At 33.6% G+C, this 53121-nt stretch carries 46 protein-coding genes, 1 pseudogene, 1 riboswitch and 1 other annotated feature; of the genes and pseudogenes, 4 read left to right on the top strand and 43 right to left on the bottom strand.

Annotated elements, in window-relative coordinates; genetic code table 11:
- Positions 1 to 41 precede the first annotated feature (41 nt).
- The 9 genes and pseudogenes from HALSAC_RS0101685 to HALSAC_RS14730 form a co-directional block, all read right to left on the bottom strand.
- Positions 42 to 374 (bottom strand): DUF1622 domain-containing protein, encoded by a 333-nt coding sequence (locus tag HALSAC_RS0101685; protein WP_035571054.1) that lies wholly within the window; start codon positions 372 to 374, stop codon positions 42 to 44.
- A 151-nt stretch (positions 375 to 525) separates the two neighbouring features.
- Positions 526 to 1703: pseudogene (locus HALSAC_RS14745) on the bottom strand (IS3 family transposase).
- Between the two features lie 106 nt (positions 1704 to 1809).
- Positions 1810 to 2145: an FMN-binding protein gene (locus HALSAC_RS0101670; protein WP_027338808.1), complete on the bottom strand. Its 336-nt coding sequence runs from the start codon at positions 2143 to 2145 to the stop codon at positions 1810 to 1812.
- A gap of 27 nt (positions 2146 to 2172) precedes the next feature.
- Complete coding sequence (gene tatC, locus HALSAC_RS0101665) at positions 2173 to 2865, bottom strand: twin-arginine translocase subunit TatC (protein WP_051412033.1); 693 nt, start codon at positions 2863 to 2865, stop codon at positions 2173 to 2175.
- Positions 2866 to 2898: 33 nt separating this feature from the next.
- Positions 2899 to 3063: a twin-arginine translocase TatA/TatE family subunit gene (tatA, locus tag HALSAC_RS16760; RefSeq protein WP_084804262.1), complete on the bottom strand. Its 165-nt coding sequence runs from the start codon at positions 3061 to 3063 to the stop codon at positions 2899 to 2901.
- Positions 3064 to 3096: 33 nt separating this feature from the next.
- Positions 3097 to 3768: a C-GCAxxG-C-C family protein gene (locus HALSAC_RS14740; RefSeq protein WP_051412032.1), complete on the bottom strand. Its 672-nt coding sequence runs from the start codon at positions 3766 to 3768 to the stop codon at positions 3097 to 3099.
- 189 nt (positions 3769 to 3957) lie between these two features.
- On the bottom strand, positions 3958 to 4395 hold the full coding sequence (locus HALSAC_RS14735; RefSeq protein WP_051412031.1) for a YeeE/YedE thiosulfate transporter family protein: 438 nt from the start codon (positions 4393 to 4395) through the stop codon (positions 3958 to 3960).
- Positions 4396 to 4414: 19 nt separating this feature from the next.
- A complete protein-coding gene (locus tag HALSAC_RS0101645; protein WP_027338806.1) occupies positions 4415 to 4639 on the bottom strand; it encodes a sulfurtransferase TusA family protein in 225 nt (74 codons plus the stop codon).
- 15 nt (positions 4640 to 4654) lie between these two features.
- Complete coding sequence (locus HALSAC_RS14730; RefSeq protein ID WP_051412030.1) at positions 4655 to 5260, bottom strand: YeeE/YedE thiosulfate transporter family protein; 606 nt, start codon at positions 5258 to 5260, stop codon at positions 4655 to 4657.
- Between the two features lie 153 nt (positions 5261 to 5413).
- Here HALSAC_RS14730 and HALSAC_RS14725 point away from each other — a divergent pair, with 153 nt between their 5' ends.
- On the top strand, positions 5414 to 6337 hold the full coding sequence (locus HALSAC_RS14725; protein WP_035571052.1) for a LysR family transcriptional regulator: 924 nt from the start codon (positions 5414 to 5416) through the stop codon (positions 6335 to 6337).
- Positions 6338 to 6526: 189 nt separating this feature from the next.
- Here the strand turns inward: HALSAC_RS14725 and HALSAC_RS17620 are convergent, their stop codons facing one another.
- Positions 6527 to 6649 (bottom strand): hypothetical protein, encoded by a 123-nt coding sequence (locus HALSAC_RS17620; RefSeq protein WP_281172318.1) that lies wholly within the window; start codon positions 6647 to 6649, stop codon positions 6527 to 6529.
- 30 nt (positions 6650 to 6679) lie between these two features.
- Complete coding sequence (locus tag HALSAC_RS16240; protein ID WP_027338805.1) at positions 6680 to 6967, bottom strand: hypothetical protein; 288 nt, start codon at positions 6965 to 6967, stop codon at positions 6680 to 6682.
- Between the two features lie 310 nt (positions 6968 to 7277).
- Positions 7278 to 7364: riboswitch (cyclic di-GMP riboswitch) on the top strand.
- Between the two features lie 73 nt (positions 7365 to 7437).
- On the opposite strand from HALSAC_RS16240, the gene HALSAC_RS0101620 reads away from it, so the two are divergent.
- Positions 7438 to 8601, top strand: a complete 1164-nt coding sequence (locus tag HALSAC_RS0101620; RefSeq protein WP_027338804.1) for a methyl-accepting chemotaxis protein — start codon at positions 7438 to 7440, stop codon at positions 8599 to 8601.
- A gap of 50 nt (positions 8602 to 8651) precedes the next feature.
- The gene (locus HALSAC_RS0101615; RefSeq protein WP_027338803.1) at positions 8652 to 9014 is read left to right on the top strand and encodes a hypothetical protein; all 363 of its coding nucleotides are present in this window, start codon (positions 8652 to 8654) and stop codon (positions 9012 to 9014) included.
- 68 nt (positions 9015 to 9082) lie between these two features.
- Here HALSAC_RS0101615 and HALSAC_RS0101610 read toward each other — a convergent pair whose 3' ends face one another.
- Complete coding sequence (locus tag HALSAC_RS0101610; RefSeq protein ID WP_027338802.1) at positions 9083 to 15283, bottom strand: non-ribosomal peptide synthetase; 6201 nt, start codon at positions 15281 to 15283, stop codon at positions 9083 to 9085.
- A gap of 269 nt (positions 15284 to 15552) precedes the next feature.
- Here HALSAC_RS0101610 and HALSAC_RS0101605 point away from each other — a divergent pair, with 269 nt between their 5' ends.
- A complete protein-coding gene (locus HALSAC_RS0101605) occupies positions 15553 to 15954 on the top strand; it encodes a nuclear transport factor 2 family protein (RefSeq protein WP_027338801.1) in 402 nt (133 codons plus the stop codon).
- Between the two features lie 202 nt (positions 15955 to 16156).
- Here HALSAC_RS0101605 and cimA read toward each other — a convergent pair whose 3' ends face one another.
- The 31 genes from cimA to atpA form a co-directional block, all read right to left on the bottom strand.
- Positions 16157 to 17719, bottom strand: a complete 1563-nt coding sequence (gene cimA / locus HALSAC_RS0101600) for a citramalate synthase (RefSeq protein ID WP_027338800.1) — start codon at positions 17717 to 17719, stop codon at positions 16157 to 16159.
- Positions 17720 to 17731: 12 nt separating this feature from the next.
- The gene (locus HALSAC_RS0101595) at positions 17732 to 18784 is read right to left on the bottom strand and encodes a 3-isopropylmalate dehydrogenase (protein ID WP_035571050.1); all 1053 of its coding nucleotides are present in this window, start codon (positions 18782 to 18784) and stop codon (positions 17732 to 17734) included.
- Between the two features lie 43 nt (positions 18785 to 18827).
- Positions 18828 to 19325 carry a 3-isopropylmalate dehydratase small subunit gene (leuD, locus tag HALSAC_RS0101590; protein WP_027338798.1) on the bottom strand — a complete coding sequence of 166 codons (498 nt, stop codon included), beginning with the start codon at positions 19323 to 19325 and terminating at the stop codon, positions 18828 to 18830.
- 269 nt (positions 19326 to 19594) lie between these two features.
- Positions 19595 to 20854 (bottom strand): 3-isopropylmalate dehydratase large subunit, encoded by a 1260-nt coding sequence (gene leuC / locus HALSAC_RS0101585; RefSeq protein ID WP_027338797.1) that lies wholly within the window; start codon positions 20852 to 20854, stop codon positions 19595 to 19597.
- A 93-nt stretch (positions 20855 to 20947) separates the two neighbouring features.
- The gene (locus HALSAC_RS0101580) at positions 20948 to 22459 is read right to left on the bottom strand and encodes a 2-isopropylmalate synthase (RefSeq protein ID WP_027338796.1); all 1512 of its coding nucleotides are present in this window, start codon (positions 22457 to 22459) and stop codon (positions 20948 to 20950) included.
- A 152-nt stretch (positions 22460 to 22611) separates the two neighbouring features.
- Positions 22612 to 23601 (bottom strand): ketol-acid reductoisomerase, encoded by a 990-nt coding sequence (gene ilvC, locus HALSAC_RS0101575; RefSeq protein WP_027338795.1) that lies wholly within the window; start codon positions 23599 to 23601, stop codon positions 22612 to 22614.
- A 136-nt stretch (positions 23602 to 23737) separates the two neighbouring features.
- Entirely contained in the window at positions 23738 to 24217 is a 480-nt protein-coding gene (ilvN, locus tag HALSAC_RS0101570) for an acetolactate synthase small subunit (protein WP_027338794.1), read from the bottom strand.
- Complete coding sequence (ilvB, locus tag HALSAC_RS0101565) at positions 24214 to 25947, bottom strand: biosynthetic-type acetolactate synthase large subunit (protein ID WP_035571048.1); 1734 nt, start codon at positions 25945 to 25947, stop codon at positions 24214 to 24216. The genes ilvN and ilvB overlap by 4 nt, the downstream gene beginning before the upstream one ends.
- A 476-nt stretch (positions 25948 to 26423) precedes the next feature.
- Positions 26424 to 26700: a binding site (T-box leader), on the bottom strand.
- A 299-nt stretch (positions 26701 to 26999) separates the two neighbouring features.
- Positions 27000 to 27620 carry a hypothetical protein gene (locus tag HALSAC_RS0101555; RefSeq protein WP_027338792.1) on the bottom strand — a complete coding sequence of 207 codons (621 nt, stop codon included), beginning with the start codon at positions 27618 to 27620 and terminating at the stop codon, positions 27000 to 27002.
- A gap of 2 nt (positions 27621 to 27622) precedes the next feature.
- A complete protein-coding gene (gene lpxD / locus HALSAC_RS0101550) occupies positions 27623 to 28666 on the bottom strand; it encodes a UDP-3-O-(3-hydroxymyristoyl)glucosamine N-acyltransferase (RefSeq protein WP_027338791.1) in 1044 nt (347 codons plus the stop codon).
- A 163-nt stretch (positions 28667 to 28829) separates the two neighbouring features.
- Positions 28830 to 29273: an OmpH/Skp family outer membrane protein gene (locus tag HALSAC_RS0101545; RefSeq protein ID WP_027338790.1), complete on the bottom strand. Its 444-nt coding sequence runs from the start codon at positions 29271 to 29273 to the stop codon at positions 28830 to 28832.
- 5 nt (positions 29274 to 29278) lie between these two features.
- Positions 29279 to 30418: an OmpH/Skp family outer membrane protein gene (locus tag HALSAC_RS0101540; RefSeq protein WP_027338789.1), complete on the bottom strand. Its 1140-nt coding sequence runs from the start codon at positions 30416 to 30418 to the stop codon at positions 29279 to 29281.
- Positions 30419 to 30567: 149 nt separating this feature from the next.
- Positions 30568 to 31020: an OmpH/Skp family outer membrane protein gene (locus HALSAC_RS0101535; protein ID WP_027338788.1), complete on the bottom strand. Its 453-nt coding sequence runs from the start codon at positions 31018 to 31020 to the stop codon at positions 30568 to 30570.
- A gap of 15 nt (positions 31021 to 31035) precedes the next feature.
- Positions 31036 to 32712: a BamA/OMP85 family outer membrane protein gene (locus HALSAC_RS0101530; RefSeq protein WP_027338787.1), complete on the bottom strand. Its 1677-nt coding sequence runs from the start codon at positions 32710 to 32712 to the stop codon at positions 31036 to 31038.
- 49 nt (positions 32713 to 32761) lie between these two features.
- Complete coding sequence (locus HALSAC_RS0101525) at positions 32762 to 36964, bottom strand: translocation/assembly module TamB domain-containing protein (RefSeq protein WP_027338786.1); 4203 nt, start codon at positions 36962 to 36964, stop codon at positions 32762 to 32764.
- A gap of 284 nt (positions 36965 to 37248) precedes the next feature.
- Positions 37249 to 39114 carry a SpoIVB peptidase S55 domain-containing protein gene (locus HALSAC_RS0101520; RefSeq protein WP_027338785.1) on the bottom strand — a complete coding sequence of 622 codons (1866 nt, stop codon included), beginning with the start codon at positions 39112 to 39114 and terminating at the stop codon, positions 37249 to 37251.
- A 79-nt stretch (positions 39115 to 39193) separates the two neighbouring features.
- The gene (locus HALSAC_RS16235; RefSeq protein ID WP_051412029.1) at positions 39194 to 39547 is read right to left on the bottom strand and encodes a rod-binding protein; all 354 of its coding nucleotides are present in this window, start codon (positions 39545 to 39547) and stop codon (positions 39194 to 39196) included.
- Positions 39548 to 39559: 12 nt separating this feature from the next.
- A complete protein-coding gene (locus HALSAC_RS0101510) occupies positions 39560 to 40708 on the bottom strand; it encodes a flagellar basal body P-ring protein FlgI (RefSeq protein WP_027338784.1) in 1149 nt (382 codons plus the stop codon).
- 13 nt (positions 40709 to 40721) lie between these two features.
- Complete coding sequence (locus HALSAC_RS0101505; protein ID WP_035571046.1) at positions 40722 to 41318, bottom strand: flagellar basal body L-ring protein FlgH; 597 nt, start codon at positions 41316 to 41318, stop codon at positions 40722 to 40724.
- Between the two features lie 12 nt (positions 41319 to 41330).
- Positions 41331 to 42299, bottom strand: a complete 969-nt coding sequence (flgA, locus tag HALSAC_RS16230) for a flagellar basal body P-ring formation chaperone FlgA (RefSeq protein ID WP_051412028.1) — start codon at positions 42297 to 42299, stop codon at positions 41331 to 41333.
- A gap of 11 nt (positions 42300 to 42310) precedes the next feature.
- Positions 42311 to 43099 (bottom strand): flagellar basal-body rod protein FlgG, encoded by a 789-nt coding sequence (gene flgG / locus HALSAC_RS0101495; protein ID WP_027338782.1) that lies wholly within the window; start codon positions 43097 to 43099, stop codon positions 42311 to 42313.
- A 21-nt stretch (positions 43100 to 43120) separates the two neighbouring features.
- A complete protein-coding gene (locus tag HALSAC_RS0101490; RefSeq protein WP_027338781.1) occupies positions 43121 to 43861 on the bottom strand; it encodes a flagellar hook-basal body protein in 741 nt (246 codons plus the stop codon).
- A gap of 138 nt (positions 43862 to 43999) precedes the next feature.
- On the bottom strand, positions 44000 to 44263 hold the full coding sequence (spoIIID, locus tag HALSAC_RS0101485) for a sporulation transcriptional regulator SpoIIID (protein ID WP_027338780.1): 264 nt from the start codon (positions 44261 to 44263) through the stop codon (positions 44000 to 44002).
- Between the two features lie 106 nt (positions 44264 to 44369).
- Complete coding sequence (locus tag HALSAC_RS16225) at positions 44370 to 45188, bottom strand: M23 family metallopeptidase (protein ID WP_051412027.1); 819 nt, start codon at positions 45186 to 45188, stop codon at positions 44370 to 44372.
- A gap of 59 nt (positions 45189 to 45247) precedes the next feature.
- Positions 45248 to 46153 carry a stage II sporulation protein D gene (gene spoIID / locus HALSAC_RS0101475; RefSeq protein WP_027338779.1) on the bottom strand — a complete coding sequence of 302 codons (906 nt, stop codon included), beginning with the start codon at positions 46151 to 46153 and terminating at the stop codon, positions 45248 to 45250.
- Positions 46154 to 46502: 349 nt separating this feature from the next.
- Positions 46503 to 47753, bottom strand: coding sequence for a UDP-N-acetylglucosamine 1-carboxyvinyltransferase (locus HALSAC_RS0101470; RefSeq protein WP_027338778.1), 1251 nt, complete (start codon positions 47751 to 47753; stop codon positions 46503 to 46505).
- A gap of 96 nt (positions 47754 to 47849) precedes the next feature.
- Positions 47850 to 48437 carry a YueI family protein gene (locus HALSAC_RS0101465; RefSeq protein WP_051412026.1) on the bottom strand — a complete coding sequence of 196 codons (588 nt, stop codon included), beginning with the start codon at positions 48435 to 48437 and terminating at the stop codon, positions 47850 to 47852.
- A 303-nt stretch (positions 48438 to 48740) separates the two neighbouring features.
- Complete coding sequence (locus tag HALSAC_RS0101455; RefSeq protein WP_027338776.1) at positions 48741 to 49148, bottom strand: F0F1 ATP synthase subunit epsilon; 408 nt, start codon at positions 49146 to 49148, stop codon at positions 48741 to 48743.
- A 2-nt stretch (positions 49149 to 49150) separates the two neighbouring features.
- Complete coding sequence (atpD, locus tag HALSAC_RS0101450) at positions 49151 to 50578, bottom strand: F0F1 ATP synthase subunit beta (RefSeq protein ID WP_027338775.1); 1428 nt, start codon at positions 50576 to 50578, stop codon at positions 49151 to 49153.
- A gap of 21 nt (positions 50579 to 50599) precedes the next feature.
- Positions 50600 to 51445, bottom strand: a complete 846-nt coding sequence (gene atpG / locus HALSAC_RS0101445) for an ATP synthase F1 subunit gamma (protein ID WP_342666836.1) — start codon at positions 51443 to 51445, stop codon at positions 50600 to 50602.
- Between the two features lie 50 nt (positions 51446 to 51495).
- On the bottom strand, positions 51496 to 53025 hold the full coding sequence (gene atpA, locus HALSAC_RS14700; RefSeq protein ID WP_035571044.1) for a F0F1 ATP synthase subunit alpha: 1530 nt from the start codon (positions 53023 to 53025) through the stop codon (positions 51496 to 51498).
- Between the last annotated feature and the right edge of the window lie 96 nt (positions 53026 to 53121).

Genomic DNA, 53121 nt, shown 5'->3' with positions numbered 1-53121 from the left:
ATCTTCTTATATTTTTTCAACTTAGGAAAAATTAAATATCATCAATCTAATGCTACCCCCATATCTTTTGTTAAAAAGTAATTCAATGCTGTTCTAATGGCTATAATGGCAGCTAGTTGACCTATGTCAGTCCAGGTAGGAGCAACTACACTTCTTAAGATACTTGAACCAATTAAGATTCCTAACCCAACAGAAAAAGAATAGCCTAACTTGGCCCTACTTCTTTTCATAACATCAATAAAGTCTTCATTACTAAAGATAGCCTTCACATACATTCCAAAAACGCTTGTGATCCCATTTGCAATTGTAAAGATTGCAAATAACTGTGCAAAATACGATATATATTCACTTAATGATATCACTAAGCCTTCCATAGATGCCTCCTCTTTTTAATCTAAGATAAGGTGTATTCGAAAAAAATAATAGTATATTCCTCTTTATATAATATTAAAGACCAATGACTAACATGAAACTAAAACTTAAATTTGATAAGAGAAGGGCCAACATTGAGGTTCCCCCATTAAATTAGACACTAAGTTTAGTGGCTTTTCTCTCGTTTTCGTATTTTTCTGGACTTTTATAATTTAAAGTCGAGTGCATTCTAAATCTATTGTAAAAGACTTCAATATATTCAAATATATCTCTTCTTGCTTGAGCTCTTGTTATATAGTTATTATGATGAATTAATTCTGTTTTCAATGTTCCAAAAAAGCTTTCTGACACTGCATTATCCCAGCAATTACCCTTACGACTCATTGATGATTTAAATCCATTTTCAATTAATAGTTCTTGAAATTCTATACTAGCGTACTGACTTCCTCGATCTGAATGAAATATAAGTCCTCTTGAGACTTGGCGATTGTTTAGAGCCATATTAAGAGCATTTATTACAAGATTCTTTTTCATTGTGCTATCCATTGACCAACCAACAACTTTACGAGAATATAGATCTATTATGACAGCAAGGTAAAGCCAACCTTCCTGAGTAGGAATATATGTGATGTCTGAGACCCAGACTTTATTTTTTTGAGATACATCAAAATTCTCGGTTAAGAATATTATCTTTTTATTGGCAGGTTATGATTAGAATTTGTTGTAACTTTTGAATTTACGCTTTTGTATAGCTTTTAATCCTAATACTTTCATTAATCTTTCTACTCGTTTTTTATTGCATATAATGCCTTCTTTCTTAAGCTGTTTGTAGATTCTAGGGCTACCATAAGTCCCACGGCTCTGCCAATATATTTGAGCTACCTTAAATTTTAAAGTTTCATTTTCTTCTTCTCTTTTACTTGGTTTTCTTTTTAACCATTTGTAATATCCTGACCGAGATACTTCTAAAACTTTACACATCCTCTCCACAGCAAATTCATTGCTGTGATCTCGGATAAAACCATATTTTACTGTGGTTTCTTCGAGAAGATGCTTACCGCCTTTTTTAAAATGTCGCGTTCTTCTTTTGCAATTTTTAGTTCTTTTTTTAGTTTTATAATCTCTTGTTCTTCAGGAGAAAGATTTTGTTTACCATTGCCTGGGAAAGCTAAATTACCCTTGTCTCTATACTCTTTACGCCATCTAATTAGTGCATTATAACTAACACCTAAATCTTCAGCAATATCTTTACAATTTTTATCAGATTTAAGACTTAATTCAACAGCATCACGTTTAAATTGTTCATCACGTTTTATTTTAGGTTTGCTCATGTGTATTCCCCCTTTGAATAACTTTATTATACACCTTAACTCACTGTCTAACAAATAGGGGGAAGATTACATCACTATAAAAAATAGCAACGTTGGCCCTGAATATTTACTTAGCTAATGCATCTTTAACTGCATCTATTATTCCATTACTTGTATTTGTAGCACCACTAACTGCATCAACCTCAACTGATTGCCCTTCAATGATAGCATCAGATATTCCCTCGATAGCACCATCAGCTATACCTGCAGTATCATTATGAGATAAAACATTAACCTCACTGATACTTCCATCACCAACAACCACTTCAACCTCAATATCACCTTGATGACCTCTTCCACTACCTAGATAAATTCCATCCTCAAAAGAAGCCTCTTCTGCTCTACAACCAATCAAAGCTAAAGCCAATAAAAATATTGCACCTATTACAATAAATTTTTTCATTTTAATTATTCCTCCCTAATTTTTAATCTAATCTATAATTCTAGCAATTATAATACTAACCTCGTATAAGAAAATCAAAGGCAAAGCAATCATCGTCTGCGATACTATATCCGGGGGAGTCAATAAAACTCCAAAAATAAAGATCAAGACAATAACATATCTTCTATTTTTAGTTAAGAACCTATGAGTGATTAATTTAAGTTTCACTAATAATATTACCAACAAAGGAAGTTCAAAGACCAATCCAAAGGGGATTAGCAAACTAATTATAAAGGATATATAATTACTCAAAGAAAACATCGCCTTTAAACTATCATTACTAAATCCTAAAAAAAATCTGACTCCAAAAGGTAACACTATAAAATAAGCAAAGGCTACACCAAGTATGAAGAAGATATAAGATAATGGTACTAAGACTTTGATATACTTCTTCTCTTCCCCTTTAAGTGCTGGAATAACGAAAGCCCAGAATTGATAAAGTATTATAGGTAACGCCAATAATAGACCAACGATAAAAGCAATCTTGATCTCAGTAAAGAAGGCCTCTGTTGGAGTTAAGTAGATCAATTCACCTTCTGTTAAACTAGCTAAAACTTCAATTATCTCTGTAGCTCTCATATACCCTACTATTGCTAATAAAGCTGTAGAAATAAGGGATATTAAAACCCTTCTTCTAAGCTCTGTTAAATGACCTACTAAATTCATCTCCAAATTAGACATTAATATCCCACCTTCTATATCAAATATCTATATCTAATCCTTTTTATCTTCATTCTTAGAGTTTATATCAGTTGCTTTTTTAAATTCTCTAATCCCATCTCCAATAGACTTGCCAATCTCAGGTAATTTACTTGGACCAAAGATTACTAAGGCAATTACTAAAATTAAGATTAACTCTGTAGGTCCTAAACCAAACATAGATGCACCTCCCTTTAATCTGCTAATTATCTTCTATAAATTCTTATTTAGCAATTCAACTGTCTTAGCCGCTACATCTCCAGTAAGCTTAGCACAACGGTTTCTCTGCTCTGGACTTCCAAAATAATAGCCACTCTCTTCTACCCATTTCATAACTGAATCTGAACACAAATTAGAGTGAGCTACAGTTTGAACCTGACCAGTAAAATCAGCATAAGCATCATGCTTTTGATTTGGGAATTGATACTCCTTATACCAATCCAATAATTCATTTATTATTCTATTATGATCTTCAGAAACCAAATTAATAAAAGCAGCAGCACCATTTAAAGAACCACATAAACTTCCGCTTCCTGCAACTCCACCACCACCATATCTAAACATACCTAAAGGTAAAGCAGTAGATTGACCTGTCTTCTCCTCTGTAGCCTTAACTAAAGCTGCAACAGCCCCATACATACACCCACCATTAGAGTACTCTTCATACCCTCTTCTTCTTAACTCTTCAGAATCTAATCTCTTATATTCAACTGGTACTTCAGGTCTTTGAGAAACTGATACCTCTTGTTTCTTATCAAACTTTAATAAATTTAACCCCATCCCAGTTGTAACTGCTCCAAGGGCAAAACCTCCTGCTCCAACTAAAAATCCTCTTCTAGAAATGTTGTTCTTTTCATTATTTAAGTTATCTCTTTTCTCTACCATATTAGGCACCTCCACTTGTTATTAGTTATTAATTAGTATAGGGTGTGAATGTCCAAACTTTCACAACCTAAAATAAAAAGTATTACTCTCTTAATAACTAACTTCTAGGGCCAACACCTCTTTCCTATCACTTTGCTATTCCTAAAAATTATAGCCCCATAACCAAAAGGTATATGGGACTATAATTTATCAATATATGAACTTTTTTATAAGAATTGTTCCAATTTTAACACCCAAAAAGGTCGAAATCAGAAAAAACCATCCATGCATCGAAAGAGATGAGGTGCCATTGACCATAGCTCCTATATTACAACCACCTGCTATTCTAGCACCATAGCCCATTAAGATACCACCACAGAAAATATAAATAGATCTTTTCCCTTTAGATATACCTCGTAGCCTAAATCCACCAACTAAATAAATAGATATAAAGGAACCTAGGATAACTCCTAGATTTAATACCAATCCCTTAGAAAAGCTAAAGTTTAGTAGTATAAAGGATTCTGTTATTCCCCAAAAATCTTCTGTGAAGAAGAGTATACTAATATTTAAAAGAGCCAACAATAGAGCCCCTACCCAATATGACCACCGACTTGTTAATACAGACTTCTTAGTAGATAATTTCATCTACCCACCCTTTCTAACCCTATCCTTTAACTGCATCAATCTGCCAAATACCTAACTTAGGCTCTTCAACCTCAAAATCATAACCCTTTTCTTCTAATAAATCCATAATATTTCTAATAGCCACCGTCTGATCAGTTAAGATAATTAACCTTTGGCCCTTTTTTAGCTTAGAAAGCCTCTCTCTAACCTTCAATAAAGGAATCGGGCAAATCTCTCCAACTAAGTCTAACCTTATCTCCTTCACCCTATCTCCCCCTCTCTACTGTTGCTTATCTAAGTCATTTAAAATATAATAAGCTATAAATAATATAGAAAATTGTATTACCATAGCTCCAATCCAACCAAAACTAATAGGAAAGAAAGCAGCCTCTCTACCAAATCTTTCTTGCCACCAACTCAAATGCTGAAAACCTAAATTACTACCTATAATTAAACCTATTAAAGCTATAATAAATACACTAGAACCTTCACCTATTCTTACTAATATCCCACTAGCACATCCACCAGCCAAAGCCATTCCAATTCCAAATATTAAACCACCGATAACCGTATATAACCCAAAAGGAGATATATTTAAAGAACTTTCACTTAAACCCGATGCTAGACTATATTGATAAATACTAAAGCCTAACGTAGATATCCCGATTAGAATTATTATTGCTTTTATCAATTTAGTATCCTTAAATAAAAAGAAGTTCATTATCCCATTAGAGAAACAGAAGTTACTCCTTTGTATAACAAACCCAACTGCTAACCCTAATAATAACACTATACTAATCTCTGTATTAAAAATAAATATAAATAAAGCCATAATACATAAAAGAAGTAGCCCTTTATCCCAAGAATCAATACCGAAACTTTTCATCTAGACCCCTTCTTTCTAATATTTTAAGATTAAATCCTTGCAAAAATAAAATTCCTCTGATTTAATAGAGACAACAGGTAAATAATAAGTCTATAAAAGCAAAGAAGTTGATTATATTTTATCATACTTAAAACACCTCTACAAGCAAAGGAGATGATTCACATTAAGATATATCAATTTGAAGTCTTTATTACTGTAACTAGAGTTAAGAGCTTCTCTAAGGCTGCTAAACTATTATACTTAAGCCAGCCAGCTATCAGTAAACATATTCAATCTATGGAAGATTACTATGGTACCAAACTATTTCAAAGAAGTAACCAAGGGGTTAAACTAACTTCAAGAGGAGAAATCGTCTACCAATACGCAAAAAAGATACTAAACCTCCATAGTGAACTAGAATTAGAGATCGATAACTCTCTTAACCTCAAAGATCTCAGTCTGAAAATAGGAGCAAGTATAACCCCTGGTGATTACTTAATCCCTTGTGCTATTTGGACCTTTAAGGATAAACACCCCAAGGTAAACATTGATTTGAAAGTTGATAATAGTCAAAATATAACAGATAAGGTCTCTAAAGGAGAAGTGGATATTGGATTTATCGAAGATAGTATACCAAAAGGACTTGATTTGACAAGTAAGAAGATTATGACTGATAGCTTATGCTTTATAACCTCTAGTTACAAAAATTATCAGAAAGAAATATCTATATCCAAATTAAAAAGACTACCTCTAATACTCCTTAATGATGATTTTAATATAAGACGTAAATTCAATGAATTTCTAGAAGATAATAATTTGAAGATTGGAGATTTGAATATTAAAGCAGAGATGGGGAGCATAACTGCAATAAAATCTGCTGTAGAAGCTAATCTGGGTATATCACTCTTAAGTTATTCAGCAGTAAAGAAAGAACTTCACCAAGGCGAGATTGAACTACTTAATTTAAAGGAAGAATACCTAGAAAACTTAGAAATAGACCTTAATTTAATATATAAAAAGAAGATTGAAAACCCAAATATAATCAATAAATTCATAACCTACTTAACAATCCAGAATGAAAGTATATTCTGTAAATAATTAATTTTCTATCTATATGCAATTTCAACTTCAAAGACTCTCCTTCAAAACCTTTGATATTTATACTGCTATCACTGCTTGCCTTAACTAAAATAACCTTATTCTTTCCTATCCCATTCTCTACAGCCTTCTTTAAAGAGAAATGAGCCCTAGCAGAACAGATAGCATATGTATCACCACTTACACCTTTTATATTAGTCTTAGGTGCACCTTTTCCACCCCTATTCTTAAAGCATTAAATATACCACCTTGTCCACCATAGGTAAAATATCCACCAGCCTTTTTAGGATTATAGCCAAAGATTCTAGCCATCATAGCAACTGACTTTATTTCAGCCTCTGCCTATGCAGGTGAAGCCACATCCCAAATAGCATTACAGCTAAGTAATCCAGCAGTCATAAACCCTAAAAGGCTTGGAATACTAGCTGGGGCCAAAGCATTTAACATAAAGTTTTCATTGTAATAAAGATGGCCAGCCACTAAAAAATCCATCTCTTCTAATAAACTCTCAATCCCCATCCCCTTTTGAGGGATAACAGCCTCTTTTATAGCTTGACTATAATCTCTGCTGCTATCTCCTTTTAAGGAGGCTTTATTCTCTTCTTTACGATTATCAATAATACAATTCAAATCTTCTAAATAGCCTAAAAACTTATCCCTAATCTTTTGATTACCATCAGTACTTAAAAATAGTTCTTTTAGTTTTCCATTTAATCCTTTTTTTACATTGTAAATTTTACCACCTCCTTAAATTATATAACTACATTTCTAGATTATCAAACTAAAACTACAATACCTATATATTTTTAATATTATTATTTGATTTTTTTAAAAATTATAGCTATAATAGAGATAATAGGCGACATTTTCCTATTACATCTTACTTTTTTTCAACAACTAAATGTCGATTCGAGTCGATATCATTAAAAATAATCAATTAAAAATTTAAAGGCAAACATATCGAAAGGTATGGACGCAAAGCCATTGGGTCTACAGATATAATATCTATGATTGCCAGGTTGCCATTACTAAAAACCATAGTGGCAACACTATGGTTTTTAGTAATGGTATAAATAATTAAATAAAGGAGGTGAATATACTTGAAAATTTTTTTAAAAAATCACTTTAAATTTATTTTAAAAAATAAAGCTTTTATTAAAATAAACTTATTAATACTACTTCTGATATCTATTGCTTTTTTATTAGTAACAACTAATTTTATAGAAGAAATAACAACTAAAACAATAATTCAAATAATAGCCGTAGTAATTTTAACACACCTAATATTAGTAGCCATAATCTGTTGGTTTATTCAGGATTTAGTAAAACCAATAACTAATTTAAAAGCAACTATAAAAACATTTATTGATGAAGATAAAAAATTAACAGAATTAAAAATTGAAGATTCTGATATTAATAACTTAAATATCACATTTAATAAACTAATCTTAAATCTACAAGATAATCTAAATGAAGTAATTCAAGAAACAGAAGATATTGAAGAGACAGCTCAATTATTAAAAGAAGCATCTACTGAAGGAAATTCAATAATCGCCCAAACTATTGATACTATCCACAATATATCTAGTGGTATAGAAGAGATTTCTGCTAGTAATCAAGAGGTTAGTGCTTTCTCTGAGCATACAAATCAAGTTGCTCAAGATGGTAAAAAGGATATTGAAACAGCTATTAAACAGATAGAAAACATTAAATTAGTAGCAGAGAATTCAGCAACACATATGGAACAACTCAATCAAAAAACTGTTCAAATAAATCAAATTGCAGACCTTATTACTAATATAGCAAATCAAACAAACCTATTAGCATTAAATGCAGCAATTGAAGCTGCTAGAGCAGGAGAACATGGAAGAGGATTTGCTGTTGTAGCTGATGAAATCAGACAATTAGCTGAAGAAACTACTGGTGCAACAGGCAAGATAACTAACCTAATTAATGATATAAAATTAGAAACTAGCCAAGCTCTAAAGGCAACTAATAATGGAAGAGATGAAGCACTAAAAGGAGAGTCCATTATTAAACAGCTTGATAGCAATTTCAGTAATATACTAAAAGCAATTCAAGATAATACTTCTCAAATTCAGCAATCAGCAGCTGCCACAGAAGAACTAGCTGCAGGAAGCGATGAAATTGCTAATATGACTGATGGAATTAAATTAATTATGGATGAGGTCTTAGATTCTACAACTTATATGTCTGATACTTTAGAAAACTTATATACATCAATAGAAAAGTTTAAATCTTAAATAGATTTAAACTTTTTAAACAAATTAAAAATAACAAGGGGGAATTTAAAATGAAAAATTATGATATTAAGTACAATGGAGTTAAAAATCGAATTTATATTACTTTTAAAGACAGTTTAAAAACTCCAGAAGCAAAGGAATATCTCGAAGAATTAAAACCAATAATTAATAAGGCTAAACCGAATTTTACTGTCTGTCTGGATGTATCATCTGACCCTGTTCATTCTAAAGAAGTAGACGCTATCTTCAATGAAGGAAGACAAGCTATGTTAAAGAAAGGTATTAAAGGCGTAGGGACAATTATGTCTAAATCATCACTTGCCAAGATGCAACTAAAAAGAACACTTAAAGATTTAAAGAATAATATCTTTGCAAACAAAGCTGAAGCAGAAGATTATCTTGATTCTTTATAATTAACATAGTACTATAAAAGAGCCAATGTTGAGTTTAAACTCAACATTGGCTCTTTTATTATCTTTATCTAATTAATATATCCTATCTCATTACAATATTTCAAAATCCTTTTTATAAATTCTAAATCAATTTCTGGCCAAACAAAACCTACCCTCTCCAATGCTTTTACCGTAAACTCTGTATCCATCTTTTCTTGAGTATTCTCTTCGATAAAATTATGAACTCCAGCTGCTAAATCATTAAATAATGTACTTAACTCTCTTTCAAAATCAAAATTCTTTATCCTATTAGAGATTAAATCATAAAATTCTTGATTACTTACCTCTTCAATCAGATAGCCTGCTTTATTAATCCCAGCAATAAACTTTCGCATTGGAATTAAATTAGCATTCATCATATGAAAGTTATATCCTATAGACTCTTTCCATAAGATCAAGCTAACCATAGCTTCACTACATTTATCTACTGCTGTAAAATCACTTTTATAATCCATATAAGCACTTGGTGCTTTACTAAGACAAATTAAACCTTTAGTATTATTATAAAATCTATTTTCAACAATATTCTCTTGAAAATGTCCATCTTGATGTCTTCCAACCAATAAACCAATTCTATAAATTGAAGCTTTTAATCCTCTAATTCTAGCCTTATAAACAACCCTTTCTGCTTCAAATTTACTTTTACTATATACATCGGTCATAAAATTCTGCCCAATATTATAATCACTTTCTTTAAACTTCCCTTTTCTTCCCCCTTCACCAACAATACTTATAGTTGAGGTATGGTGAAAGGTCTTCTCTTTAGATGTTAAACAAAAATCCACTAACCTTTGAGTACCAAAAACATTAATATTTTCAAACTGTTCATACTTTCCATAATGTCTTACATCTGCGGCAGAATTAATAACTGTATCAACCTTATTTGCTAATTCTTGATATAGATTATCTTCAATTCCTAAATTATCTTCCGTTAAATCTCCTTTAACACCAATAATTCTATTACCTAAATATTTATCTAGCTTCTCACCAAAATAAAAATTTAGTCGCTTCTTTAATCTAAGTTCACAATTATTATTATTATTTTCCCTTAATAAACAATATATAGTTGCATCAGTTTCAATTATAAGATCCCTTAATATATGAGAACCTAAAAAACCTGTAGAGCCTGCTAATAATATATTTTCTGGCTTAAGCCTAGTGACAGATAATCGACTAAAGTCAGCTAAATTATACTCTTCTATCAAAATATCATCTGAAGATTCCTCTGAATAAGCTGCAACTTCACCTAAAGCGGACATTACTTCTTCTAAACCTTTTGCTTTTATCTGTTCAATCTTATCTGCCAACTCTTCAATTGTTGGTGTAGAATAAATCTCCCCTATAGGAATTAATACCTGACACTCTAATTGAATCATCTGCATCATTTGTATCACCGACAATGAACTCCCGCCTAAATCTAAAAAGTTATCTTTTATTCCTATTTTATCTGATTTCAATATTTTTTTCCAGATATCCACTAACTTACTTTCTAATTCAGTACGAGGGCCAACATACTCTACCCCTATATCTACTTCTAAATTAGGTTCTGGTAATGATTTTCTATCAACTTTACCATTATGATTGAGAGGCATTTCATCTAATTGAATAAAATATGATGGAATCATATAAGCTGGTATCTTCTTATATAAATAAGAACGAATTTCTTTAACATTCAACTTACTTTCTTTATTAGTTACAATATAAGAAACTAAACGCTTATCACCAGAAGCAAATTCCTTAGCTAATACTACAACTTCTTTAACCTTTTGATGCTTTAATAAAGCTGACTCTATCTCTCCTAATTCAATTCTAAAACCCCTAATCTTAACTTGATGATCTATTCTTCCAAGGTACTCCATATCACCATTAGACAATAATCTAGCTAAATCTCCTGATCTATAAAGCCTCTCTTCTGGCTTGTATGGATTAACTACAAATTTATCCTCTGTTAATTCTTCTCTATTTAAATAACCCCTTGTTACTCCCTCACCACCAACACATAATTCTCCTGGTACTCCTACAGGTTGTAACTTCATATTGCTATTCATAATATAAGTAGTTAAAGTTGGAATTGCTTTTCCTATATTACTTACACCTGATTCTATCTCCCTTATTGTTATCTCTTTGAAGGTAACATGAACTGTTGTTTCTGTAATTCCATACATATTGATAAGTTTAGTCTCTGGGTACTTCTCTTTCCATTCCTTTAACTTAAATGGATTTAATGCTTCACCTCCAAATATTATATATTTTAAATTCAACCTCTCATCTCCACAAATTAACTCTTCACTAATTAAATTATAAAAAGCCGATGGAGTCTGATTTAAAACTGTCACCTGATATTCTTGCAATAATCTCCTAAACTTATTAGTATTTCTTGCTAATGTTTTAGGGATTAAAATCAACTTAGCACCATATAATAAGGCACCATACATCTCCCATACTGAAAAGTCAAAACAGTATGAATGAAACATAGTCCAAGTATCACTACTATTAAAATCAAATTGGAATTTTTCATTAAATAATAACCTAACTACATTTTTATGTTCTACCATTACACCTTTAGGTTTACCTGTAGTTCCCGATGTATAGATTATATAAGCTAAATCACTTGGTTTATTGATATTTTCAAGATTATTATTATCTCCTTGATATATGTCTTTATCATCTACACAAATCTTATTTTTAGTAAATTCAACTTCATTTATTAAATTGCTACTTGTCAATAAAATATCCATCTTACTATCCTTTAAGATATAGTCAATTCGATCTCTAGGATAATTAGGATCAATTGGTACATAGGCTCCACCTGCTTTGATAACTGCAATAATACTAATTATCATCTCTAAGGATTCTTCTAACATTATTCCTACCAAATCATCAGCCTTTACTCCACTCTTTCTTAACAATCTCGCTAATTGGTTAGCTTTTTGATTTAATTCTTCATATGTTAATTCTTGACCCTCAAATATGATAGCTATATCATTTGTCCTCTTCTCTACTTGCTCCTCAAATATTTGATGAATCGTTTTTTCCTTTGGATATTCTACTGATGTATCATTAAATTCAATTAATAGTTCTTCCTCTTCATCTTTAGATATCATTTCAATCTCTGATAACTTAATTTCTGGCTTCTCTACAACCTCTTTGATGATATTAATAAAATGCTTAGAAAATCTCTCTATAGTCTCTTTCTTAAATAAATCAGTACAATACTGTAAATCAAATTTAATTCCCTTATCTGTTTCTATCGCTTCTAAAAGAATATCAGCTTTAGCATTATTATACCTAAAGTCAATAGGTGTAACCTCTAAATCACCAAATCTAACCTTATCTAAATTTATATTCTGTAATACAAATGCTACATCAAAGAGTGGGTGCCTACTTGTATCTCTTTTAATATCTAAATTATCAACTAAATCTGCTAACTGATAATCTAAGTTTTCATAGGCTTGTAATACCTTCTCCTTTGCTTCCTTTAAAAAATCTTCAAAACTCTTATCTCCCTCTGGATAACTTCTTAAAGCAATAGTATTTACAAACATACCAAATATATTCTCTAAATCAATATGAGGTCTACCAAACATTGGAGAACCTATTATAATATCCTCTTGACCTGTATATTTATGCAACAAAGTATTATATGCTGCAAATAATCCCATATACAAAGTTGTGTTATTATCACTTACCAATCGATTTAACTTATCACTTGTCTCCTTATCAAGATAAAAGGTAATATTTTCACCATTATAACTTTTAAACTTTGGTCTTGAATAATCAGTTGGTAAATTAAGAACAGGCAACTGACCACTAAACTCATCTAGCCAATATTTTTTTTGCTTTTCTATTACTTCAGCATTAGAAAGCTGTTCTCTTTGCCATACAGCATAATCTTTATAAGTTTTATTTAAAGCAAGAAGCTCATCACCTTCATATAATTTTTTCATCTCTTCTACCATAATATCTAAAGAAGCACCATCCATTATAATATGATGTAAAACAATTAAAAGGTAATACTTGTCCTCTCCTACCTTAACCAAATTTACTCTCAATAATGGGGGGTTACTTAAATCAAAGACCTTTCCTAATTCTTCTAAAATATTATCAATCTCACTTTCTGCTTTTTCCATATATTTAATCTCGAAAGGAACTTCTTGATAAATCTTTTGAACAAATTCTCCATTAATAACCTCAAAACCTGTTCTTAAAGATTCATGCCTCTTAATCAATTTTTTAAAAATTAATTCTAATTTATTAATATCAACTTTACCTTCTATTAATATACCAAAAGGCTCATTATAACTTGTACTAGACTGATCAAACTCAGTTTCTAACATTATCCTCTCTTGGGCTGAAGATAGTGGATAATAGTCTCTTTTCTCCACATCATCAATTGCAAAAGTACTATTTATTTCAGTATTTTCTAGATATTCAACAAGTTCTTTTAACTTTGTTCTTGCTATTATTTCTTTTAAAGAGACCTTTATACTCATTTCTTTATAAATTTTATTAGCAAGACTGATTAATTTTAATGAATCTCCACCTAAAGCAAGAAGGTCATCATTCATACCTATTTTTTTTACCCGTAATATACTTTCACAGATTCTAATTAATTTTTTCTCTATTTCACTCTCTGGAGCTAAATATTTTACACCTGTATTTAAAGTACCATCAGGCTCTGGCAGCTTATTACGATCTATTTTACCATTTTGGGTTAGTGGCATCTTATCTAACTGAATAAAATAAGAAGGAACCATATAATCAGGTAAATCTTTAGATAAAAATTTCCTTAACTCCGCTACTGTAAGATCTCTATTCCCAGTTATATATGCACATAAATAATCTACACTTCCTTTTTCTCCTTTAGCTATAATTATGGCTTCTTTAATAGCAAAGTATTCTAATAATTTACTCTGTATCTCACCTAACTCTATTCTAAAGCCCCGAATTTTAACCTGATGATCTATTCTTCCTATAAACTCTATATTTCCATCATCTAACATCTTTACTAAATCCCCTGTACGATACATCTTCCCCTCAGAAAAAGTATTATCAACAAAAACCTCAGCTGTCTTTTCTGGTCTATTTAAATATCCTTTAGCTAAACCATCACCTGCTATACATAACTCTCCTGGTACTCCAATTGGTTGTGATTTATTGTTTTCATCTAAAATATAAACCTCTGTATTTGCTATAGGACTTCCAATTGGTATGTTATCTGCTTCTTTATCAATTTCATTAATATAATAATAAGTAGCATAAACTGTAGTTTCGGTTGGCCCATAAACATGGATTAATTTGTCTTTACCCAAATAATCTAAGGCTTTTCTAGCATGAGGTACAGATATTCTCTCGCCACCAAATAATATTTTCCTAACACCTTTTAATTGCTTTAAATGATTATCTGCTAAAATATTAAATAATGCTGTTGTTACAAAGAAAATTGTAATTTTTTCTCTCTTTATTAGTTTAGCTAACTTATCTACCTCTAATAACTTATCCTGAGTTATCATTACTAGCTTAGCACCATTTAAAAATGCCCCATAAATATCAAAAGTAGAACCATCAAAAGCATAATTAGATAATTGCAGTATCCTATCGTTAGAATTAATATTAATATAATTAGTATTTTTAACTACTCTACTGATATTATAATGCGTAGTCAAAATACCCTTAGGTCTTCCTGTAGTCCCAGATGTATAAATTATATAAACAATATCATTAGGGCTATTTAAGTTCTCTAAATTAGCTTTATCTCCCTTATAAAGGTTTTTTTCAGTTATATCTATGATTTTCCCACCATATTCTAGCTTATTTATTAAATTAATATGCCCTAATATCACCTTAGCTTTACTATCCTCTAACATATACTCTATTCTCTCTCTTGGATAATTTGGTTCTATTGGCAAATAAGTTGCTCCTGACTTTATAATTGCCCAAATTCCAACCATCATATCTAAAGATCGCTCTACCATCAACCCTACAACTTGACCTACTTTTACCCCTTTTTCCCTTAAACTTCTAGCTAATTGGTTGGCCCTTTCATTTAATTGAGAATACGTTAGTTCTTGATCTTCTAATTTTACAGCTATTTCATCTCGATGCTTAAAAACCTGCTTTTCAAAGATTTCTTGTAAAGTTTTATTCTTTGGAAAGCAAGTTGCAGTATTATTAAATTCATAAATCAACCTATCCCTTTCATTATCTAAGATTCTCTCGCTTTGATCCATTTTACTACCCCTCCTAATAGTTGCTATTTTGATTTAAATTATAAAATATAGCGGTTATAACTAAAGTATGTTATATTTTTACTGTCGTCAGTAATATATTTCTCATTTTTACTATAAAATACCTCCTTTTTATTATAAAAAATATATCTTATTTTTTATGCAGGAATATAATTCTTTATTGTAGAATGCTATACCTAAGTATATTAAATTATACTTTTTATCTATTTAAATCCGCCTTATACTATTAATTAATAATTGGAGGTAATATTATGAATGACCAAAAAAATAATGTTGTTGAAATCAAGATTGCTGAATTTTTAAATGCATTAAAATCAGCTGATTTTACTAGTATGAAAACTATATTATGGGAAGATGGTTTTCGATGTATAGAAAAAGATGAAGAAATTGTAAACAATAGAGATGATTTTATTAAAATCTTTGAACATGAATTTGATAATGGGCTGGAATTGTATAATATAGACTATATAGATCAAGATATTTCAATTTTAATCCCTAATCAACATATCAAAATTACAGGAAAACAAATTCATGATGTAAAAGATCCAGGCAAAACACGTGAAATACAAGAATTTATATTTACTTATGAACTAAAAAATCTTAATGATAAATGGTACATCATTAAGATAATTATAGATGATATTGAAGATTAATAATTAGAGATATCTAACAAATAGTATAAGAGCTACTGATTAATCAGTAGCTCTTATACTATTTGTTCATATAAACAATAAAAAATATATAATTTCTTGTTTTAATTTAATACCATACTCTATGCTATCCCTACAAGTTTTTACAAGCCAAAAAACTCTCCGTGTGAGTTACCTTTCTGTTATAGAAGTTAAATTTTTATTTTTAATTCGTATCTTTTAACTTTATACCATACTCTATGCTATCCACTAGAGCCTGCCAACTGGCTTCGATTATATTGGTAGAAGCGCCAACAGTTCCCCAGGTACTATGACCATCGGTGGACTCGATAAGCACCCTTACCTTAGCGGCAGTTCCATCTTTACCTTCTAAGACCCTTACCTTATAATCTATAAGCTTGATCTTCTCTAATTGAGGGTAAAAGTCGACCAAAGCTTTTCTCAAGGCTGAGTCAAGGGCATTGACAGGTCCATCGCCTTCGGCAGCTATATGAACTCGTTCACCCTTAACTCTGACCTTGATAGTAGCCTCAGATATAGGATTGATCTCGTCAGTCTTTTCAGTTATTATTCTAACTCCATCTAGGTCAAATAACTTCTGATAGCTTCCTAGAGCCTTCTCCACCATCAATTCAAAAGAGGCTTCTGCACCTTCAAATTGATAACCCTGATGCTCTAGCTCCTTAATTTTATCTAAAACTTTTCTCAAATCAGCCGTCTCTTCATCTATATCTATACCTAACTCTTGCGCTTTATAGACAAGGTTACTCTTACCAGATAATTCAGATACTAAGACTCTCTGTTTATTACCTACTAGCTCAGGGGCAACGTGTTCATAAGTCTTAGCATTTCTCAAGATAGCACTAACATGAATACCACCCTTATGGGCAAAGGCACTATCACCTACATAAGGATTATGGCTTGGTGGTAATAGATTGGCCACCTCACTTACATAACGAGAGACCTCTGTCAACTTAGCCAACTCTTCATCACTAATTAAATCCTCACCATATTTAAGCTTAAGGTTTGGGATTATTGATGATAGATTGGCATTTCCACACCTCTCACCATAACCATTGATAGTTCCTTGTATATGCTGGACTCCACCTTCATAAGCAGCCAAAGAATTAGCTACTGCTACATCTCCATCATTATGAGCATGAATACCTAAAGGAGTATCTACCTCTTCTTTGGCACGCTCTACTATCTCTTTTACCTTAAAGGGCATAGTTCCACCATTGGTATCACAAAGTACTATAGCATCTGCTCTACCTCTTTGAGCAGCTTTTAGAGCCTTTAAGGCATAGTCAGGATTAGAGTTGTAACCATCAAAGAAGTGCTCAGCATCGAAGTTAACCTCTAAACCCTTCTCCTTTAAAAAAGAGATTGAGGACTCTATCATAGCTAAGTTCTCCTCAAGAGTAGTTTTGATAGCATCAGTTACATGAAGATCCCAGGCCTTCCCAAAGATTGTAGCAACCTCCACCCCTGATTCTAGAATGGCTTGGAGGTTCTTATCATCTTGGGGTAAAACATTGGCCCTTCTTGTACTACCAAAGGCTGCAACCTTAGCCTTCTTCAACTCTAACTCCTTTACCCTTTGAAAGTACTCTATATCCTTGGGATTGGATCCAGGCCAGCCCCCTTCAATATAATGAATTCCCAATTCATCTAATCTCTTAGTAATATTTAATTTATCCTCAGTTGAATAAGAGATACCCTCCCGCTGGCTTCCATCACGCAAGGTAGTATCATAAACCTTTAGCATTTAATTCACCACCTATCCTAAAACACTACAGATATAATCTCCTACTTCATCAGTACTTAACTTACCGCCCATATCGACAGTAGTTTGGCCCTTCTCTAAAGAAAGATTAATGGCCTTATCTATCTTAGCAGCTTCCTTAGGGCTTCCTAAGACCTCAACCATCATAGAAGCAGCCAATAAAGCAGCCAATGGGTTTGCCTTATTTTGGCCCGCAATATCTGGAGCAGAACCATGTACAGGCTCAAACATAGATACGCCATTAGGATTTACATTTCCTGATACTGCCATACCCATTCCTCCTTGGATCTCAGCTCCCAAGTCAGTAATAATATCACCAAACATATTACCAGTAACTACTACATCAAATATTTCAGGGTTTCTTACCATCTTCATAGTAATAGCATCGACTAACATATGATGTTGTTGTACACTATTAAAGTCTTTTCCTACTTCTTTAAATACTCTCTGCCATAGATCATGAGCATAAGTAAGTACATTACTCTTATCACATAAAGTTAGCTTATTCTCTTTATTTCTCTTTTGTGCATACTCATAAGCATAACGGATAACCCTCTCAACACCCTTATAAGTGTTAATCATCTCCTGAGTTGCTACTTCATCTTTAGTACCCTTCTTTAAGAATCCACCTACTCCAGAATATAGACCTTCAGTATTTTCACGAACGATTACCATATCAATATCCTTTGGCCCTTTACCCTTTAGTGGAGTATACTTCTCATCCAATAACTTAATTGGGCGTAGATTAATATACTGGTCAAAGGAGAAACGTAGATCTAAAAGAATACCATGTTCTAAAATACCAGGTTTTACTCTAGGGTCTCCTACAGCTCCCAAATATATAGCATCAAAATCAGCCAAGTCAGCCTTAACTTCATCAGTAACAAGCTCTCCTGTTTCTAGATAATGATCTGCCCCTAAAGAAAACTCTTCAAATTCAAAGCTCAAACCACTGATATGATCTAATTTCTCTAAAACCTTAACTCCCTGCTTAGTAACCTCAGGGCCAATACCATCTCCACCAATAATTGCAATCTTCTTCTTCATAATCAACCACCTCTTCTGTATTAAGATATAGTGTACACTGCTCTTACGCCGTTCCTACCTTCTTCTTCACGTAATTAACCAATCCGCCTGCATCTATTAACTCTTGCATAAACTCTGGGAAAGCTGCTGCTTGGTATTCTTGGCCCTTAGTTAAATTCTTAATGACTCCAGAATCAACGTCAACCTCTACCTCATCACCAGTCTCAATTCCTGCTACAGCTTCTGGACACTCCAAAATTGGTAGCCCAATATTAATAGAGTTACGATAAAAGATCCTTGCAAAAGAATTAGCGATAACACAAGATACACCTGCGGCTTTAATAGCTAATGGCGCATGCTCTCTTGAACTACCACAACCAAAGTTATCCTCTGCTACAATTAAATCTCCATCATTTACATTATCCACAAAGTTCTCATCTATATCCTCCATACAATGCTTTGCTAACTCCTTAGGAACAGATGTGTTCAAATAACGAGCTGGAATAATTACATCTGTATCAACATCACTACCATACTTCCATACTTTACCCTTTATATCCATATTTGATCTTTCCCCCTCTACTATTTCACTAATTTATAACAATAATTTTAACTCTAGTTTTTGATTTAAACCTTAGTCCCTACGGGTTCTGCCAACCCTTCGTGGTCAGAATTCTTCATCAAAAGACATGAAAAATTCTAAAATCTCCTTTGATATCCTGATAATTCACATTAATAATTTCAACTCTAATCTTTGATTTGAGCCTTAGCCCCTACGGGTTCTGCGAACCCTTCGTGGTCAGAATTCTTCATCAAAAGACATGAAGAATTCTAGACCTCCTCAGGACTGACTATTTTACCTGCTACTGCTGAAGCTGCTGCTATTGCTGGGTTAGAAAGATAAACTTCACTCTCTGGATGACCCATTCTACCAACAAAGTTACGGTTGGTGGTAGCAATTGCTCTCTCTCCTTTAGCAAGAATACCCATATGTCCACCTAAACAAGGACCACAAGTTGGTGTACTAACTGCTGCACCTGCATCTAAGAAGATATCGACTAAACCTTCATGCATAGCTTGACGATAAATCTCTTGAGTACCTGGGAAGATGATTAACCTAACATGAGGTGCCCTCTTCTTACCCTTTAATACCTCTGCTGCTACTCTAAGATCTTCTATTCTTCCATTGGTACAAGAACCAATTACAGATTGGTCAATTTTAATATCTCCAACCTCACTTATTCCCTTTGTATTTTCAGGCAAGTGTGGGAATGCAACCTGAGGCTCTATCTTACTTACATCATACTCAATAACCTGAGAGTAGTCAGCATCCTCATCACTCTTATAGACTGTATATTCTCTTTGAGCTCTATCTTTAACATACTCTAAAGTAGTCTGATCTGGCTCAATTAATCCACACTTTCCACCAGCTTCGATAGCCATATTAGACATAGTAAATCTATTATCCATAGAGAAATTCTCAATAACCTCTCCTGTAAACTCCATAGACTTGTATAAAGCTCCATCTACACCGATATCTCCAATAGTATAAAGGATTAGATCCTTACCACTAACCCACTTTTGTAGCTCACCATTATAAACAAACTTAATAGTCTCTGGAACCTTAAACCAAGCTTCTCCAGTTGCCATTCCTGCTGCCATGTCTGTACTTCCAACACCAGTTGCCAAAGCACCTAAAGCACCATAAGTACAAGTATGAGAGTCAGCACCGATTATAATATCTCCCGGTAATGCTAAACCTTTTTCAGGTAATAGACAATGTTCTATACCCATATCTCCTATTTCAAAATAATTCTTTATCTCCTTTTCATGAGCAAATTCCCTGATCATCTTACATTGCTCTGCAGAATTTATATCCTTATTTGGTGCAAAGTGATCTGGAACTATAGCAACTCTTTCTTTATCAAAAACCTTATCTAAACCAATCTTAGCAAACTCCTTAACTGCTACAGGAGTTGTAACATCATTTCCTAAAACCATATCCAACTTAGCATTAACCAACTCACCTGGCTTTACCTTATCCTTACCAGAATGAGCAGCTAAAATCTTTTCTACCATAGTCATTCCCATAATATTTTCCTCCTCATTTATAGTTGCGAATTGATAATTGATAGTTAAAACCTAAATCATTAAAAGATAAAATTATTCATTTATCAACTAATTCTAATTCCCACTAGCAAGTATTTTATTTATTGCGTTATTGTAAGCCTTCGCACTGGCTTCAATTACATCAGTACTGATTCCTCGACCAATAAAGAGTTCTCCATTATGCTCTAGTTTAACTATTACCTCTCCTAAAGCATCCTTACCCTCAGTCACTGAATCAATCTTATAATTAACCAACTTACAATCTAAACCGGTAATTCTATTCATAGTATCATAGATAGCATCTACAGGACCACCCTCTGAACAAGCAGACTCATTAACTACCTTTCCATCTACTACCATCTGCATAGTAGCTGTTGCTATATCAGCACTACTTGTTACTTGAAGTAACTTAATCTGATAAAGCTCAGGAACTTGACTGATCTCATCTTCCATAATAGCCTCTAGATCAAAGCTACTAATCTCCTTCTTCTTATCAGCTACTTCTTTAAAGCGTTTAAAAGCTGAATCTAACTCTTCTTGGGCCAACTGGTAACCTAACTCCTTTAACTTCTCCTTAAAAGCATGACGACCTGAATGCTTTCCTAGAACGATCTTATTCTCCTTTAATCCAATAGTAGTTGCATCCATTATCTCATAAGTAGTTCTCTCTTTGATTACTCCATCTTGATGAATTCCAGACTCATGAGCAAAGGCATTCTTTCCAACGACCGCCTTATTAGGCTGAATATCCATCCCAGTCAAATGACTAACCAAACGACTAGTCTTAGCAATTTCCTTTAAATTAAGATCCGTATCTATATCAAAGTAATCATAACGGGTGTTAAGAGTCAAAGCAACCTCTTCTAAAGCTGTATTCCCAGCCCTCTCACCTATTCCATTAACGGCACATTCAATCTGTTGGGCACCATTTTCAATAGCAGCAAGAGAGTTAGCTACAGCCAAACCTAGGTCATTATGACAATGAACACTGATTACTGCTTTATCAATATTAGGTACATTTTTCTTTATATATCCTATAAGTCCACCAAACTCTACTGGAGTAGCATAACCAACAGTATCTGGAATATTAATCGTAGTTGCTCCAGCATCAATCACCGCTTCAAAGATCTCGCATAAGAAATCCTTATCACTTCTAAATGCATCTTCAGCAGAAAACTCTACATCATTTGTATAACTCTTAGCCCATTTAACGGCTTTAACTGCTCTATCTAAGACCTCTTTTGGAGAAGCTTTTAACTTATACTTCATATGAACCTCAGAAGTAGCTATAAAGGTGTGAATCCTTGGCTTAGTTGCAACCTTTAATGCCTCCCAAGCCCTATCAATATCCTTTTTGGTAGCTCTAGCCAACCCAGCAATTACTGGACCTTCTATCTCTTGAGCTATACTTCTTACCGCTTCAAAGTCACCTGGAGAAGCGATTGGAAAACCAGCCTCAATCACATCCACCTTAAGCTTAGCCAATTGCTTGGCTATCTCCAACTTCTCTTTGACACTCAAACTCACACCAGGAGATTGCTCCCCATCACGCAAAGTAGTATCAAAGATCTTAATTCCCATCTTCATTCACCTCCGAATTAAATAGTTAGCTATGAGCTGTGAGCTATGTGCCGTGAGCTAACTTCAAAATCTAATAATAAGAACTTTAGATCTACCTTTTAGCTCATTACTCATAGCTCATTACTCATTACTCATCACTCATCACTCATTACTCATTCCTAGTCTAAATAATTCATCTTACTTCTTAATACTTCTCCAACCTTTTCAATTTGGTGGTTAGCATCAATTTCTTTTCTCTTTAAGTAAGCTGGACGACCAACTTGGTTCTCAAGTAGCCATTGCTTAGCAAACTCTCCAGTTTGAATATTTGTTAATAACTCTTTCATAGCCTCACGAGACTTATCATTAATTACTTGCTTACCTGCAATTAAGTCTCCATATTCAGCAGTACCAGAGATAGAATCTCTCATAGTAGCAATACCACCTTCATACATAAGATCAACAATAAGCTTAAGCTCATGTAAACACTCAAAGTAAGCAATCTCAGGTTGATAACCTGCCTCTACTAGAGTTTCAAATCCTGCTCTAACAAGCTCAGAAGTTCCACCACATAATACAGCTTGCTCACCAAATAAATCAGTTTCTGTTTCTTCTTTGAAAGTAGTTTCGATTACACCAGCTCTAGTTCCACCTACACCTTTAGCATGGGCCAAAGCTAAGTCCTTAGCATTTCCAGTCGCATCTTGATAGATTGCAATTAATGCTGGAACACCAAACCCTTCTGTATAAACTCTTCTTACCAAATGTCCTGGTCCCTTAGGAGCAACCATATAAACATCAACATTAGCTGGAGGAACAATCTGACCAAAGTGAATATTGAAACCATGCGAGAATACAAGAGCATTCCCTGCTTCTAAATTAGGCTCAACAGCATTATAATAAACAGCCTTTTGCACCTCATCAGGAAGTAATATCTGGATTACATCTGCTTCCTTAGCTGCCTCTGCAGCATCTTTAGGCTCAAAACCATCATTTTTGGCTTGTTCATAGTTTTTAGTACCTTCTAATTCAGCAACAACAACATTTATACCAGAATCTCTCATATTCTGCGCTTGAGCATGCCCTTGACTTCCATAACCAATAACCGCTACAGTCTTTCCTTCTAAATTTTCCAAATTAGCATCTTCATTATAATACATCTTTACCATTTCTACTCATCTCCTCATTTTGTTTTAATTTATAATTTATAATTTATAGTATATAGTTAATAGTTAGAATTATTTTTATTATATAAAATTCCAAAACTATCAACTAACTAAAAATCACTTTGTTTTTAATTCTTAATTACTTACGCCCTCTCGCCATAGCAATCTTACCAGTCCTAACCAACTCTTTAATACCAAAAGGCCTTAACAGATCCTCAATAGCATTAACCTTCTCTTCAGTTCCAGTAATCTCTACCATTATCGAATTACTACTTACATCTACAATCTTACCTCTAAAGATATCTACTATCTGCATAATCTCAGATCTAGTGGCAGCAGTGGCTGTAACTTTGATTAAGGCCAACCCTCTACTTACGACCTCTTCATTGGTTAGATCACTAATCTTATGAACAACAATCAATTTATTTAACTGTTTGGTAAGCTGCTCCAATACCTTATTATCACCCTCTACCACTATAGTGATTCTAGATATATGATCATCTTGAGTCTTACCAACAGATAAACTCTCAATATTAAAGCCACGCCTACTGAACAAACTTGCAATCCTAGCCAAAACACCAGACTCATTAGCTACTAAGACAGAAACTGTATGTTTCATTCTACATCCCCCTTCAAGACCATCTTGTCTAAACTACCTCCTGGAGGTACCATCGGGAACACATTCTCTTCTTCTTCAATAATAAAGTCCAACAGTATAGGCTCTGGACTGTTAATTGCCCACTCCAATGCTGACCTTACATCTTCCTTCTTGCTAACTCTTTTAGCCTTGATCCCATAAGCACCAGCTAACTTTACAAAGTCAGGAATCATAATTGGACAGTGATCTCCTGGCGAAGAACATCCTGGAGGACAATCATCTTGTTTTTTCAAACAGACCGATGAATACCTGCGTTCATAGAACATCTCCTGCCATTGTCTAACCATTCCTAAATAACCATTATTAAAGATTATAATATTTATCGGCAATTTGTTCTTAGCTACAGTAGCTAACTCTTGAGAGTTCATTTGAAAACTCCCATCTCCTGCTAGAGCAAAAACATTCTTATCTTTATTACCAACTTGAACTCCTATAGCAGCAGGAAAACCATAGCCCATAGTCCCTAAACCTCCAGAGGTCATAAAGCTTCGTGGTTTGGTATATTGGTAGAACTGAGCTGACCACATCTGGTGTTGGCCCACTTCAGTAGTAATCAAAGCATCTCCTTGAGTTAAATCAGAGATATTTTCAATAATCTGCTTTGGAGATAACTTCTTCTTCTCAATCACCTCTGTATCATCAAGCTTACGCCAATTGTCTATCTGCTTAGACCAATCTTCTCTACTTCTATCCTCTACTAAAGGGTTTAACTTTTCAAGAATTCTTCTTACATCTCCCACAATTGGAATATCTATCTCTACTCTCTTTCCAACCTCAGCAGGATCAATATCTATATGAATAACTTTAGCCTCAGCAGCAAATTTCTCCAACTTACCTGTAACTCTGTCATCAAAACGAGACCCAATTGCTATTAAGAGATCTGCATTAGATACAGCTAAATTAGCTTCTGTTGTCCCATGCATTCCTAACATTCCTAAACTTAAATCATCTCTCTCATCAAAAGCGCCAAGACCTGTTAAAGTAGTCGTTACAGGTATAGATCCCTTTTTAGCCAATTGACGTAAATAATCACTTGCTCCAGAGATTATCACTCCACCTCCAGAGTATATTACCGGCTTTTGAGCTTCATTAATAGCCTTGGCTGCTTCCTTAATCTGCATGCTATGTCCATTATAATTAGGACTATATCCTGGAAGATTAAGCTCTTTGGGATACAAAAATTCACACTTTTCTAACAACACATCCTTTGGTATATCTATAAGTACTGGACCAGGTCTTCCAGTGCTGGCAATATGAAAAGCCTCCTTAATTATTCTACCTAGATCTTTAACATCCTGTACCAGATAATTATGCTTAGTAATAGGTGTTGTAATCCCTGTAATATCAGCCTCTTGAAAGGCATCTGTTCCTAACATAGATCTAGGAACCTGCCCAGTAAAAGCAACAATAGGTACAGAGTCCATATAAGCTGTTGCCAATCCTGTTACCAAATTAGTCCCTCCAGGTCCAGAAGTAGCTATACAAACACCCACCTTACCTGTTGAACGCGCATATCCATCTGCTGCATGAATCCCCCCTTGTTCATGGTGGGGCATAATATGTTCAAATTTAGCATCATATAATACATTATAAATCGGCAATACTGCTCCACCTGGATAACCAAATATGGTTTCTACCTTCTCATGATACAAAGATTCTATAAAAATCTCAGCTCCAGTTAGTTTTCCCACTCTACTCACTCCTCCCTTATTACTTAACTCCTCTTAACTTGCTATTAGCTATTAAGCTTTAAACTCTAGTTATAAACTAAAATCCTTACACTAATCTTTTTAAAAAAATAAAAACTCTGGCTTAAAATAGCTCAGAGTTTAAATATAGATAGACCTAGCCTAATTTAGATATACTTACCCCTAGGTTATCTATCCTATTTTTCTCCTAACTACTCTACTACTCAATTTTGCTTAGTTATTAGCTTTCAGACTTCAGCTTAAAAATTATATTAATTAACAATACTACTGAACCTCTATATACTAACAACATAAAAGTTATATATTGTTACTAAACTACTCTAGCAAACTACTTATACATTATACTCTACTATATTTTCTAACTACTCTTCTTCTAAAAAATCTACTACTGTTACTCTACTAATTTTATTATTGATAATAGAAAAACCCCTCATCTCAATCAACAGACTAACTCCATTAATTGGGACGAGAGGTCTTACTCACGTGGTACCACCCTATCTTTACCTTTATCTTACAATAAAGGTCTCAGCAAGTACTTCTATACCCTAATAAAAGTATAGTCCATACTCCAGCATATGATAACGGATGCTGTTCTATCCGGCAAAGCTTACTCCTTATCAACTTTCAGCTTGCAGCTCCGGGGAGATTTTCAATAAATTATACTATCCTGGCTCACACCAAACCCAGTTCGCTTTATAGTATAATATTATTTACTTGCCCTTTCATCACCTTTATTCTTCTTTAATTCTTTATAATAAGTATAATCTATTCAGATTACCTTGTCAAGAATTTTTTGAAGGAAGTTGATTAATTTTCACCTTTACAGTTCAAGGGTGAGAGAAATAATGCTTTAGATGTCGGTTCTCAGCTAATCCGACTCTCTGTAATCAAAGAGATCATTTCATTCCCTATCACGACATTTAATTAATATTTATTTAATAATTAGTATACGAAACTTCTTATCTATTGTCAAGAGATTTTTAAAAATTAATCGTCTAGAGAGATAATATTATCTCTCTAGACGATTAATTTTACTAAAAATAATTCTTAAACCCTACACCAAAAGTAAAGTCTTCTAAATCTTTAACTCCTATATTTGCTGAAATATGCGGGTTAAAATTAAATTTAGCTCCAAGATTTAAACCCTTATTATATTCTGCTATTATTGTAGTTCTAGGAATACTATAACTATTACTAGTTGTAGATATAGTAACTGGATTTAGAACTTTCGTAGCTCCTACAAAAAACTGCTCACTTAAAGATTTATTCCTATCTATTATCCCAAGATGTCCTCTTATACCATAATAAGGAGTTGCCTTACTACCAACCAAATATAAACTATCATCAACAAGACCAAAAGCCAATTCAGGCTTATAACCCCCATCCTCATCTAGTAAAGTTACCTTTAAAGTAGGCTCTAATTTAGTATTGTTATTCAAAGCAATTCTAGCCCCTATCTGCACCCCTTCTCTAAGACCATACTCCATCAATATTAGATCTCCATTACCTACTCTTTGATAATGTAAGTTAAACTCACCAGAATATAAAATATCAGCAGTTGGCCCTTCAATCAATCCATTATCACCAAATTCTCCTGCTAGAGCTGTAGGAACTATCACTAAGACAATAATCAATGCAAATATTAACCTCTTCACATCTATTCCCCCTTAACCTTATTCTCTAAATTTTCTAACCTGTTTTCAAGCCTTCTTATCTTTTTGATAGTTTGGGGCAGTTTCTTTCTAGCAGCCTTTATTCTCCGCTCATCTCTATGATTATGAGCTGGATAGCCAGAAACAAAGGTGCCTCCTTCTATGTCATTTGTAACAGCACTATAAGCACCAACTGTTGTATCATCTCCTATACTTAAATGACCTACTACTCCAGCCTTTCCAGCTAAAGTAACTCTATTACCAACCTTAGCACTTCCAGCGATACCAACTTGAGCAATTATTAACGACTCTTCTCCTACCTCTACATTATGTGCAATATGAACAAGATTATCAATCTTAGTGCCCCTTTTTATTAAAGTAGATCCAGTAGCCCCACGATCAATAGTCACGTTGGCCCCTATCTCTACATCATCTTCAATCACTACATTACCAAATTGAGGTACTTTAATATATCCATTAGGCCCTTTTTCAAAGCCATACCCTTGAGCTCCAATAACTGCTCCAGCATTAACTTCAACCCTTTTACCTAACTTAGTATCATACTCTAATACTACATTAGGATGAATAATGCTTCCTTCCCCTACCTCTACATTACGCCCAACATAAACACCCGGGGCCAATATAACATTCTCCCCAACTACTGCGCCTTTTTCTATAACAACACCACTATGAATAGATACTCCTTCTCCTATTTTAGCTTCTTGTGATACCTTAGCTAAATTATCAATCCCTGGTGAAAGGTAAGGCTGAGGAATAAAAATCTTTGCAATTTTAGCAAAAGCAAACCTAGGATTATCTACAATAATTAATGGCTTCTCTTTTTCCTTCTTGTCCTCTATTAATTCAGAAGACACTATAACGGCAGCAGCTTTCTTTAACGCTTGATTATAAAATGATTCATCTAAAGCAAAGGTAATCTGATGCTCTGTTGCATTATCAGCACCTCCAACCCCTTTTATCTCTATATCATCAGGGCCAATCAATTCACCCTCAACAAATTCACTTAATTCCCTTAAAGTCTTAACCACAATTTCTCCTCCCTTGATATTGCAAATAATAAATAACACATAGTATTTAATAGCTAAAATCTCAATTCACTGTTATTTTAGTATTCACTAAATAATTAAATTTAATAGAGAAAGCTATGTAAAAATAATATCAGCCTTAAAAAGACTGATATTATTCATTAATTTAGTTTAAACTTTCAATAACCATATCTGTAATATCTATACCACCATATCTAACATCTTCCTTATCTAAAACAATGTCAAAGCCTTCACCTTGAGAGATTGATGATACTGCATCTGCAACCTCCTGGCTAAACTGGACTCTCAATTCTTCTCTCAATTCATTTATCTCTCCGTAAGCTTCCTGATGTTTTAATATCGTGTCACCTTCATTTAATCCTTCTACTTCTTCTTCATATCTACTTTGAACTTCTCTTATCTTCTTATTTAATTCTTCTTGATATTCTTTAGCTCTATCACTTTCTGTCCAGATTCTATCTTGATCTACTACAGCAACTTTAATATCCTCAACTTCTGTTCTAACTTCAACCTCTGCTTCCTGAGTACATCCTACTACAAAAACAGCCATTATTAAAATTAAACTAGATATTAAAACCAACTTTTTCACTAGACTCACCTCTCTATATTTATCTCTTTTATAATATCTTTAGTTATATTATTTCCATCAATATTATCTACATAATTATTTATAACTAGGTCAATACCTTTCTCTTTAGCAATTTCTTCAATAATTTTATCAATATCATTTATTTTATTATTCCGTAGGTTTAAAATTTGTTTCTCTAACCTTTCAATTTCAACCTCTAAACCTCTAACCTTAGATTTAGCTCTTTTCACTAACCTATCTTGAGAATCGATTAAATTACCCTCAATTTCAGCTCTTAACTCTCTTTCCTTCTCTTTCATTTCTTCTTCTAACCTTTTCTCCTCAGCATTAATATAAGCTGATAATTCTTCTTCTAAAGTTCTTTCTTTCTCTAAGAGAGTTTCTTTGAACTCTCTTTCTAAACTTTCTCTATACTTAAGCAATTCACCTTCAAAAACCTCTTCTTTTTCAGTAATAATCTTTTCTAATTTATTATCATAATAATCCTCTATCTCAATTATCTCTCTTTCTCTCTCTCCCATTAGCTCTTCTAATTTAACTTCAGCCTTTTCTCTCTCTTCATCTGATAAGTGAGATTGATTAGTTCTCATTCTTAAATTAATAATATCAGAATTATACTTACGATTAACCTCAGCCTTATACTTTTTAAGCTCAGAATTAAAGTTGGCCCTTACTTCACCAACTTCTTTTTCCATCTCTTCTATTAATCCATTTTTAAACTCCATTAAATCCTCAACCATATCCTCTTCTAAAGAACTATGATATTCAATCAATTCTTTCTCCATCTCTTCTCTTCTAAACTTAATACCTTCCACAGCTCTTTCTTGTAATAACTCCAATCTTCTCTCTAATTGTTCATTAAAGCTTCCTAAATGCTTATCAATATTTTCTTGTGTCTTAACCAAGTTCTCAATCTCATTATTATGAGTTAATCTATGATTAGCAATTCTTTCTTCTAGATGCCTAATCTGACTATTCAAATTATGATTGGCTTTTATCTCTTCAAAGTCAATAACTCCAATGCTGTTCTCCTCTATTCTTTTAGGCCTCTCGTCTCTTACTTCTCCTTTGACCAAAGCAAAGGACAATACCCCTATAATCAATACAATAGAGAAAGAAACTAGAAAAAATTTTTTTCGAGACACCTAACAAACACCCACTTTCTAAGTTAAAAGTATGACTATAAGTTATTAGAAGTCAGTCCTCAGTTAAACCCCTATATAATAAAAGGATTACTGAAGACTGACACTAAAACTCATAGCTTTAACATTATACACCTATTCTTAAAACTAAATTATTCAAGACCGTCTATCTCTTCATTAACTACTGATAATACCTCATCAGTTAAATCAACACCACCATAAATTACAGTAGCCTTGTCTACTACAACGCTAATTCCTCTTTCTTGAGCAACCTCTCTAATCAGGCCATTAATATTTTCCATTACTTCCGACACCAACTCTTGCTCAATTCTATTCAACTTCTCTTGATAGCTTTGTAATAATACTTGTCTCTCTTCTTTTGTCATATCAACTGCTTTTTCTTCTAACTGACTTTGTAGCCATTGTGCTTCTGCATTTAATTGCTCTTCAGCAGAAGACTTGTCTGGATGATTAATAAATAATGCTTCCATATCTACATAAGCGATCTGACTTCTCCCCTCTTCTTGAGCTCTAACTGAACTATTAACAGCTAAAACCCCTACAAAGACACTAAAAATGATAAAAACTAAAAATAACCTCTTCATCTTATTATCCCCTTCCTAGAAAGTATTACCTATTCTAAAGCTAAATCTACCATCTCTTAAACCAAACTCTTTAAATCCATAATCTAGACCTAACTGACCGATTGGAGTATTAAATCTAGCTCCTATACCCGCCGAATAATTTAAGTCACTTAATTTATCTCTTGTTGGTCTATTATACTCAAAGGTTCTTCCTGCATCAACAAAGGCAACACCCATTAGATTATCTACAATATCAAAACGATACTCTAGATTTGCTACTAAGATAGAATCTCCTCTAAACCCTTCACTTACAGCATCCTCTATATCACCACTTTTATATCCTCTAATCTCATCTAACCCACCTAAAGTATATCTTTTATGATTATGCTTATTTAATTCTCCACTACTTCCCCCAACCTTGAACCTAAAGGCCCAACTATTATTGTCTCTAGAAGGCAAATAATGTCTAAAATCTGCATAATACTTATTAAAGTTTGTATCTCCACCAAAACCTGCTTTTTCTATAGAGAACTGTTGACGCCCACCTTCACGCGGGTTAAAGATATTATCTCTTGTGTCCCTAATTGTGGTAAAAGATAAGCTTCTAGTATTCTCTGCTTCTTCACCATCTTCACTAGTCTTATCATAATTCAACCTTAAATACCCCTTAATATCATCTGTAATTGGTCGTCCTATAGTAATATCTCCACCCTTTGTATCAGTCTTAGTATCATCAACTTCAGTTGTCTGCTTATTATAAATATTAAATCCTAAGCTAGTCTCATGTCCAAATAACCAAGGCTCATAGAAACCAACTTCGTAGGTAGTATTTTTACTACCAAACTGCCAATTCAACTTAATGTTTTGACCACGACCACGGAAGTTATCCTTCTCAAGATTGATTAAACCTGTTAAACCAGATTGTGAACTATATCCACCACCAACACTAAAGGTTCCAGTCTTTCCTTCTACAACTTCAATAACAAGATCAATTGCTTGCTGATCTCCTTTTACAGGTTCAAAACTTGGTCTAACATCTTCAAAGAAACCTAAGTTATGAATTCTTCGTAAATCCCTCCACATCTTGTCGATATTAAAAGGTTCTCCTTCTTCCATTGAAAGTTCTCTTTTAATCACATAATCCCTAGTCTCTTCATTACCACTTAATAAGATGTTATTTATTCTACCTTCATCAATAGTAATCTTTAACTTATCATCTTCAACTAAAGTGATATCAACTACTTTTGCTAAAGCATACCCTTTTTCTTGATAATACTCATTTATAGCATTTGTATCTTTATCTAACTCATTAATATTTAAAAGTTCACCAGGACTTAAAGAGATTAAATCTCTAATCACATCATCAGAAATATGATCATTTCCTACAACCTCAATATCTGATAAGATTGGGTTTTCAATAACTTCAAAGATCAACATTACTCCACCTTTATGATTTTGGAAGAGGACTTGTAAATCAAAGAAATAACCTATATCAAAAATAGAGTGCATATCCTCTTGTAACTGTTCATTAGATATAGAATCTCCAATTTCAGTGCTTACCCTTTCTAAGATTTCTTCATCACTGACCTCACTATTTCCAGTTACGCTAATTCCAGTTATTAAATTTTCGCTAGATACATTGGCAAAAACCAATGTAGCACTAGATACTATTAAAGCAAAGGTTAATATAAATACTACTAATTTCTTTTCCATTAATAAATCCTCCCTAGATAATTATATTTTATTGCTTTGTTAGCGGTCTTTAAAAAGGAAGAGTGGCTTCTAAATTAAGGTGATAATCCCCTAGATTGTCATACTGACCATCAAACCTCAATGAATCAAAGCCCTTAATCCCACGATTTAAATGATACTCAAAACCAAGGGATAATTCTTCCTCAATACCAAAAGTATGGGCATACTTCAACATCAAATTCTCCCAAACAAACTTACCTACTTCTATACTTATCTCATTACTCAAAACAGATTTGATTCTAACTTCATCGAGATCTAAAGATCTTTCAAAGGACCTCTCTACCCTTGATATCAACTCATTTTGTATACTTGTATCTATCATTCTCCACATCTCACTTCTAAATGCCTCTTCATAGTTTCTATCTAGAAGCTCCCCTATACCACCTTGTCGAGTTAATAATATAATTATCTCCTCTTCTGTCAAAGGTGGATTAGATGTTAAAGTAAGATCAAAGGGTTCTTCACTTCCTGTTAAATCCAAATAAATATCTGTCCCTTGAATGGTAGTGCTCGCACTAAGTTGTAATCCCGGAATCAGGCTATCCCTTCTAAAGTTAGCTACCCCTTTATCTAGATTAAACTTAGTATTATAATAATTAAACTCTCCACTATCAGATTCAACCCTACCATTTAATTCCAACTGTTCATCAAAGCGAAGGTTTAACCTTCCATTTTGTATATGAATATCTATATTATTATTTCCTAAGCTCACATTCCTTCCTGGCACTGCATTTAAATCTAACCTTGGTACAAAAAATGGATCTTCTATTGGATCTTCAAGTGGCCAATCAAAGGAAATATCTAAATGAGTGTCATAGACTAAAACATCACCTTTAATGAGAGGCGTTCTAAAGGAATCTATTATTCTACCTTCTATATCATTTTTACCTTGCCAAAATCCATGTTCAAAGGCCAAGCTATTACCTGAAAAACTCAAATCATACTGATCAGGAGTGAATCCATCTAAGGTGATCTCACCTTTTACTTCAAATTGACCATCTTCACCATATCTTCCTTTAGCCTCTTTAAACTTAATTCTATCACCCATAAGCTCTAGTTCTAACTTTAAATTATTTATCTCTCTATGAAGTAAATTATAAGATAATCTTCCAGATTCAACTTTAAGCCCCCCTTCTATTTGAGGTTTTTCTAAAGTTCCACCTACTTCTATATTAACACTTCCTCTTCCTCTTGCAAAATCCATTTCAGGGAAGAATGTCGGTAGCAAGCTTAAGTTGCCATCTTTTAAATTAATTGATAGATCAAATTCTTCTCTATCATCTACTGGGATATTTCCTTGAACAGTTAGATTATTTCCCGCTTTAATATTCATAATCTGGTCAATTTCTAAATTATTTCCATTAGTCAAATCTAATTTACCCTCTAATCCTTCAAATTGTAATGGGCCAACACCTCCATCTGTAACCTTTAATTTAGCAGATATATCTAATTTGTCAATTGGTCCTGAGATAGGAGCAGTTATATCAACTCTACCTTTAAGGTCATAAGGAAGAAGATTTAAATCATTGAAGTTTGCTAGATCAATATTTCTTGCAAAAAGATCTAAATCTAATCCCTCAGCAAAGTCATAACTCCCTTCTAAATTTATCACTTCACCCTTAGAACTAAAGATTCCTAAGTCTAAATTGATATCCGGCTCAAACATAGATCCAGAAGCTATAATCATTCCACTGAAGTTATAAGGCAAGCTTAAATTTTGATCTGTAAATCTATCAATATAAGATAAAGAACCTCTGTCTACCCTCAAAACCAAACTATCTATCTTCTCTCTTTCTAAATCTAAACTACTCCTTAAATTATAACTATTATCTTCATCAGAGACAAGTAATTCTCTAATATATAATTTGGAATTGACATAGTTTAGCCTACCTTTTACCACGCCTAACTTATTACCGTTATAACTTATATCAGAACTATTCACCTTAGAATCAACCTTTAGAGCATTTATTGGCCCGTAAATCCTTCCTTTACCTTCAATTAAACCTTCTAACTTTATTCCTTCAAATTGATAATCAATATTTACCAAATCAAAACCTTCTGTATCCAAATATAAATCTAAACTCTGGTCGATAAAATCACCTCTGCCTTTAATACTACTATCTTTATACTCAACCATAGAATCTTCGATCACAAATTCATCATTACTATAACTAAATTTAAGATTAGCACTATCAAAATTCTGTTCATAGATACTTCCCTCAGTTATATAAACTTCACCACTAAGACCTAGATTTGGATAAAGCTCGGTTAACATTGCTCTACCTTGGATATTTCCCATCAAAGGCAGATCTATATCTATCATTTCTATCAGCTTATCTCCCTCTAACTCATCAGTTTCTAAAATTATATCAGCCTTTCCTTGGCTTAAATAAATTGGCCCGTTTATAGAAGCTGTAAATCTAGGCAAGTTGAAGTTGATCAACTCTAACTTATTATCTAAATAAGATGCTTCACCCTTTACTTCACCTAGAGAATAAGAAGAATATATCAAATCATCTATATTCAGACTGCTGTATAGCTTAGGTGAGTTTAATTCACCTCTTATCTCACCTCTAAATTCCATAATTCCTTTTATATCATCAATATCCTGCTTAGAAGAAACTTTATTTAAATCTATACCCCTGCCATCTATCGTTAAATTCAACTCTCCTTCTAAATCAACCAATCCATCTAAATTAATTTTCCCATAAGGAGAATCTAATCTAGTATAATTTAAAAAGACCTTAGCATTATTTAACCATAGATTTGTCTCTAGTTTATTAAAGTTATAGCCTTTAATAGATCCATCCCGAAAAGATGCTGAGCCTAACATATTAATATCCTTTAAATCAATACCATTTCCAGAAATTATAAAATCACCATCTATAATCCCTTCTTCTTCTAAAGAAATTGGTAAATCTAACTTCGATATATCTACCCCTTCTATATTAACAGGTAGAATATAGTTTAGACCTTCTTCAAAAGATACTGTCCCACTACTATCTACTCTTCCATCACCAATCTCAAAGGACAGATTATCCAAATTTAAAATTTTATCTTGATAATAAAAGGTAGTTTTCAAGTCTTTAAATGCGACTCCTTCCACCTCACCTTCAGATAAGCTAACTTTTGTCTCAATGTTAGGATTAGTCAATCCCCCCCTTATCCGACCTTGGATTTTAGGATCTCCTTTTACTTTATAAGCTAACTCTTTTGATAACTCTTCTAATGAAGCATTAGAACTTTGGTATTCTAAGCTCAATTGAGGATTATCCCAATCAAATATATCCCCCTTTAAGTTTAACCCAGCCTCTAAATATCTTAAAGAGAAGTTGTTTACTCTAATACCATATCGATTAATTCCTAAAGAAGCTTGAACATCCTCTATCTCTATATCACCGATATCAAATCTAGCATCCTTTATACTTACAGTTCCAGAATAATTAGTTAAATCATCTCCAAAACCTTTAAAATTAACTTCTCCTCCAACCTTACCTCCTATATCAATATCATCTAAAAAATTCAACCCCCAATTTTTCTTAGCTCTATCTATTGAAAATTCATCAAAATCTAAAGTTCCTCTATAATCGCCCTCATTGATTATTCCCTCTATAGCAATGTCTTCTACTATTGACTCTATTCTCCCTCTAAGATTTACTCCAACGTTATTCCCTATTCGAAGAAATCCTTCAACTTCCTCTAAACTCTCTTCAATGTTAAAGGCTTTAAGGTTTACAACTCCACCTTCAATATATATAGGAAGAGAGAATTTCATAGTAGATTGACTGTCAATTTGACCACCTTTCTCTTTAATTAAGAAGTCAAAGTTCCACCCTTCATCTGCCTGAACTATGTTTGTTTTTGGCTCTACTAGGGTGACCCTTCTGATACTATTTAAAGGGTTTAAAGTATTAGACAAAATATCAAGGAAACTATAATCTATATTAACTTTATCTATTTGGATTAATGAATTTCCAGTATCATCTTGAAGCCCAACACTTTTAAAACTTAAACCTCTTAACCCTCTTATATCAATACTCTCTACTTTTATTTCTGCTCCAATCTCTTTTTCCAAAGAGACTATTACTTTTTCTTTAACTCTTTCTAATAATTGATTGCTATTATTATACAAAAACCCTATGCTTGTTATGAATATCCCCAATAAAATAATTAGTATTATGAATTTTTTAGACTGTAAAACCTCTAATTTCATTATCCATATCCTCCAGTCTAATCTAAAAACTACTTTAATAATATTACATTTTTTCGATACTTGCAATACCTATAGTAAGTTATTTACTGAAAAAGATAAAACATATTACCATATACTACTTTCTCTCTATAAAGTCAGAGAATAATAGATAATAATACTACAGTTTTATTCCTTATTACTCTTTATATGTACAAAAAATCAAAAGAAGGCTTCTTCTTGTAAGAAAGCCTCTTTTGATTTTTTTATTTATCTATTGTAAATAATAATTTAATATAGTCTAATAATTACTCCACTATCTTAATCTCTAACATTAATGCTCCATCTACAATATAATCACTATCCACTACCTTCTCAAGTAAATTACTTTCATAGCTATGATTATAATTTTGCTCATAATCATTCTTATAATCTTCCTCTTCATAACCCTCAGTATAATTATGGCCTTTTTCATCATCATAATCATAATCATCATAATTACCTTCATCTTCTACTATAACATCAGCTGTTGCAGAATAAGCTGAAACTAAATCCAATACTATCTGATTATTCTTCTTTTGACTTTGATAGATATCAATCAATTCTTCTAAACTCTTAATATTATTGGCTTTAGAGCTAACCTCTTTATTATTATTATTAGAATAATTATTCAAATTAGCTTCTTGACCACTGTACACATAAAGATTAGCAACACCTTCTCTAGCATCTTCTGGTATTTCAATGCTAATTATTTCCGTCTTCGGCTCTTTACGATATGGCCTTAAAGTTACTTCTACATCTAACTTTTCCCCAGGTCTAACCTCTTTTTTATCAACATTTATTTCTTCAATTAAAGCAACACTTACTTTGTCTTCAATTTCAATATTAAATTTAATTCCAGCCATATTTACTTTCTCAAAAGGATTATTTACTAAAATACCTATCCCTTGTAATAAATCAAATAAAGATACAGCTGCAATATCATTAGAGCTATAATATAGGTTTTCTATTTTCAATATATTTGATGATACTTTATTAGCCATAATCTCAATTTCAACCTTGGCAGTTCCTGAACCAGCTCTATCTAAAGTAGTATCAATGGCCTGTAAAACTGCTGAAGCCATTAATGGCTCTATAAGCTCTTCATTTTGAATAACTTGTATATTATACCTATCTTCTCTCCCTAAATCCTTATCCTTTACATTAATCTCTACAGGAATAACATTAGGATAATGACCTATTCTCCCTGAGATTCCTGCCCCTCTATCTTGAGTTATAACACCCTGTAACTGCCCAGGTGAACCTAACTTGAAAGGAATATTAATACTGCTTATTATCTGGTGAATATAAGCATCAGATAAAAGATAATTAGCATTACCTTTAGACAAGAAAGGATGGCCAAAGGCTAAAATGTTATCCTCATCACGATAAGTTAATGTTCCAATAGATGATATATTCATATCACCTCTTAAAAGCTGGACTGCAACTGCACTACCAGCTTCTAGCTCTCCACCTTCTTCTTCTTTATAAATCCCTCCACCACTTACTGCTTCTATATCATAACCTTCTAAACCTTCAGCCAACCTATCTTTGGCCCTTCCTCTTAATCCGCTTACTAACAAGGGGGTATTGACCGGCTTAGCAACCATTACACCTTCACCATCAACTTTTTCAGAAGATTTAGCAAAATAAACTCTATCATAACTCTCTTCACCTACTCTTATAGGCATCTTTAAATCGAGCTTTTTACCCTTTCTTTCATCATTATCCATTTCAAAAAGGTTCATCATATCCTCAATAGGAGTTACCATTCCTATTCTGTGATCAGTCATCTGCCAACCATATCCTATTGCTCCAATTAACTTATCATCTACATAGATAGGACTTCCACTCATACCTGAAGCAATACCACCACTTTGATCTATAAGATCACCACTAGCCTTTATCAAGATCAAGCTTTGGCCCATATCCCCCTCTTCTAACACACTTATTATCTCTACATCAAATTCTTCAATATCTCTTCCCCTTAAAACAGTCTTTCCTACTCCCGACATCCCTGTTCTTATATCAGACAAGGGCATAAAATCTGCACTTATATCCTCTTTAGCAATAACTCCAGTAGATAAAGCTAAGGATATTAACAATATAGCAACCAACTTTGCTCTTATTCGCAATCAAATCCCTTCCCTTCTTTAATGAGGCACTACTAATATTTAGTTTAACCTATCTTACTATAAAATATAGTTCTAAGAACTATGTTTTATTACTAAGTTGCTGATAAACTAATTCGGCAATCCCCAATCCACCTTGTTTAGAAGCTTCTTCTGCCACCTTATCATAATACATATCTTCAAACACTTCACGACTTAACCCGCTATCAAGTAGATCTGATTTAAAGCCTGCATCCCTCATCTGTTTAAACATCATACTAAGAAAGATAGACTCAAATTCTTGACTAACCTTCTTTAAATCTTCATCCTTTGAAGATGACTTTTGACCTTTTTCTACCTCTTGATTTAAAATGTTTTTAAAATCATTTTTAACCTTCTTCTTATTACTCCCACTAAGATTTAGTTTATCTAAAGAAAAATCTGGTCTTATCTCCATCTTCATCCCACCTTACATAATATTTAGATCGGCATGTAATGCCCCGGCTTCTTTAATAGCTTGTAAAATAGCAATTACATCCCTTGGAGTAGCCCCAACTGCATTTAAACCTGTTACAACATCAGCAATGCTTGCACCTTTAGGAAGAACCATTAAACTTGCTTCTTCTTCATCTACATCAAGATCAACATTTTCAGCAATATCCATCTCATCTTCTCCAACTTGAACAGGCTCTTCTGTAGTAGCTACAGTTACCGTTAAGTTACCATGAGAAACTGACACTCTAGAAATCCTAACATTATGCCCCATTACAATTGTCCCTGTTCTTTCATTTATCACTACTCTCGCCTCAGTATCTGGTCTTACATATAACTGTTCAACACTAGAGATAAAATGAACTACATTCTCTTTATAATAATCTGGAATCTTAACTTCTACTTGCCCAGCATCAACAGCTTTTGCGTATCGCTCTCCTCTAGGTGTATAGCCATACCGGTTATTGATCACATCGGCAATTCTTTGTGCAGTTGCAAAGTTAGCATTTGATAAAACAAAAGTTATACTATCACTATTATTTGTAAAGGTTGTTGGAACCTCTTTCTCAACTAAAGCACCATTTGGAATCCTTCCTACAGTGCTATGATTTTGAGCAACCTGATTTCCCCCTTGGCCCGCTGCAAAGCCTCCAATAGAAACAGGACCTTGTGCAACTGCATAGACATCATTTCCTCCAGGTCCTTGTAAAGGAGTCATTAGAAGAGTTCCTCCTTGTAAGCTATCAGCACTCCCTAAAGATGATATAGTAACATCAATCTCATCACCAGTATGGGCAAAGGCAGGTAAATCGGCAGTCACCATAACCGCTGCTACATTATTTAAATTCAATTGATTTGGATTTATATCTGTCCCAAAATTTTGTAGCATATTAGCAACTGATTGTACCGTTAGTTGACTATTATTACCGTCACCAGTTCCATCAAGGCCAATTACTATACCATATCCAATAAGTTGGTTATTTCTAACCCCCCTTATTCTAGTTATATCCTTTATTCTAACTAAAGGATCATCAGCGCCTTCTTGATTTGGGGCCAACGCCATAACAATCCCACTAAAAACAATTATAAATAAAATAGTTGATAAAAATATTCTCCTTCGTCTCATACTACACCTCTTTCTAGAAGAACCAATTAAGTATTCTTGTGATAATACCAGGACTCTGTCTGTCTCCAACAACCCCTTGCCCATGATACTCAATATCTACATCTGCAATATAAGTAGAATCTATAGTATTTTGGGGAGTAATATCTTGGGGTCTAACAACACCAGTTAATTTTATAGTTTGAGTCTCATCATTAACATTAATACTTCTTTCTCCACTAACCATTAAATTACCATTATCTAGCACCTCAGTTATTTGAACTGTTACACTAGCAGAAAGACTAGAACTTCTACTAGTAGATCCAGCAGCATTAACACTATCATCTTGATTAACTCCAAATGCTGTAATAAAGTCTAGTATTCCATTTCCAGCACCTACATTCACATTAGTCCCTTGAGATGAATCAGTGGTAGCTTCTTGTGAAGCAGTAGAGTCTTCAGTAATTATAATGGTCAATAAATCTCCTACATCATTAGCTTTGTTATCTGAAAATAAAGAACCTGAATCATTCCATAATGAAGTAGCTTCACCTACTCCTGTTCCAATACATACAACTGTTAATATTAAGATTACAGGACATAACAATTTGAAAAATCTTTCTCTTTTAAACATACATTCACCCCTTTAATTAAGAAGAACTTCTACTGTATCCTCTCCAACCACCCTACCTTCAACAGTATTTCCACTATCAGTATTTTGAACTTGAATTACCTCTCCAAGATGACCTGACTGACGTGCCCTACCTGTGGTAGATATCTCTATGCCACCAACCCTAGCAATAATTCTTATATCACTCCATCTATTAACTAAAGGTGGTATTTCAACCATTCTCTCTAATAAAGGTCTTCCTGATTCTAAAGAAACTCGCATCCTCCGCCCTGATAAATCCTGATCTGGACTAAGATATTGGTTGTTATTAGAGTCAATTAAGACCTCACTTCTTTCAAAAAGACCTTCACTTAATTTGGTTCCTCTTTCTATTCTATCTCTAGCAACTAAAACCTCTTTTGCTACACTAACTCTGTATTGCAAATATATTCTCCTGTATACATTATCATCAATCATAACCTTAATAGGTATAGTATTTCTACCAATTAAACTTCTACCAACAGAACCTTCTACCTCTAAAGAAATATCACCATAAGGTATAACCAAATTCGATGGAGGGTTCAAAACCTCAATATTTATTGACTCTTTATCATATGATAAAGAGTCATAAATATGCTCCCTCCCTACTTCAATCAAAGAGTCCACAGATATCTCTCTTGACTCAGTTATTACATTAAATTGATGAGGAACATTAAGTTTTATATTAGAGGGGTTAATATCATTACTTCTTAAAGCAGAGATAACTGCATCTTTATAAATAGTCCTTTGATAACCTGGTAATGGAGATTGACCTAAGCTTATCTGACTAACTTTGCTTTTAAATTCTTCACTACCATCTATCTCGGCTACCTCACCTATCGTTATCTCTAAAGATCTAACCCTAACTTGTCTGGAAATATCAATACTACTCTCCATAGCCTGAACATTGATATTTGTAAATAAGACCAAGATCATTAAAAAACCTATTAAAAATCTAATCTTCATCTATTATTCTCCTATCTTCTTAAAGTGTTAGCCTGTTGTAACATCTCATCAGATGCTTGAATTGACTTAGAATTAATTTCATAAGCCCTTTGTGCTGCAATCATATCAACCATCTCTTCTACAACCTGTACATTAGAACCTTCTAGGAATCTCTGTGATATACCACCATAACCATCTTGGTTAGGCATACCAAACATAGGTTGTCCAGAAGCTGCAGTAGGTTGGAATAAATTTTGGCCCATACTCTTTAAACCTGCTGGATTAGCAAAGGTCGTAAGCTCTATCTGTCCTGCCTCTTGAGGTTGATCTGCACCTGGTTCTAAAAAAGCAACAACTCCTTCATCATTTATCATAATATCTGTTGCATTTGCTGGAATTGTAATCTCTGGTTGTAATAGATAACCATCTGCTGTTACAATCTGTCCATTGCTATCTAAACTAAAAGAACCATCACGTGTATAACCACTAGTACCATCTGGTAACAGAACTTGAAAGAATCCATTTCCAGTAATAGCTAAATCTAAAGGATTTTCTGTACTTTGTAAACTACCTTGACCGAATAATTTCTGTGTTGCTGAAGGCCTTACACCGTGACCAACTTCAATTCCAGTAGGAATCTCAGAACCTTGATTATTTGGCGTACCAGCTTGACGAATTGTCTGATACATAAGGTCTTGAAAGCTTACCCTACTCTTTTTAAAACCATTAGTATTAACATTCGCCAAATTATTTGAAATAGTATCCATATTCAGTTGTTGTGACTTCATCCCTGATGCAGAACTCCATAATGATCTAATCATTTATCTTCCTCCTTTTTTTCTTTAAACCCTTCCTACTTCATTAACAGCCTTACTTAAAGTATCATCTTGAGCTTGTATAGCTTTTTGGTCTGACTCATAAATTCTATTATTTTCAATCATCTTTACCATCTCTTCAATTGCATTAACATTAGAACCTTCTAAATAACCTTGTTGAACTTCCCCAGCAGCAACAAACACATTACCTACTCCAGGACCACTTCTAAATAATGAACTACCTTCCTTTGATAAAGCAGATTTATTAGAAAAGCTAGTCACCTGAATGCGATCAATAATCGCTCCATCTACCATTAAGTTATTACCACTTACCATTACTTCCTCGCCTTCAGGAACCTGCAAAATACCATTTTCTCCTCTAACTAAATAACCATCTTGAGTGACAACTTGACGCTGTTCATTTAATGTGAAATTTCCATTTCTAGTATATCTTACTCCTCCTGGAGTTTCCACTGTAAAGAAACCCTCTCCACTTATGGCCCAATCAAAACTATTCCCTGTTTCTTTAAAATTACCTCTACTATGATCCAAAGCAACTTCATCCATATATACTCCTGAATCCACTTCTCCAACATTAGTTTTATTATTATCAATCCTATGCATCAATTGACTACCAAATGTTCTTTCCACAGCTATATCTCTTTTATATCCATTAGTATTTACATTTGCTAAATTATTAGAGATAAGATTGTTCTTCTCCATTGAATTTTTCATACCAGATGCCGATATGTATAGACCTCTTATCATATGAAGTACCTCCTTATGAAATAAATAAATTTCCCTCTTAAAACTGACCTTACTTATCTTAATTATACATAGAGATAAAAAATCCTCTATATTACTTAAATAAATAAAAAAAGAGAATGGCATAGTTGCCATTCTCTTTCATTGATTGGATATCTTACTTTTTAGATACTTTCTCCTAGTAGACTCTCCTCCTCTAACATGTCTTTCTGCCTTATTATACTCTAATACTTCTTTTATATCTTGAGCTAGTCCATTATCAATTTTCTCCAACCTGTCGGTTATATCTTTATGGATAGTGCTCTTACTAACTCCAAAGACCTTAGCTGCTTGCCTTACTGTTGCTTTAGTATTGTATATATACTCTGCTACCTCTAACACTCTTTTGTAAATGTAATCCTTCATTAACTTGTCCCCCTTAATAATTGCAGTCTTAGTTAATATATATGCAATTATTAAGAGAGTATTACAAAAATATTTTATTAAAACTTTTAAAGTTAATAAAGATACATTACTTAATATAATCAAGGGGTGAAATATTATTGTAATTATTCCCATCAAACTTCAATAGCTCAAAGTGAAAAACATTATCCTCATTTCTCCCACTATCTCCAACTTCACCTATAGCTTGCCCTTTAGAGACCTCTTCTCCTTCCTCTATATAACTGCTCTTTAAATTTTTATATAAGGTCTTATAAGTATCATTATGTTTAATTATAATTGTCATCCCTCGATAATCATCATTTATTAATTCCTCAACATACCCCCTCTGGGCAGCCTTAACTTTGGTTCCAATCGATGCTTTTATATCTATTCCAGAATTAAATTTCCAAGCATCTAATATCCTATCTTTATAGGGTTCTCTCCATAAAAGGGCCAACTCACCTTCTACTGGATTAGACAAACTAATAATTTCCTGTTCACTAGCAACTCTTGCACTAACTCTAAGCGCTTCACTCTCTTGAGTTACTTCTTTTTCTTCTTCTGGCTCACTTCTAACTTCACTTACATCTTTTATCTCTTGTACATCTAACCGATAGTTAGAAACATCATCATCATCTAAATTAATTTCACTATAATATGTGTCATTTGATGTACTTTGAAAATGATATTCTTCTATCTCTTCTAATTTTAAAGCTGAGTTATGATTATATAAAGCAAAAGCCATCCCCAAAACAACAAAAAAGATAAAAAACACAATGTACTTAACTCCATTTAACTTCTTTAATTCCCTAATTTCATCCTTTAATTGAGCCTTTTTCTTATCTAAGATTACAGACAACGGAAGCTTTCTTTCATTTTTTTTCTTTTCTTTTTTTCTTTTTTTCATAAATTATTCACCTCAAGAATTATAATATCCATAAGTGATAATTTTATACATTAAATTAATTAATTGTTATACTCTTTTAAAGTTACTCCCGTATAATAATGCTGTAATATATCTTTAAAATCATAACCTCTTCTTGCCATACCGTTAGCACCATATTGGCTCATACCTACTCCATGACCATACCCAGAAGTAGAAAAAACTATATATTCTCCATCCTCTTTTAAACTAAAGTTTGTTGAATGAAGGGCCAACTTACTTCTAATCTCTCTTCCTGAAAATATATCATCTCCAACTCTCATCTCTAATACTCTATCACTAGAACTCCTCTTACTTATCTCTATCAAAGATAGATCATTTAAACTAACCTCTAGTTTATTTGCCACTTCATCTCTTGAAAACCTACTATTTCTTTGATAATAGGGGGACTCCTGCTCATAATCACTTGCAACACTTTGTAAATAAGAAACTCTATTTCCCCAAACCTTATGAGCTGGCTCTGTATAGTCTCCACTAGTAGAGTGATATACCGCATTAATAAAATCTCCTCTATAAAACAATACCCAGCCTTTAGTCTCCTCTACTGCTGCCGATATCTTTGGCCAATAATTCAAATATCCACTAAGACCCCATCTTTGGAGTAAATCTTCTTGAGAAGCCCAAGCTTGATCAGTATTACTATCTGTAGTCAATCTACTATTTCTCATTTTATTTAAAGTATAGGTTCTAGCTGCTACCGATTGTGCCTTCAAGGCTTCAATTTCAAATAAGGCAGGCATCTCTGCAGCAACTACTCCCTTTAAGTATTCTTCTATATCCAATTCCATAATCTCCCCTGTTTTTACATTATAAATATCTATTCTTTGGGAAGAATTGAAAAATAAATTAAAAGTTTTGAGAGTAGAATAAGGAACTATAATTAAAATGATTAAATTAATACTAAGAATACTTAAGATTACCTTCTTCATTATCCTCCTCCTTAAACATACATATTAATAACTATGCCTAAAGAAAGAAGATATGTTACTTGATAATAATAAAGCTATAGATTTATTATTATCGCGGACAGCTATCAACTTTCAGTCATCTTTCAGTCATCAGCTAAAAAGCTTAGGTCTTTAACTAAGAGTAGGTAAATTATAGCAGCAAGATATTACTACTATATAAAGAAAGCACCCTCGCGGGTGCTTTCTCTCTATTCCTCAGGGTTTATAAAAACCATAAACCCTTCGTGTAATCCCAATTTCAAAGGTACCTCTATTCTTTGATCTTAATTGTATATTGTACACGGCTTTTAACTGTCAATTATAAACTGCTCTACTCACTGACCTTCTTAATGTCGACTCCAACACCTTGTAACTTATTGACTATATCCTCATAACCACGTTCAATATGGTAGATATCCCTTATCTCAGTCTCTCCTTCTGCAACTAAAGCTGCTAAAATCAAAGCAGCACCTGCTCTTAAATCTGTAGCCTTAACAGAAGCAGCACTTAAAGGAGTATATTTAACCATAGCCGTTCTACCATCAATTTTAATATCTGCTCCCATTCGCTTTAGCTCATCTGCATGACCAAATCTATTTTCAAATACTGTCTCAATAACCATAGAGCTACCCTTAGCTTGGGTTAATAAAGCCATAAATTGAGCCTGCATATCTGTAGGAAAACCTGGATATGGCAAGGTCTTAACGTCTACTGATTTGAAATTTTTATTTCCAATTACTCTAACACCGCCTATATCCTCTTCAACCCCTACACCCATCTCTTTTAACTTTGCTATTAAAGGCTTTACATGCTCAACTAAAACTTTATCAATATATAGATTGCTCCCTGTTATAGCAGCCATCATCATATAAGTTCCGGCCTCAATTCTATCTGGAATGATTGTATAATCAGTTCCTTTTAACTTTTTAACACCCTCTACTCTTATTATGTCTGTTCCTGCACCCTTAACCTTAGCCCCCATTACATTTAAATAGTTTGCTAGATCAATAATTTCTGGTTCTCTAGCACTATTTTCAATAATAGTCTTTCCTTCTGCTTTAACTGCTGCCATCATAATGTTCAAGGTTGCTCCTACACTTGGATAGTCTAGATAAATCTTTGCCCCTTTTAAATTTTCACCTTTAATTTCAACTAAGCCATGTTCAATAGTAACCTCTGCCCCTAAAGCCTTAAATCCTTTTAAATGTAAGTCAATAGGTCTACTTCCTATCTCACAACCTCCAGGTAAAGTAGTTGCTGCTTGTCCATATCTAGCTAAAAGAGCACCTAATGCATAATAAGATGCTCTCATCTTCCGGGCCAACTTATAAGGAACCTCTAAAAGATTAACAGAATCTGAATCTATATCTAAACTATTACCTTTATAATCTACCTTAGCTCCTAATGCTTCTAATATTTTAACCAAGTTATCAATATCTCTAAGTCTAGGTATATTATCTAAAAAACTTCTCCCTTCACCAATTAAACTAGCCATAACGATAGGTAAGGCAGCATTTTTGGCCCCACTTATCGCTATATTCCCTTCCAATTTATTGCCACCTTTTATTATCAACTTTTCCATTAATATCCCCCTACTTGAATTAATCTAAGATACTAAATACCTTCTTGATTAACCCTTAAGTTCCTCCTTAAAATGATTAATTACATTAAAATACCACTATTGCTCACACGGACACTTCTTTGCTAATAACTTATCAACCCAACTCATTTTTTTATAGTTTTTTAGCTTGTTTGGAGCATTTTCTTCAATTAAATCGTAACATTCATCACAAATTTTTTCACCTTTGGCCCTAATAACTTCTTCTTTTATCCCTATACCATCTAACCCATCATCTTCTTTACTAACAGATATATTATCACGATGAATAGCTTTATCGCTAACTACAACTAAAGCAGTATCACCTTTAAAATCTGGAGAACTAACTTTTTTAAAGGAAATATTGTTTTTTCGGGCTAAATTGATATATTCTCTTGCTGCATCCATATCTACCCTTCGATCAATAATAAGCTTCTTAGCATCACTATCTTTAATAGCATCTAAGACCTCAGGGTAAGTTCCAGGCTCTTCTACTTCTTCTAAGGTTAAAGCCTTTAATACTCTCTCCCTAAATTCACCTAGAAATCTATTTCTCTCACCTTTTTTCAACTCAAAACCTCCATTAATTCCAGCGCCCAAACTTCTCTCTAACTCACTCTTTCCAGCCTGAGATTTAATCGCTTCCTGCTGAATGTCATCTTCTTTCAATCAAGACACCTCCGAGATTAGTTTAAAATTGATAACTGACAATTGATAGTTAAGACCTATAATAAAAATCTCTCTATAATTTAAATGTAATTATTAATCCTAGATAGCTTAACTTACTTCATTCTCTTGATTTACGATTTATGTTATCTTTTTAAGACTTAACAGCCTATTCGTAAAAATGAAAAAAGCTTTTCACTATCAATTATCAATTCCCAACTATCAATTATTGCTCTAAAACTATTATACTCCTTAATAGTCAAAATAACCACTTCATTTAAAAAAAGAGCAAGGGATATATACCCCTTACTCAAAATTTCTACCTTTACCAACCTTTAAACGATTAATTGCTTTTCTTAAAGCAATTTCAGCTCGCTTATGATTAATTTCATTACCCTTAGCCAACCTCTCTTGAGCTCTATCTTTAGCTTCTTTGGCCCTCTCTTCATCAATCTCATGAGAGAACTCAGCAGTATCAACTAAGATATTAACCTCCTGAGGTCTTACTTCCATATAGCCCTTACTAAGGGCCAAAATACTCTCTTCCTCTCCATCTTTAATCTTTAGTTCACCAATGTCAACACCGGTAACCAAAGCTTGATGGTTAGGCATAATTCCACGGTTACCATCAATAGTACGAACAACAATCATACTAGCTTCTTTATCATAAACAACCTTCTCAGGTGTTATAACATTCACCTTCATCTTAGACATGATTATTCACGCCCTTTAGCTTTTTCCGCCTTCTCTATAGCTTCATCTATAGTACCAACATACAAGAAGGCCTCCTCTGGTAGATCATCATGTTTACCTTCTAATATTTCTTTAAATCCACGTACAGTTTCACTAACAGGAACATACTTACCAGGCATACCAGTAAACTGCTCTGCTACAAAGAATGGCTGTGATAAGAAGCGCTCAATCTTACGTGCTCTCTCTACTACTCGCTTATCATCTTCAGATAACTCATCCATACCTAAAATAGCGATGATATCTTGTAGATCTTTATATCTTTGTAGTGTCTCCTGCACTCTTCTTGCTACATCATAATGGTCCTCCCCAACAGTGTTTGGATCTAAAATTCTTGAAGTTGAATCCAAAGGATCCACTGCTGGATAGATACCCTTTTCAGCAATCTGTCTTGAAAGTACAGTAGTTGCATCCAAGTGAGCAAAAGTAGTTGCAGGTGCCGGGTCAGTTAAGTCATCCGCCGGTACGTATACTGCCTGAACTGATGTAATAGAACCTTTCTTAGTAGATGTGATTCTCTCTTGTAAATCTCCTACATCAGTAGCTAGAGTAGGTTGATAACCTACCGCTGAAGGCATCCTTCCTAAAAGTGCCGAAACCTCTGATCCAGCTTGGATAAAGCGGAAGATATTATCAATAAACAATAATACATCCTGTCCAGCTTCATCTCTAAAGTACTCGGCCATAGTCAACCCACTCAAACCAACCCTCATTCTTGCTCCAGGTGGTTCATTCATCTGACCATAAACTAAGGCAACCTTATCTAATACTCCAGATTCCTTCATCTCTAACCATAAGTCATTACCCTCACGAGTTCTCTCTCCAACTCCTGCAAATACAGAGTAACCACCATGCTCAGTAGCAATATTATTAATAAGCTCCATAATCAAAACTGTCTTTCCTACACCTGCACCACCAAATAGTCCAACCTTACCTCCACGAGAATAAGGGGCCAACAAGTCTACAACCTTAATTCCTGTTTCAAATATCTCTGTAGATATGTCTTGATCTTCATAACTTGGTGCTTCACGGTGAATTGGAGAATATTTATCAGTTTTAACCTCTCCTGCATTATCAACAGGTTCTCCTAATACATTAAAGATTCTTCCTAGACATTCCTCACCTACTGGAACTGAAATAGGCGCACCTAAATCAATAGCTTTCATACCCCTTTTCAATCCATCAGTAGAACTCATAGCTACACCTTTAACTCTATCATTACCTACTTGGTGCATAACCTCAATAACTACCTGTCTGTCATTCTCTTCATCCATTACCTTAACTGCTCCATTTATCTCAGGTAGCTGTTCATTGGGAAATTCAACCTCTAATACCGGGCCAATAACTTGAACGACTCTCCCAATATTCTGCTTAGAATTATTTCCTCCACTCATCTTATTCCCTCCTTAAACTTCCTATTCTAGTGCTTCTGCACCACCAACAATTTCTGACAATTCTTGTGTGATTGCCGCTTGACGGGCTCTATTGTAGGATAAAGTCAACTTCTCAATCATCTCTTCTGCATTGTCAGTTGCTGAATCCATAGCTGTCATTCTTGAAGCAAATTCACTAGCTCTAGATTGAAGTAAAGCCGTAAAGATAATATTCTTTACATATTGAGGCAATACTGCATCTAAAACTTCTCCAGTTGATGGCTCATATAGATAATTATTAGCCTCTTTATCAGGTTCTATCTCATCTACTTGAACAGGCAACAACTTCACATCTTTTACTTCTTGACTTATAACAGAATTAAACTCAGTAAATACTAAGCGAACTTCATCTACAATCCCCTCTCTATAAAGTTCAATAGCTTCAACTGCAATATTTACAGCAGTACTAAATTGAGGGTTATCTTCTAAATCCATATATTCTGATAGAATCTCGATTCCAAGTCTTTTAAAATACTCTCTACCTTTCTTCCCAATGGTAATTAGAGCACTTTCAGCACTACTTTCCTCAATGTTAGATTCTACCTTTTTTATGATTCTATTATTGTAAGCACCGGCTAAACCACGATCACCGGTAATCATAATATATCCAATCTTCTTTATCTCCCTCTCTTCTAAAAGAGGGTGTAGCCTCCTATCTGTTGCTGCAGAGATATTGGCTAAAGTCTCACGAGTCTTCTCAAAAAAGGGCTTGGCACTTTCAGCCCTCTCTTGAGATTTTCTTAACTTAGCAGCAGCAACCAACTTCATTGCTTTTGTTATCTTTTTTGTACTCTCTGTACTGGCTATCTGCCGCTTTATATCTCTCATACTACCCACTTAACTCACCCCACTTCCTTTAAGAGAAAAAATAAATCAAATTAATTTTCATTATTATCCTTAGTTCCTACAAACCCATCTACAAATTCCTTCAGGGCTTTCTTTAGATCTTCTTCAACCTCGTCAGTTAACTTACCACCTTTAACGATCTCTTCTCCTACCTCTGGGTGGGTGTCTCTCATAAACTTCAATAATTCTCTCTCAAATTTCTTTATATCTCCAATATCAACACCATCTAAATAACCATTAGTTACTGCATAGATAATGATGATTTGATCTTCAACATCTAATAATTCAGTCTCACCTTGCTTTAAAACCTCAACAACCCTTTCACCACGGGCCAACTTCTTTTGCGTTGATTCATCTAAATCAGAACCAAACTGAGCAAAGGCTTCAAGTTCACGATACTGAGACATATCCAACTTTAAGGTTCCCGCTACAGATTTCATTGCTTTAATCTGTGCATTACCCCCTACCCTAGAAACCGATAAACCTACATTAACTGCTGGTCTTACACCAGAGTAAAATAATTCACTCTCTAAGAATATCTGTCCATCAGTAATAGAGATTACATTGGTTGGAATATAAGCAGAGATATCTCCTGCTTGAGTTTCGATTATAGGTAGAGCTGTTAAAGAACCTGCACCTAAATCGTCATTTAACTTAGCAGCTCTCTCTAGTAATCTAGAGTGTAAGTAGAAAACATCACCTGGATAAGCCTCACGCCCTGGTGGTCTTCTCAATAATAAAGACATTTCACGATAAGCAACCGCATGTCTTGATAGGTCATCATAAACTACTAAAACATCTTGTCCATCATACATAAACCCTTCTCCAATTGCACAACCAGCATAAGGAGCTAAGTACTGCAATGGAGCTGGATCACTAGCTGATGCAGATACTACAGTTGTATAATCTAAAGCTCCACTCTCCTCTAGCTTATTAACAATTTGAGCAACAGTCGAAGACTTCTGTCCAATTGCTACATAAATACAAGCAACATCCTTACCCTTTTGATTAATAATAGTATCGATACCAATAGCTGTCTTACCAGTCTGACGGTCACCGATTATCAACTCACGTTGGCCCTTTCCAATTGGAACCATAGAATCTATAGCCTTTATACCTGTCTGTAAAGGTTCCTCTACAGGTTGACGAGCTACAATTCCTGGTGCTTCCGATTCAACAGCACGACTTTCTTTAGTATTGATTGGCCCTTTACCATCAATAGGTTCTCCTAAGGCATTAACAACACGCCCTTTTAACTCTTCACCAATTGGTACTTGAACTACCTCATTGGTTCTATGTACAGTATCTCCTTCTTCAATCTTAGACTCATCACCTAAGATAACACAACCTATACTATTTTCTTCTAGGTTTAAGGCCATACCATAAACACCACTATCAAACTCTAACAACTCTCCGGCCATAGCTCCCTCTAAACCATAAATTTTAGAGATACCATCACCAACATTAAGAACAGTACCTACACCTTTAGTCTCTAACTCTACACCATAATTCTTAATCTCTTTTTTGATTATAGAGCTAATCTCTTCTGCTCTAAGATTCATTAGTTTTCACCCCTAACTTACTTACTTCAAGACTTTTAAGCTTGTTCTCTAGTCTCTCTAAGCTATTTAATATACTTCCATCGATTACTTTGTTAC

It is taken from the genome of Halonatronum saccharophilum DSM 13868 (assembly GCF_000517025.1).
GTDB classification, from domain to species: Bacteria; Bacillota; Halanaerobiia; order Halobacteroidales; family Halobacteroidaceae; genus Halonatronum; species Halonatronum saccharophilum.
The sequence above is the reverse complement of the archived record's forward strand: the minus strand, read 5'-3'. Positions and strand labels throughout refer to the sequence as shown.

Bases quoted from the DNA above. Each gene is read 5' to 3' on its own strand.
- HALSAC_RS0101685 (WP_035571054.1), bottom strand. From the start codon at position 374: ATGGAAGGCTTAGTGATATCATTAAGTGAATATATATCGTATTTTGCA.
- HALSAC_RS0101670 (WP_027338808.1), bottom strand. From the start codon at position 2,145: ATGAAAAAATTTATTGTAATAGGTGCAATATTTTTATTGGCTTTAGCT.
- tatC (WP_051412033.1), bottom strand. From the start codon at position 2,865: ATGTCTAATTTGGAGATGAATTTAGTAGGTCATTTAACAGAGCTTAGA.
- tatA (WP_084804262.1), bottom strand. From the start codon at position 3,063: ATGTTTGGTTTAGGACCTACAGAGTTAATCTTAATTTTAGTAATTGCC.
- HALSAC_RS14740 (WP_051412032.1), bottom strand. From the start codon at position 3,768: ATGGTAGAGAAAAGAGATAACTTAAATAATGAAAAGAACAACATTTCT.
- HALSAC_RS14735 (WP_051412031.1), bottom strand. From the start codon at position 4,395: ATGAAATTATCTACTAAGAAGTCTGTATTAACAAGTCGGTGGTCATAT.
- HALSAC_RS14730 (WP_051412030.1), bottom strand. From the start codon at position 5,260: ATGAAAAGTTTCGGTATTGATTCTTGGGATAAAGGGCTACTTCTTTTA.
- HALSAC_RS14725 (WP_035571052.1), top strand. From the start codon at position 5,414: ATGATTCACATTAAGATATATCAATTTGAAGTCTTTATTACTGTAACT.
- HALSAC_RS17620 (WP_281172318.1), bottom strand. From the start codon at position 6,649: ATGGCTAGAATCTTTGGCTATAATCCTAAAAAGGCTGGTGGATATTTT.
- HALSAC_RS0101615 (WP_027338803.1), top strand. From the start codon at position 8,652: ATGAAAAATTATGATATTAAGTACAATGGAGTTAAAAATCGAATTTAT.
- HALSAC_RS0101610 (WP_027338802.1), bottom strand. From the start codon at position 15,283: ATGGATCAAAGCGAGAGAATCTTAGATAATGAAAGGGATAGGTTGATT.
- HALSAC_RS0101605 (WP_027338801.1), top strand. From the start codon at position 15,553: ATGAATGACCAAAAAAATAATGTTGTTGAAATCAAGATTGCTGAATTT.
- cimA (WP_027338800.1), bottom strand. From the start codon at position 17,719: ATGCTAAAGGTTTATGATACTACCTTGCGTGATGGAAGCCAGCGGGAG.
- HALSAC_RS0101595 (WP_035571050.1), bottom strand. From the start codon at position 18,784: ATGAAGAAGAAGATTGCAATTATTGGTGGAGATGGTATTGGCCCTGAG.
- leuD (WP_027338798.1), bottom strand. From the start codon at position 19,325: ATGGATATAAAGGGTAAAGTATGGAAGTATGGTAGTGATGTTGATACA.
- leuC (WP_027338797.1), bottom strand. From the start codon at position 20,854: ATGGGAATGACTATGGTAGAAAAGATTTTAGCTGCTCATTCTGGTAAG.
- HALSAC_RS0101580 (WP_027338796.1), bottom strand. From the start codon at position 22,459: ATGAAGATGGGAATTAAGATCTTTGATACTACTTTGCGTGATGGGGAG.
- ilvC (WP_027338795.1), bottom strand. From the start codon at position 23,601: ATGGTAAAGATGTATTATAATGAAGATGCTAATTTGGAAAATTTAGAA.
- ilvN (WP_027338794.1), bottom strand. From the start codon at position 24,217: ATGAAACATACAGTTTCTGTCTTAGTAGCTAATGAGTCTGGTGTTTTG.
- HALSAC_RS0101535 (WP_027338788.1), bottom strand. From the start codon at position 31,020: ATGAAGAGGTTATTTTTAGTTTTTATCATTTTTAGTGTCTTTGTAGGG.
- HALSAC_RS0101530 (WP_027338787.1), bottom strand. From the start codon at position 32,712: ATGGAAAAGAAATTAGTAGTATTTATATTAACCTTTGCTTTAATAGTA.
- HALSAC_RS0101525 (WP_027338786.1), bottom strand. From the start codon at position 36,964: ATGAAATTAGAGGTTTTACAGTCTAAAAAATTCATAATACTAATTATT.
- HALSAC_RS16235 (WP_051412029.1), bottom strand. From the start codon at position 39,547: ATGGAGATAAGACCAGATTTTTCTTTAGATAAACTAAATCTTAGTGGG.
- HALSAC_RS0101510 (WP_027338784.1), bottom strand. From the start codon at position 40,708: ATGAGACGAAGGAGAATATTTTTATCAACTATTTTATTTATAATTGTT.
- HALSAC_RS0101505 (WP_035571046.1), bottom strand. From the start codon at position 41,318: ATGTTTAAAAGAGAAAGATTTTTCAAATTGTTATGTCCTGTAATCTTA.
- flgA (WP_051412028.1), bottom strand. From the start codon at position 42,299: ATGAAGATTAGATTTTTAATAGGTTTTTTAATGATCTTGGTCTTATTT.
- flgG (WP_027338782.1), bottom strand. From the start codon at position 43,099: ATGATTAGATCATTATGGAGTTCTGCATCAGGGATGAAGTCACAACAA.
- HALSAC_RS0101490 (WP_027338781.1), bottom strand. From the start codon at position 43,861: ATGATAAGAGGTCTATACATATCGGCATCTGGTATGAAAAATTCAATG.
- spoIIID (WP_027338780.1), bottom strand. From the start codon at position 44,263: ATGAAGGATTACATTTACAAAAGAGTGTTAGAGGTAGCAGAGTATATA.
- HALSAC_RS16225 (WP_051412027.1), bottom strand. From the start codon at position 45,188: ATGAAAAAAAGAAAAAAAGAAAAGAAAAAAAATGAAAGAAAGCTTCCG.
- spoIID (WP_027338779.1), bottom strand. From the start codon at position 46,153: ATGAAGAAGGTAATCTTAAGTATTCTTAGTATTAATTTAATCATTTTA.
- HALSAC_RS0101470 (WP_027338778.1), bottom strand. From the start codon at position 47,753: ATGGAAAAGTTGATAATAAAAGGTGGCAATAAATTGGAAGGGAATATA.
- HALSAC_RS0101455 (WP_027338776.1), bottom strand. From the start codon at position 49,148: ATGTCTAAGATGAAGGTGAATGTTATAACACCTGAGAAGGTTGTTTAT.
- atpD (WP_027338775.1), bottom strand. From the start codon at position 50,578: ATGAGTGGAGGAAATAATTCTAAGCAGAATATTGGGAGAGTCGTTCAA.
- atpG (WP_342666836.1), bottom strand. From the start codon at position 51,445: ATGAGAGATATAAAGCGGCAGATAGCCAGTACAGAGAGTACAAAAAAG.
- atpA (WP_035571044.1), bottom strand. From the start codon at position 53,025: ATGAATCTTAGAGCAGAAGAGATTAGCTCTATAATCAAAAAAGAGATT.